This is a genomic window from Bradyrhizobium sp. AUGA SZCCT0283 (genome assembly GCF_018130385.1).
GTDB lineage: Bacteria > Pseudomonadota > Alphaproteobacteria > Rhizobiales > Xanthobacteraceae > Bradyrhizobium.
In genome coordinates, this window is record NZ_JAFCLU010000011.1 from 173,015 (window position 1) to 229,750 (window position 56,736).

The following is a 56,736-nucleotide window of genomic DNA, read 5'->3' on the forward strand; positions in this document are numbered from 1 at the left end:
GCGCAGGCGCTGACCGGCGCCAATTCGGCGGTGATTTTCGCCACCGGCTCGATCGTCGGCGCGATGCTGGCGCCGACCATCTCGCTCGCCACCGTGCCGCTCTCGATGTATGTGCTGGGGCTCGCCGCCGGCACGCTGCCGACCGGCGCGATCTCGCGTGCCTATGGCCGCCGCACCGCTTTCATCATCGGTACCTTCTGCGGCGTGCTGACCGGCGCGCTCGCCGCCATTGCCGTTCTGTACGCTTCGTTCTGGCTGTTCTGCGGCGCGACGTTCCTCGGCGGTCTCTACGGCGCGGTAGCGCAGTCCTATCGGTTTGCCGCCGCCGACGGCGCCAGCACGGCGTTCCGGCCGAAGGCCGTGTCGTGGGTGATGGCGGGCGGCGTGTTCGCCGGCGTGCTCGGTCCGCAGCTCGTGCAGTGGACGATGGATATCTGGCCGCCTTATTTGTTTGCTTTCAGCTTCGTGGTGCAGGCCTTCGTCGCGCTGGTGGCGATGGCGGTGCTGTGGGGTGTCGATGCGCCAAAGCCGGCGCCGTCGGACATGCATGGCGGCCGGCCGCTGTGGACGATCGCGCGGCAGCCGCGCTTCATTGCAGCCGCCCTGTGCGGGGTGATTGCGTACCCCATGATGAATCTCGTGATGACCTCGGCGCCGCTCGCGATGAAGATGTGCGGACTGACTGTCAGCGATTCCAATTTCGGCATTCAGTGGCACATCGTGGCGATGTACGGGCCGAGCTTCTTCACAGGCTCGCTGATCGCGCGCTTCGGCGCGCCAAGGATCGTTGCGCTCGGCCTGCTGCTGGAAGCCGCAGCGGCGGGAATCGGTCTTGCCGGCATCACCGCGATGCATTTCTGGGCGACGCTGATCGTGCTCGGGGTGGGGTGGAACTTCGCCTTTATCGGCGCCTCCGCGCTGGTGCTGGAAACACATCGGCCGCAGGAGCGCAACAAGGTGCAGGCCTTCAACGATTTCCTGGTGTTCGGGATGATGGCGCTGGGCTCGTTCTCGTCCGGCCAGCTGCTGGCCCATTACGGCTGGTCGATGGTAAACATGGTGGTGTTCCCGCCGGTGCTGCTCGGCCTTGCGATCCTGTCGTTTGCGTCTTTCGCAAGGCGCCGGGCCAAGCTGCAGGCGGTCAACGAGATTCCCGATCCGACTATCTGATCTTCAATTGGATTGCTGGAGGCCCCATGCCGTCGCGCGCCCGTCTCAATGAGTTCATTGCTGCCGTCGTCTCCGGCGATCATGCCGGGGCGATCGAGCGTTTCTACACCGAGGACGCCAGCATGCAGGAGAACGCGGCGGCGCCGCGGGTCGGCCGCGACGTCCTGGTCGCGCATGAGCGCGCGGTGCTGGAACGGGTCAAGAGCGTGACGTCGACTTGCGTGACGTCGGTTGTCGAAGGCGATCATGTCGCGATCAACTGGGTTTTCGAGTTTGTCTACAAGTCCGGCAAGACGGGGCGCTTCGACGAAGTCGCGCTGCAGGAATGGCGCGGCGACAAGGTTTTTCGCGAGCGGTTCTTCTATGATCCGTCGAAGCCGGCCGCCTAGTTGCCATCTGCTGACAGTTCGGCGTCCATCGAATTGATAGCCCTTGTAGCTTTGTGACCTGTTGCCGACATGTGCCGGGACAAGCTGGCCATGACGAGACAGCAACGAAGGGACATCGCTTGGACGCTCGCAACTACACCCCTCTGGACGAAACCTCGATCCGCTACGACGGCTGGCGCATCGTCGTCGTCTGTTTCCTGCTGGCGACGTTCGGCTGGGGGCTCGGCTTCTATGGCCAGAGCGTCTATGTCGCCGAGTTGCAGCGGCTGCACGGCTGGCCGGCGTCGCTGATCTCGTCCGGCACGACGTTCTTTTATCTGTTCGGCGCCGCGCTGGTCGCGTTCGTCAGCGAAGCCATCAAGGCGTTCGGCCCGCGCAATTGCCTGGTCGCGGGAACGTTGGCGATGGCGGCCGCCGCAATCTCGATCGGTCAGGTCAGGGAACCGTGGCAACTTTACCTGGCCAATGCCGTGCTCGCCTTCGGCTGGGCGGGGACCAGCCTCGGCATCATCACCAATACGCTGGGCCTCTGGTTCGACAAGAAGCGCGGCATGGCGATCAGCCTGGCGCTGAACGGCGCAAGCTTTGGCGGCATCGCCGGCGTGCCGCTGCTGATCATGGCGATCGGCTATTTCGGCTTTTCCGGTGCGATGACCGCCTCCGCCGTGGTGATGGTCGCGGTAATGGTTCCGGTGATCCTGCTGTCCGTCGGACGGCCGCCGGTCCTTGCAAGCGCGGGCGCAGTCGACGCTGCGGACGCGCCGTCGCAGACGCAAATTCGCGGGCGAGCGTTTCGCGATATCGGCTTCCTCTCGGTGTCAGCGGCGTTCGCGCTGGTGCTGTTCGCGCAGGTCGGCTTCATCGTGCACCTGATCTCGTTTCTGGATTCGGTGATCGGGCGGCAGCAGGCGGCGATTGCGGTGGCGCTGTTGACGGCGATGGCGGTGGTCGGCCGCGTGCTGTTTTCCTTCGTGATCGACCGGATGAACCAGCGACTGGCGTCGGCGCTGTCTTTTTTGAGCCAGGCGATCGCACTTCTGATCGTCATCAACGTGCATCATGATTACGCGCTGATCGCCGCCTGCGCGCTGTTTGGCTTTTCGGTCGGCAATCTGATCACGCTGCCGGCGCTGATCGTGCAGCGCGAATTCGACCCGCGTTCATTCGGCGTGCTGGTCAGCCTGATCACGGCGATCAACCAGATCACCTACGCGTTCGGCCCCGGCGTGGTCGGCCTGCTGCGCGATCTCTCGGGAAGCTACACGCTGCCGTTCTATGGCTGTATCGCGGTGGAGCTGACGGCGGCCTTGCTGGTCATGATCCGCGGGCGTGCGCGCCACACAAAGACCTCCTCACCATGAGGAATTAGGTTTCCCGCTGCCGCAGCAAATCCTCCAGATCCAGCCGTTTCGTGAACATCGCCAGCGATCCATCCGGCGCTCGCGGCCATTCTTCCTGCGGCCGGTCGCGGTAGAGCTCGACGCCGTTCTGGTCGGGATCGCGCAAATACAGCGCCTCGCTGACGCCGTGGTCGCTGGCGCCGTCCAGCTCGATGCCGGCCTCGATCACGCGATACAGCGCATCCGCCAGCGCCGGGCGCGTGGGATAGAGAATGGCGGTGTGAAACAGCCCGGTGGCATCAGGCGGCGGTGGATGGCCGCCTTTGCTTTCCCAGGTGTTGAGTCCGATGTGATGGTGATAGCCGCCCGCCGAAATGAACGCCGCACTGGCGCCCATCCGCTGCATCACCTCGAAGCCGAGCACGCCGCAATAGAACCCCAGCGCGCGCTCGAGATCGGCGACCTTGAGGTGAACATGCCCGATCCGGGTGCCTGATATGATGGGTGGGTTCTGGGGCATGTGCTTCTCCGCTTGCGGTTCTCAACCTCGCCCCGCTTGCGGGGCGAGGCGTAGGCCGCCTTCGACGGCCGTCCAATAAAGAACGCCGAAGCAGGGCTTCGGCTATACTTTACGCGAAGCGGAAAGTCCGGGTGAGGGGGTACAGTCTATCGTGAGGTCACGTTTCGCGGAGGGAGCCCCTCACCCCGACCCTCTAAGAGCGAGCTTCGCTCGTCTCGACCCCGCGTAAGTGCGGGGAGAGGGGAAGAGAGAACTCACGCAAGATCTGATATCTCACCGTCCGGCAGTCCGAACTCAAAGGTGTTCAGCGTCATCGACACCATCGTGTAGTAGCCGCACAGCCCGATCACTTCGACAATCCCGCGTTCGGTGAGCACCTTCACCGCCTCATCGTACAGCGGTTGCGAGACCCCTTTACCCTCATGCAGCGACTTGGCGAGGTCGTAGATCATCTGGCCTTTTGGGTCGTCAAACGTCGGCGTGCGGCGGTCGCGGATGTCTTCGATGATTTTGGGGTCCACGCCGCCCTTCAGCGCCAGCCGCTTGTGCGCGAACCATTCGTAATGCGAGGTCCAGTGCCGCGCGGTGACGAGGATTGCGATCTCGGAAAGCTTTGCGGGAAACATCGTGTTGAAACGAAGCTGCTCGCCGAGCCGCGTGGCATGCCGCGCCATGTCCGGGCTGTTGAGCCAGGCCATCATCGGCGCCGGCGGGGCGCCGCGCTTGCCTGATATCGCCTCGTCGTAGGTTTCTTTTTGTTCGGCGCTCATTTCGCCAGGCGAAAGCAATTTCAGCCGCATGCCCGTTTCCTCTTGTTTTTCAATCGTTACGGCTTTGCGCATACACCCGATTCCGCGTCATGACCACCACCGCAGCAGCATGGGCTGACGTCAGACATATATTGAATTCCGCAACGCGAGGGCTAAGGTCGCTCCCAACATCCCACATGGAAACGCCATCATGTCCGATCTGGAAATATTCCGCCGTGAAACCCGCGCCTGGCTGGAGGCGAATTGCCCGCCGGAGATGCGGCGTCCGATGACTTCGGAGAACGACACCTATTGGGGCGGCCGCAATGCCAAATTCTCGTCGGAGCCGCAGCGTGTCTGGTTCGAGCGGATGCGCGACAAGGGCTGGACCGTGCCGGACTGGCCCAAGGAATATGGCGGCGGAGGGCTCGATCGCGCCGAGCACAAGGTGCTGCGCGAGGAGATGTCGGCGATCGGCGCCCGCGCGCCGCTGTCGAGTTTCGGCATCTGGATGCTCGGGCCGGCGCTGTTGAAATACGGCAACGAGGCGCAGAAGAAGGAGCATCTGCCGAAAATCGCCGCAGGCCTGATCCGCTGGTGCCAGGGCTATTCCGAGCCGAACGCCGGATCGGACCTCGCCTCGCTGCAGACCCGCGCCGAGAGCGATGGCGACGATTACATCATCACCGGCCAGAAGATCTGGACGTCCTACGCGAACTACGCCGACTGGATCTTCTGCCTGGTGCGGACCGATTCGACGGCGAAGAAGCATGACGGCATCAGTTTTATCCTGTTCGATATGGCCTCGAAGGGCGTGTCGACCAAACCTATTCTCCTGATCTCGGGCTATTCGCCGTTCTGCGAAACCTTCTTCGATAATGTGCGCGTGCCGAAGTCGCATGTGGTGGGTACCGTCAACCGCGGCTGGGATGTGGCGAAATATCTGTTGCAGCACGAGCGGGCGATGATCTCGGGCACTGGAGAGCGCGGTATCGGCCGTCCGCTCGGGCAGGTCGCCGCCGACTCCGTCGGAAGTGATGATTCCGGTCGGCTCGACGATGCCATGCTGCGCAGCCAGATCGCCGCGTTCGACATCGACGAGGCGGCGTTTGCAGCCGTGGCCGAACGCGCCGTCGATCTGGCGAAAGCCGGGCAGTCGCATCCGGCGTTTTCCTCGGCGATGAAATATTACGGCACCGAGCTCAACAAGCGCCGCCACGAAATCCTGATGTCGGCGGGCGGCATCGATGCGCTGGAATGGGAAAGCGGGCGCTCCAGAGGCGGCGCCCGCCCGCGCGCCTGGCTGCGCACCAAGGCCAACTCGATCGAAGGCGGCACCTCCGAGGTGATGCTCGGCATCGTCGCCAAGCGCATCCTCGATCTGCCGGGGGCGTGAGCCTCCAGCCGTTCTCTCACGTCGTCCCTGCGAAAGCAGGGACCCATAACCACCGCTGTCTGAGCATTGTGACGCTAGCACCATTCATACTCGATAAGCCGCGGCGTATGGGTCCCTGCTTTCGCAGGGACGACGAAGCAACTTAATTCACCTCTGAAGCGGATATCTGTCCAATGGCACTCGTCCTCACCGAAGAACAATCCATGCTGCGCGACAGCGCCCGCGGCCTCATCAGCGACAAGGCGCCGGTGGCGCACCTGCGCAGCTTGCGCGACAGCAAGGACGCAACGGGCTTCTCCCGCGACCTCTGGAAGGCGTTTGCCGAGATGGGATTTTCCGGCCTGCTGGTGCCGGAAAATTTCGGCGGCTCCGGGCTCGGCTGCGTCGAGGCCGGCGTTGTCATGGAGGAAATCGGCCGCACTTTGATGCCGTCGCCATTCCTGTCGACAGCGGTGCTGGCGGTGTCCGCACTGGCGCGCGGCGGCAGCGAAGCGCAGAAGTCGGCGCATCTGCCGAAGGTCGCGGACGGCTCGCTGCTGGCCGCACTTGCGGTCGATGAAGGGACAAAGCATCGCCCGCTGCAGATCAACTTGCAGGCGGTGCGTTCCGGCAACGGTTTCAAGCTCAACGGCGCCAAGGCTCTCGTGGTCGACGGTCACACCGCCGATCTCCTGATCGTCGCTGGCCGCACCGGCGGCGCGGCCGGTGAGCGCAACGGGCTGACACTGTTCCTGGTCGATCCCAAGGCCAAGGGCGTTGCGATCGAACGCACCGTGATGGTCGATGCGCACAACGCCGCTCGAATCGAATTCGCCAATGTCGAGGTCGATGCCGATCATGTGCTCGGCGAGGTCGACCAGGGCGGGGCGCTGCTGGACGGCGTGCTCAATATCGGCCGCGGTGCGGTGGCCTCCGAAATGGTGGGCCTGAGCGAGGAGGTGTTCGGCCGCACCGTCACGTATCTCAAGGAGCGCAAGCAGTTCGGCAAGCTGATCGGCGAATTCCAGGCGCTGCAGCACCGCGCCGCCCAGCTCTACATCGACATCGAGATCACCCGCTCGGCCGTCCTGAAGGCGCTGCAGATGCTTGACGGCGATTTCGAGCACGCTGGCGCCGCGGTCGCAGTCGCAAAGGCCCGCGCCGGCACCACGGCGACGCTGGCGGTACAGGAGGGTGTGCAGATGCACGGCGGCATGGGCATGACCGACCAGTTCGACATCGGCTTCTTCATGAAGCGCGCGCGGGTCTGCCAGGAATTGTTTGGGGACAGCAATTACCACGCTGATCAACTGGCGCGGATGAAGAGTTATTAGCGCTCGTCATTCCGGGGCGCGCGAAGCGCGAGCCCGGAATCCATTTTGCAATTGCGGCCTGATGGATTCCGGGCCCTGCGCCCAAGAGGGCGCATCCCGGAATGACGGCTTTGCGGCTTCTCTTACCTGATCGGCGGCGCGTACTGGATGCCGCCGTTGCTCCACAGCGAGTTCAGTCCGCGCGGGATCTTCAGCTTCGATCCTTCGCCGACGTTGCGCTCGTAGATCTCGCCGTAATTGCCGACATGGCGGATGATGCGGGCGGCCCAGTCCTTGCTCAGGCCGAGGTCTTCGCCGTAGCTGCCTTCGGTGCCGACCAGCCGCATCACGTCGGGTTTCTTCGACTTCAGCGCCTCATCGATGTTCTTCGAGGTGATGCCGAGCTCCTCGGCGTTGATCATCGCGTAAAGCGTCCACTTCACGAGCATCATCCAGTCGTCGTCGCGCTGACGTACCACGGGAGCGAGCGGCTCCTTGGAAATGACGTCGGGCAGGATGACGTGGTCGCTCGGCTGGATGAGGTTCAAGCGGAGTGCGTAGAGCTGGGAGACGTCGGCGGTGAAGGTATCGCACTTGCCGGATTCATAGGCCTTGAGCACGTCTTCCAGCTTGGGAAACTTGACTTCCGTGTATTTCATGTTGTTGGCGCGGAAATGGTCGGCGACGTTGAGCACCGTCGTCGTCCCCTCCTGCACGCAAACCTTGCTGTTGTTGAGGTCCAGCGCGGAATCGATGTTGCGCGAGCGCGGCAGCATGAAACCCTGGCCGTCATAATAGGCGACGGCCGGGAAATAGAGGTCGTAATTGGTCTCGCGCGACATGCTCCAGGTCGAGTTGCGGGAGAGTATGTCGACCTTGCGGCTCTGCAATTCCTTGAAGCGTTCGCTGGCGTCGAGCGGTACGAATTTCGCCTTCTTTGGGTCGTCGAAGATCGCCGCGGCGACCGCGCGGCAGAAGTCGACATCGAAGCCGGTCCAGTCGCCCTTGTCGTCGGGGATCGAGAAGCCGGGCAGGCCCTTGTTGACGCCGCACAGCACGTCGCCGCGGCGGATGGTCCGCTTCAGGGTCTTGGTGTCGTAACGCTCATAGGTGATCGCGATAGCCGCGACCGCGATTGCGACCGCCAGCCCGATGAGGAGGCCGCCTCGAAATGTCCGTAGCATTTTCTAACTCACAATTTCAGGGAAATGGGTCGGCTGGAGGAATCGCGTCGCAATTACAGTTCCGGCTTTTGCCGGATGATCACCTTGGTGCCGACCGGGACGCGCTCGTAGAGATCGGCGACGTCGGCGTTGACCAGGCGGAAGCAGCCGGAGGAGACGGCGGTACCGATCGTGTCGGGCCGGTTGGTGCCGTGGATGCGGTAGACGGTGGTGCCGAGATACATTGCGCGGGCACCGAGCGGATTGCCGGGGCCGCCGGCCATGAAGCGCGGCAGATAGGGCTGGCGCGCGATCATCTCGGGTGGCGGTGTCCAGTCCGGCCATTCCGCCTTGCGGGTGATGTTCACGAGCCCCTGCCACTGGAATCCCTCGCGGCCGACACCGATGCCGTAGCGCAATGCGCGGCCGTTGCCCTGAACCAGATAAAGATGGCGCTCGGCCGTGACCACGATGATGGTGCCCGGCGCTTCGCTGGTGCGATAGAGCACCGCAGTCTTCCTGAACTGCGGATCGAGTTCGACGGATTCGTCAGGGATAAGCCCCGGTTGGTCGCCGACGTCGGGCTGTCGCGTCTGCGCCTGGCTCTGCGGGGCCGAAAGGACCAGACCGCCTGCAGCGATCATCATCCAGATCAGGTGCCGAAATTTCGTCATCGCAGAGCTCTCCTCGTGGCACGTTGGCCAAATGCGCATGATCCGCCAAAGTGTAAGCGGTTGGGCGATAAGATCATGCGTCACTTTTAAGTCAGAGCGCGATCGGACGCAAAACCGGTTCCCACTTTTGCTGATCGCGCTCGGGAACCATCAAATCTCAGGGCCAGCTTGATGGCAAGTTTAGGGCGAATGAGGCGGATAGGTGACTGAAATGTCTTCTATTTCCGCCAACCGCCCAATTCATGGGGTATCCGGCTTTGGCCTATTTCGGCGCGATCCACAGCCGCAGGCAAAACGAAATCAGCGCCACAGTACCGACGCCGCCGAGCCATAGCAGCACAAACCACAGTAAACGCTGCGCGAGAGGGCGTGGATTTGGCTTGGTCCAAATCAATGATACCCGCTCTCGGGTCTGACCTTGCCGCGAAACACCCAATAGGCCCACGCGGTATAGCCCAGGATCAGCGGTATCAGCACGGCGACACCGAAAAGCATGAAGATCTGGCTGTTCTCCGGCGCCGCCGCCTGCCAGATGGTGATGCTCTGCGGCACGATATAGGGATACATGCTGATGCCGAGCCCGGCATAGGACAGCGCGAACAGCGCCAGCGTCAGGAAGAACGGCTGGTAGTCGTATTTGTTGGCGAGGCTGCGCAGCAGCATGACCGTAACCGCAGCCACCGCGACCGGCACCGGCGCGGTCAGCAGGATGTTCGGCCAGGAGAACCAGCGCTGCGTGTACTGCACGTGGAGGAACGGCGTCGCGATGCTGACAGCGCCGATGGCCCCGAGCATTGCAAGCAACAACATCCAGCTCAGATGATAGGCGCGGTCGCGCAATTCGCCTTCCGTTTTCATCACCAGCCATGTCGCCCCCAGCAGCGCATAGCCGATCACCAGCGCCACGCCGGTCAGGATGCTGAACGGCGTCAGCCAGTCCCACCAGCCGCCGGCATAGTGGCGGCCCGAGACGTGGATGCCTTGCAGGATGGCGCCAAGGGCAATGCCCTGCGCCAGCGTCGCCAGCAGCGATCCGCCGGCAAAGGCGATGTCCCACTTGTTCCGTTCCTTTGTCGTGCGCCAGCGAAATTCGAAGGCGACACCGCGGAACACCAGTCCGAGCAGCATCGCGATCATGGGCGTGTAAAGCGCCGGCATCAGCACGGAATAGGCCAGCGGAAACGCAGCCATCAGGCCGCCACCGCCGAGCACGAGCCAGGTTTCGTTGCCGTCCCAGACCGGCGCAACACTGTTCATGATGACGTCGCGATCGCGCTTCTCCGGAAACAGCGGAAACAGGATGCCAAGGCCGAGGTCGAACCCGTCCATCACGACATAGACAAACACGGCAAAGGCGATGATGAAGGCCCAGATGATGGCAAGGTCGATCGGGATCATCGGGCGGCTCCCTCGGTTGCCGCGCCGGCGGCAGGCGTGATGCCGGCCGTGCGGATCGGAACTTCGTGCGACGGTCCCTGTTCGCCGGGATGCGGCGGGGCCGCCATCAGGCGCAGCAGATAGATCACGCCGGCTGTGAATACGGCGAAATAGACGATGATGAAGGCGATCAGCGAGGAGGCAACCGCGGGCGCCGCCAGCGGCGAAGCCGATTCAACCGTGCGCAATAATCCGTACACGGTGTAGGGCTGCCGCCCGGTCTCGGTCGTGATCCAGCCCGCAAGAACGGCAATAAAACCTGCGGGAGCCATCGCGACCGCAAACATGTGTAGCAGCCGGGAATCGTACAGCTTGCCCTGCACGCGCAGCAACAGGCTGAACAGGCCGAGCGCCAGCATGAGCAATCCCATGCCGACCATGATCCGGAACGACCAGAACGTGATCGCCACCGGCGGCCAGTTTTCGCGCGGCACCGTGTCGAGGCCGGCCATCGGCGCGTCAGGGGAGTGCTTGAGGATCACCGATCCCAGCTTCGGCACTTCGATCGCATAGTCGACCCTGCCGGCGGCCTGGTTGGGCATGCCGAACAGGATCAGGGGCGCGCCGTCCTTGTGGCTCTGGAAATGTCCTTCCATCGCCATGATCTTCACCGGCTGGTGCTCCAGCGTGTTGAGCCCGTGCTGATCGCCGGCGAGAATCTGGATCGGCGCCACCAGCGTCGCCATCCACATCGCCATCGAAAACATCACGCGGGCGCCGGCGAGGTGGCGGTCGCGCAGCAGGTGCCAGGCGCCGACCGCGCCGACCACCAGCGCGGTGGTCAGGTATGCCGCCAGCACCATGTGCACGAGACGGTAGGGGAATGACGGGTTGAAGATCACTTTCAGCCAGTCGGCGGCGATGAACTGCCCGTCGGCATTGACGGCGTGGCCCGCCGGCGTCTGCATCCAGGAATTCGCGGACAGAATCCAGAACGCCGAAATCAACGTGCCGATCGCGACCATCAGCGTCGCCAGAAAATGCAGTCCTGGACCGACGCGCCGCAGGCCGAACAGCATCACGCCGAGGAAGCCTGCTTCCAGGAAGAACGCGGTCAAAACCTCGTAGGCCATCAGCGGGCCGATCACCGGGCCGGTCTTGTCGGAGAAGGCCGACCAGTTGGTGCCGAACTGGTAGGACATCACGATGCCCGACACCACGCCCATGCCGAAGGCGACGGCGAATATCTTCAGCCAGTAATTGAACAGGTTGATGTAGACCTCGCGTCCGGTCGCGAGCCACAGCGCTTCGAGCACCGCGAGATAGCTCGCGAGCCCGATCGAGAAGGCTGGAAATATGATGTGGAACGACATCGTGAAAGCAAACTGCGCCCGGGCCAATACGACCGCATCCCAGCCTTCGAACATCGGCACCACCTGTCGCAAGTTTCGTCAGGCGCGATCTTTTCGAAAAACGGCACTGCAGTTCTCGAAGAATTGCGCCCGAACCAGACGCTATCTTACCACGCCCGATGCGGCGATTATACCTGCGTGCCGCGCGGGACAGGCGTGCGAGCCTATCCGCCGCCCGATGGATTCAATCTCAACCGCCTGATGATCTCGGCCTGCACGGCTCGGGTCTGATCCTTGCCGGCCAGCGCCGGGCTTCGCATTTTCTTTCCGGTGCGAAGCCGGATTGCGATCACGTAGAGGCCATCCTTGGGGCCGCTCTCGACGTCGATTGTCTCGACATCTTCACCGCCGATCGTCTCCACCTCTGTCGCGCCTTTCAATGAAAACCGTTCAATCCTGATTCCACCATCCTGGATGATCCAGCATGCGCCGCTCATTCGATGGACATATCTGAACAGTACGAAGACCACGATCGCGCCGAGCGACCAGACGGCAATGCCGAGGGCGGACAATGCGCCGTTCCAGAGCGCATGGATAAACGGAAAGCTCAGCACACAGGCGAGCAGCACCGCGAGAACCGTGTATCCCAGCACCCGTTTGGGGTTGGCCGGCTTGCCCAGTTGGATCCCGGCATTGACCGCGTCGAGCGGGTTCTCGACCGGTTCGGGATCGGGAAGCCGAAGCAGCCGGGCAATCCGGACGGTGGTTTGGTGAACCTGGGTGATATCAGGCAGCGGGGGCGAGGTGAGTAAATTCCCCGATTCCGTCTTGAATACGAGGCTGAACTCGATTGATTTGCCGCTGCTTCTTCGGAGATGCATCCCCGATATTTCGTCATCCCTGACCAATCTTCGGTGCAATTTCCCGAAGGGACGCTGTTCGCCGATCAGGATTTCGCCTGATGTAATGATCCAAACGACGTTGCGATCAAGTAGGGCAGCGCCCAGCAGGAGGCATCCGAACAGCAGCGCAAACAGAGCGGCGATGCCAAGCCAATGACCATTCTCCAGGTGAACAAGGCCAGGCAAGGCAACCAAACACAGGAGTATGGCCAGGCCTGCGAGAACGAATCGCTCGTTGAGCGACGTGCCCTTGCGTAGCCTGACTTCATTCTCGTTTGCCACAGCATCCATCGCCAGCGGCAAGCACCACGACCGCCGTGGTCATATCAAGCGGAAAAATGTGCGGCTGAAATGCGGCAAGCCTGCGTTGCCTGATCTCAGCTCGGAGCGTTGAGGAGCCCGGCGACCGTGCGCTCGATCTCCTCGTACTGGCCCTCGCCATCGTGCTGGAACACGATTTTGCCGTTCTGGTCGACGATGTATTGCGCCGGCCAATAGCGGTTACGGTAAGCGTTCCAGGTTTGCGAGTCGTTGTCCTGCGCCACCGGATAGGTGATGCCGTGCCGCTTCAGCGCCGTCTGGACATTCGACGCCGAGCGTTCGAACGGAAATTCCGGGGTGTGGATGCCGACGACGACGAGCCCGCGATCCCTGTATTTGGCGTAGAGCCCGGTGACGTGCGGCAGCGTGTTCACGCAGTTGACGCAGCCATAGGTCCAGAAATTCACCAGCACCACCTTGCCGCGGAGATCGGCCAGTTTAAGCGGCGCGGAATTGAACCAGTTGCCGAGACCGACGAAATCGGGCGCAGTGGCCTGCGTCGCGGCGACGGCGAACGGTGTTTCCGTCGCGCGTGCGTCGCCGCTGAAGGCGGGTATCGCCGAGCCCGCGAGAGAAACTGCAACGATTGCGACGGACGCAGCGAGTGAGCGCAGGATCATGGATATCTCCATTGGTATCAGAGGCCGATCTGGCCGTTGGGGTAAAATCCGGTCAGCCACGACACGATCAGCGTGTCATACTGGAAGTAGGAGAGCAGCGCGAAGGCGATCACGACGACGCCGAAGCCCTGCTGCAGCCGCGGCGCGATCCGCGCGACGCTGCGGATTCGGGTGGTGACGGCCTGGCCGCCATAGGCGATGGCGAGCATCGGCAGTGCGGCGCCGACGGCATAGACAATCAGCAACAGGCTGGCCCAGACGGTATCCTTCGAGGTCGCGATGACGGTCAGGATCGAGCCCAGCACGGGGCCGGCGCAGGGCGTCCAGACCAGGCCGAGCGTCGTGCCGAGCACGAAACCTCCAATCACACCCTGGCGGGACGCGGCCGAATGGCCGGTGATGCCACCGATCCGGGTCGACAGCCATTCGAACGGCGTCGGCCAGATCATCAGTATTCCAAAGCCGAGGAGGAGAACGGCGGCACCGGAGCGCAGAACATTCGGATCGAAATCGAACACGCGCGTGATCGCACTCAGCAGCAATGCCACCATCGAGAATGACATCACAAAGCCGAGCGCGATCATCGCCGGCCGCACCTTGCGGGTCTGGCCGACCGATGCCCCGAGGAGGATAGGCAGCATCGGCAGCGTGCAAGGGGCAGCCACGGTGACGACACCTGCGAGCAGCGCGAGAACAAGATTCAGCATCGAAAGCATCCATCACCGGTCCCGGCGAGACATTGCCGGGTGCTTGCTGAAATTCGCGGTGGTGGGGCAGGGCGTTACGCGCGCGACGGCTCGGGAGGCGTCACGTCTCTGTGAGACTTTTTCGTACTGCGCACACGAAATCAGGCGCAAACGCAGAGCGACCCGGCTGGGGGGCATCCCGGCCGGGTCGTTGGAGGTTACTTGGGGGGTCTAGAGCTTGGGAGGTGAGAAATTCAGCGGGGGGTCTCGCTGTCGTAGGAGATCACGCAGACCTCCTTGGGACTCTTGGTGCCGCAATCCACCACCTGTTCACGCACGAACGTCGAACCAGTGTCGCGCTGGGCGCGGGGCTGGACGTTCTGGGCCGACAGGGTGGCGAGCGTTGCGACGGCGCCGAGCGGGACGATGAAAAGGCGGAAGGACGGCTTTAGCATGTTCGCTCTCCTGTTCGGCGTTGGTGTTTAAGTTGTTGAACGTCGGTATAGGGGGTGAGTTTTTCCGGGTGATGTCGCCGATTGTTTCATTTGTTTCGTCGGAGGTAATCTTTGTCCGTCGAAATCGACCCGGTTTCCGTCCCCAATGCCAATCTAATCTGTTGAAATAGCTGTGCTTTATGCAGCGAGGCTGTCCACGCCGGCGCCCTTAAGCAACTCGGCCAATTGTTTGCGGGCGTAGAACATCCGGGTCTTCACCGTGCTCTGGGGAATCCCGATGATCGCGCCGGCCTCTTCCACCGACTTCTCGTGGTAGTAGACTAGGTTGATGATCTCGCGATGGGCCGGCGACAGCTTGGCGACGCAGGCGCGCAGGATCGCGCTGGTGTTGCTGCGGTCGAGCGAGGCTTCCGGCGTGTCGGCCTCATCGGCGATCTCGAGCACGTCTTCCTGCTCGATGTCCTCATGCTTGCGCTGGCGCAGCGCGGTCAGCGCCTTGAAGCGGGCAATCGACAGCAGCCAGGTCGAAACCTGCGAACGGCCCTCGAACTGGCTGGCGGTCCGCCACACGTCGAGGAACACCTGGCTGACGAGGTCTTCCGCCATGGTGGTATCGCGCACCATGCGCAGCACGAAGCGGTAAACCCGGACGTTATGGCGCGAATAAAGCACATGCATCGCCGTGCGGTCGCCCTTGGCAATACTCTGCAGCAGCATTTCGTCGGATGTCGCGCGGGCGGCGGCAATCGACAGCTTGGCTGCGGCGTTGATGGCGATGACGTTCGACATGACAGGCTCCCAATTCGACGCCAACAGGCGCTTCGTTGGGAGAATTGTTAATTAGGCTCGGTTTCGGGATGTCTGCACCAAAGGGGGAAAATGGTTTCGTGCAGCAGAGAATTGTTTCGTCGGGGGCCCTGCGACGAAACATTCGGGGGTGAAATGCGAGTAATTTCAATATGCGGAAAATTGGAAGATTTCAGACGCTGAATGGTTCCAGTGGTAGACCCTCATCCTGAGGAGCGCGGAACGCGCGTCTCGAAGGATGCAGGCCACATACGGGCCACATGGTTCGAGACGCCGCTTCGCGGCTCCTCACCATGAGGGGCGGGCAGCAGCAGCGCGCCGCTAACCCTTCTCGCCCGTCGGCGAGAACAAATAGCCGCCGCCTCTGATGGTGCGGATCACGGCGGGCTTGGTCGGGTCGATCTCGATCTTGCGGCGGATGCGCATGATGCGCAGATCGACCGCGCGGTCGAAGGCTTCGGCGTCGCGCGCGTTGGCCAATTCCAGGAGCCGCTCGCGCGACAGCACGCGTTTCGGGTTGGCCGCGAACACTTTCAACAGGCCGAATTCGGACGCCGTCAGCGGATGCTCGTTGCCTTCGTCGTCGCGCAGCGCCTGGGCTTCGAGGTCGAGCCATTTGGTGCCGAACCGCACCAGCTGTTCCTTCTCCGCCTTTGCAGCCGCTGCCTCTGGCGCGGCAGCCGCCTTGGCCGGCGTGCTGCGGCGAAGCACCGAGCGGATGCGCGCCATCAGTTCGCGCAGCTCGCAGGGCTTTGCGATGTAGTCGTCGGCGCCGAGTTCGAGGCCGACGACGCGGTCGATCGGGCTTGCGGTCGCCGTCAGCATGATGACGGGAACGTTGATGCGGCTCTTCAGGTCTCTGATGATCGAGAGCCCGTCTTCCTCAGGCATGTTGAGGTCGAGCACGACGAGGTCGGGCACGTTGGTCTCGATCTCGCGGCGCAGGCTTTTGCCGCCGTCGCACAGCGTGACGCTGAAACCGTGCATCTTGAGGTAATCGCCGACCATCTCGCGGGCCGGCGGCTCGTCATCGACAATGAAGATGTGCGGGCTCTGGGTCATGTCGTCTCTGTCGCTGGCAGTGTAACGGTAAACGTCGATCCCTGTCCGGGGCCGGCGCTTTCCGCGGTCACATGGCCGCCATGCATGTCGATGATGCGTTTGACGATCGACAGGCCGAGGCCGGTCGAGCTTTCGCCTGCCGTCGGCTTGGCCGACAGCCGCTGGAACCGGCCGAACAGCCGGCCGAGATCTTCCGGAGACAATCCGGCGCCCTGATCGGTGATACGGATGACGGTGTCGCTGCCATCATGGGTGACGCCTACCGTGATCTTGCCGCCGATCGGCGAATATTTGATGGCGTTGCTGACGAGGTTGTCGATCGCCTCGCGAATCCGGTCGGCGTCGCACATGGTGACGAAATTCGGCGGCGCCGACACGGCGATGGACTGCTGCTTGTTGACCGCCGAGGGCAGGTTCGAATCGGCGACTTCGGCAACGAGCGCCGCGATATCGACCGCTTCGCGGCGGATCGTGATGTCGAAGGCATCCGCCATCGCATCCGAAATCAAATGGTCGACCATCGAAGTCAGGCGCTTGGTGGCGTCGCGGATATGCTCGACCTGGGCGGTGACGTTCTCCTTGGGCGAACCGGCGCCGATCAATTCGGTCAGCATTTCGGTGCGGCCGAGGATCACGCCGAGCGGATTCTTCAGATCGTGCGCGACGGTGCCGAGAATCTCGTTCTTGAAGCCGTTGGCGCGCTGCAGCCGCAGCCACTGCGCCGACAGCCTTCGGTTGGCCTGCATCAGCGCGCGGGTGCGCTGGGCGACGCGGTCCTCGAGCTGGGTGTTGGCCTCGTGCAGCTGCCGGTAGAGAATGACGTTGTCGAACGCGATCGACAGCCGGCTGGAGAAAATCTCGACCAGCGCGCGGTCGGTATCCGAAAGCTGGCGCTCGGCCTGCAGCAGCACCACCACTTCGCGGCCAGAGCCGGTGCGCAGATAAAGCACGCTGCGGTGGTCGGCGAATTCGTTCTTGCGGCGCTGGAAGGCGGCTTCCACCATCTGCCGCAAATCCGGATCGAGCGCCTTGGAGCTGGTGGTGCCGATGAAGCGGCTGTAGCAGCCCGAGCCCGCCAGCACCGAGAACTCGCTCCCCGCGGCGCCGTCGTCGCGCAGCACCAGGATGCCGGCGCAGTCGACATTGAGCAATGAGGCGAGCTGCGTCAGCACGCCTTCCGCAAGCCGCTGCATCGATTTGAAGTCGTAGAGCGTCGAGGCGGCGTCGATGATGATTTCGAGGCCGCGCCTGGTCTGCACCATGCGCTCGAGCTGCTGGTAGCTGCGCAGCGCGGCCGTCAGCGAGGTGAACAGCTTGTCGGCCGTCAGCTCCGTCTTGGCCTTGTAGTCATTGATGTCGTACTGGACGATGACGCGGCGCTCGGGTGCTTGTCCCGGCTGGCCGGTGCGCAGGATGATGCGGACGGTTTCGTTCTTGAGCTCGTTGCGGATGTACTCGACGAGGTCGAGGCCCGCGACGTCGGTTTCCATGATGACGTCGAGCAGCACGGCCGCGACGTCGGGATTGTTGCGCATCAAGGTGCGGCCTTCGGCCGCGGAATAGGCCGACAGGATTTCCAGCGTCGCGCCGTGGAGATTGTAGTCGCTCAGCGCAAAGCGGGTGCCCTCGTGCACGGCGGCATCGTCGTCGATGACGGCGATCTTCCATTTGCGCGCGGACGAGTCCTCCGGAACGGTCCCGGTATCGTCGATCAGGTGGAGGACATCGTCCTGTTCGGCCATTGAGAAGTTCCGTCGGCTGCTGTCTGGTCTGTAATCGCGGGTTCGCCCCTGGCGACTTTGGGCATGATAATGCGGAATGTGGTGCCTTGTCCCAGCCTTGACTCCAGCATCATCCGGCCGCCGAGCTGTTGAGTGACAAGATTATAGACGATATGCAAGCCCAGCCCGGTACCGCCTTCGTTGCGGCGGGTCGTAAAGAAGGGGTCGAACGCCTGCCGCTGCACGTCCGGCGTCATTCCGGCCCCGTTGTCGGCAAAAATGATCTCGACATCGTCGCTGCCGCGCGCCCGCGCCGAGATCGTGATCGCCCCGGACCGGCCGTCGGCAAAGGCATGATTGGCGGCGTTGAGGAAAAGATTGGTTAATATCTGGCCGTAGGAGCCGGGATAGCCGTCGATGACAAGCCCTTCCGGCACGTCGACCGACAGCGTGATCGTCGCCTTCTTCAACACCGGCCGCAGGCTCGCGACGATCTGGTCGGTGGCCTCGCTGAGGTTGAATTGCCGGCGCTCGGCGTGCGAGCGGTCCACCGCTACCTGCTTGAACGACTGGATCAGCTCGCCGGCGCGGTGCAGGTTCGCCACCAATTGCCCTGCTGCGTCGCGCGAGATCTTGACGAATTCGTCGAGCTTGGAGCGGCGCAGCGGCTCGCTGCGCAACTCGGATTCGAACATTTCGGCGCGGCGCGCAAAGCTCGAGGCCACCGTCAGGCTGATGCCGATCGGGTTGTTCACCTCGTGCGCGACGCCAGCGACCAGCCCGCCGAGCGCCGCCAGCCGTTCGGCGTCGATCAGGTTCTGCTGCGCGGTGTTGAGCTCGAGCAGTGCGCTTTCGGCCTTTTCCTTCGAGGCGCGCAGTTCGTCCTCGGTCTTGCGCTTGGCGATGGCGTTTTCGCGGAAGACGTCCACCGCGCGTGCCATGGCGCCGACCTCGTCCCTGGCGGTGGTACCCTGCACGCGGCGATCGTAATTGCCCGAGGTGATCGCATGCATCGCGGCCAGGATCTGCTGCAGCGGCAGGCGGATCGAGAGCGCGATCAGGACGCCTGCGGACAGGATGATGCCGAGGAACATCACGGCGATCGACAGCACCCGGCGCGAGATGCCCGACAACGTCTTGTCGAACGTCTCCTGCGCCTTCTGCTCGCGCTGGCGCATCTTGACCGACAACTCGTCGATGACGCCGATGGCCTCGGCCTGGCTGGCATCGATGGTGTTGCGCAGGAGCTCGGTCCGGATCGTGAGCTGCTCGGTCAATTTGGCCATCCCCTCGCGCAGCGCCACCGTCCGCGCCTTCAGCCGCGTCAGCGCCATGCGTTGCAGGTCGTTGTCGGCGAGGTCGGCCATCGCGGGGATGGTGTTCTCGATCGTTTCGGTGTTCCTGCGGGCGTCCTCGGCGGAGGTCGAGGCGCGCGACAGATAATAGGCGTTGGTGGCGACCAGCATGGCCGTGAACGCCTCGCGGGATTTCCCGAGTGCCGGCCAGATCTGCGCATCGCGATGCCCGGTGGCGCCCTCGATGATCGAATACAGCCCGGCCATTTCCCGGGCCGGCCCCAGCACCTGCTGCTCATAGGTCTTGGTGATGGTGGCCTGCACGGCGCGCAATTCGCCGAAGCCGTTGAGGAAACGGTCGGTGACGTGTTCGAGCCGCTCGACCGAATCTGACAGCATCGGGTCGGTCGCAGCGCGCGTGGTGAGCGTGCCGAGAACCGCTTCCCGCAGCAGCAGGATCTCGGCGAACAGGTCGGGGCTCGGCTGGTTGATGTAGCGATGGATCAGGTTCTGCAGCCGGCTGGTCTCGCTTTCCAGCAGCGCCAGGATCTTGTCGGACTCCCGGACCTGCCGGACGTCGTCCCAGGCCGAACCCAGCACCTTGGCGCCGTTCCAGATCAATACGGCGAGCACCACGACGACGGCGGAGTTCAATGCCGCGATCGACAGGATGCGCCAGCGGATCGGCACCGCGCGCAGCCACTGCACGACGCGAAAACGGCCGCGCGCGGCGAAGCTCGCCGGCCCTTCCGCTGTTCGGTGCTGGTGCGGCGCGCCGGTCAAATTCGTTCCACTCTGCGAAGGCGCCCGATCAATACCGGCGTCATCGTCCCGATCAATGCAAATTTGGTACGGTTGAGATCGGCCGCGCCGGTCCTGATATGTTCGAGGGCTTCCTTTTCCGCGCCGGGCCGGCGGGAATAGAACGCCTCGATCGGATGGCTCTCGTTTTGGGGATGGGCGGGGCGAAATTCGCGCGCAAAAGCGCCCGTTGAAACCGCCGTAAGCAACAGCGCAACAACAGGCACGAAGGTCCGCGAAAGGTCGGCGCGGCGATACACAGGCGACAAATCCCCTTAGAGATGGAGTCTGCAGCGGGGGGAAAAGGTTCAACGCATTTTTAGCAGAATTTACCGATGTTTGGCTATTGGGGGCTGGGCTGGCAGGGGGCCTGCCGCGGGTAATCCTGATAATCTCTCTGCAATCTTAAATTGTGTTGTGCGCTGCGGTGATGCCGGGTGGATTGAAACCAGAGCCCGGGGGAATTATGAGGGCGTAGCCAGCGGATATTTCGCGGCGCGGCAGAGCAGGATAATCACCAGTGAAATTGGTCTTGAGATTCTTGCAATTTGCAGCGCTCGTCGCCACGGCGCTGGCGTCTCCGGCGCAGGCTGCCACCGAAATCATGTGGTGGCACGCGATGTCGGGGGAACTCGGCAAGCAGCTTGAAAAGCTGGCGGCCGATTTCAATGCATCGCAGTCCGACTACCGGGTCGTGCCGACCTACAAGGGCAACTACACCGAGACGGTGACGGCGGCGATCTTCGCATTCCGTTCGCGAAGCCAGCCCGCCATCGTTCAGGTCAACGAGATCGCGACCGCAACCATGATGGCGGCGAAGGGGGCGATCTATCCGGTATACGAATTGATGCGCGATCAGTCGGAGCCGTTCTCGCCGGAGGCGTATCTGCCGGCCGTGACCGGCTATTATTCCGATGTCGCCGGCAACATGCTGTCGTTCCCGTTCAATGTCTCGACGCCGATCCTCTACTACAACAAGGATCTGTTCCGCGCCGCGGGCCTCGATCCGGAGGTGCCGCCGAAGACCTGGGCCGAGGTCGGCGCCGCGGCAAAGCGCCTGCGTGCGGCGGGGTCGCCTTGCGGGTTCACCACATCCTGGCCTTCCTGGGTTCATGTCGAGAATTTTTCCGCATTCCACAATCTGCCGCTGGCAACCCGGGCCAACGGCTTTAGCGGGCTTGATACGGAATTGACCTTCAACAATCCGGACGTGGTGCGGCACATTGCGCAACTGGCGGAATGGCAGGCGACGAAAGTCTTCGACTATAGCGGCCGCGGGCAATCGGCCGAGCCGCGCTTTCAGAAAGGCGAATGCGCCATCTTCATCGGCTCGTCCGGGACGCGCGCGGACATCAAGGCCAATTCCAGGTTCGAGGTCGGCTACGGCATGATCCCGTACCGGCCCGAAGTCGCCGGCGCCCCGCAAAACTCCATCATCGGCGGCGCCACGCTATGGGTGCTGCGCGACCGGCCGGGCGCGGAATACACCGGCGTCGCGCGGTTCTTCGCCTATCTCTCGAAGCCGGAAGTCCAGGCTGCCTGGCACCAGAACACCGGCTATCTGCCGATCACCCGCGCCGCCTTCGACCTCACCCGCGCGCAGGGCTTCTACGATCGCAATCCCGGTGCTGCGATCGGTATAGAGCAGATGACCCTGAAGCCGCCGACCGAGAATTCGAAGGGAATCCGGCTTGGATCCTTTGTGCTGATCCGCGGCGTGATCGACGAGGAACTTGAGCAGGTTTTCCGCGGCAAGCAGACCGCGCAGGCGGCGCTGGACGTCGCCGCCGAGCGCGGCAACCGCCTGCTGCGCCAGTTCGAGCGGGCCAATCCGGACCGATAGCCTCCCCGCCGTCATTGCGAGCCAACGGGTCGCGCGAATGCGCGCCCGATGACAGGCTCCGCGAAGCAATCCATTCTTTCATTGCGCGGCGAGATGGATTGCTTCGCTTCGCTCGCAATGACGACAAACAAGGTTCAGCGTCACCATGACCGCATCGCTGCCGGCATTCACGGATTATGAGCTGTTCCGCCCCTTTCGCGCCGATCCGTCGCAATGGCTGCCGGTGGCGATCGACATCGCCCATGGCCACGGGCTCGCCTGCACAGAACCTCAGATATTCTCCACAGGTACCAATCTCGTCGTTGGACTCGATGAGCCACTCATCCTGAAGATTTTTCCTCCATTTCTTCGTGGCCAATTCGCATCGGAGCGTGCTTCGCTGGCGCAGCTTCGCGGCCGACTTGCTGTGCCGATCCCCGAGATCGTGTTCGAAGGTGAACGCGACCAATGGCCGTATCTCGTGATCACGCGCCTCTACGGCCGCTTGGGTTCGGAGGTGTGGCCGCGCCTGCCTGAAGATCAGAAGGAGCGCGTTCTCTTTCAGATCGGGGAGACCATCGCAGAAGTGCAGCGCGTCCCCTTGGGCGATCTCTCGCAAATCGGGCTGCGTTGGGACCAGTTCATACCAAGGCAAATCGAGGGATGCCGGGCGAGGCATGAGCGCCTCGGACTGCCACGCCAATTTCTGGCTGGCTTGGACGATATTCTTCGTGATGCGGCCGCGCTCATTCCTCTGGATGCGCCGCCGGTTATCTTGACCGGTGAGTACATTCCGGAAAATTTTTTGTTGAGGCGTGAAACGGAAGGCTGGCGCGTTTCGGGCCTGATCGATTTCGGCGACGTGATGACGGGCTGGGGCGAATACGACCTGCTGGGGCCGAGCGCCTTCATGACCGCAGGCGTCCCGCGGCGGGTTCGCAGCCTGTTCGAGGGATTTGGATATGCGAGCACCGACCTGACGCCGACCCTGAAGCGCCGGCTGATGGCGCTGTTTCTCCTCCATCGGGTCAGCGATCCCGTTCGCCAGCTCTGCATTGAAGGCTGGCAACAGAAAGCAGACCTCTTTGAATTGCAGGACTTGCTGTGGCCCATCTGAGCCCGTGCGACGAAATCGCACAGCAAGGCGGCTGGGGCGAATATGTGATGAAATATTAGGCAAATTAGCATCTTTGTATGCAATGTGGGCTTGAAGGCCTCGCCATCAAACTGGCCACCAGCTTCTCATTACTTAGATAAATCAGTGCTTTAGATCGATATTAGCCTTCCTCTAACGGTTGGCACAAACCTTGCGATTCCAGTTCCAAGCCATTTCCCCTCAGGCGTTGGAGCATCACCCATGAAGCGTCGCGATTTCCTGAAATCCGTCACCGGAGTTGCCGCGGGCGCGATGGTGCCCGCGCCGGCGATCTGGTCCGCGGCCAAGGCTGATGCGCGGTCGGAAACGCTGCTGATCGTCTCCGAAAGCGGCCCCAACAATCTCGACATTCATGGCGTCGGCACCAACGTGCCCGGCTACGAGGTGTCGTGGAATTGCTACGACCGCCTGATCAGCCACGAGATGAAGAGCGGTCCGGGCGGCGTGCCGTATTACGACCGCGACAAGTTCAAGCCCGAACTCGCCGAGGACATGAATGTCGGCGACATGTCGGTCACCTTCAAGCTGAAGAAGAAAGCCACGTTCCACGATGGCGCGCCGGTCACGGCCAAGGACGTCAAGTGGTCGCTCGATCGCGCGGTGAGCGTCGGCGGTTTTCCGACGTTCCAGATGGGCGCGGGCTCGCTGACCAAGCCCGAACAGTTCGTCGTCGTCGATGACAACACGGTGCGGATCGATTTCGCCAGGAAGGACCGCCTCACCATCCCGGACCTCGCGGTCATCGTCCCCTGCGTCGTCAATTCGGAGCTGGTGAAGAAGAACGCCAGCGAGAAGGATCCCTGGGGCCTCGAATACACCAAGCAGCAGACCGCGGGCTCCGGCGCCTACAAGGTGACGAAGTGGACCGCCGGCACCGAAGTCATCATGGAGCGCAACGACGCGTGGGCCGGTGGTCCCTTGCCGAAGGTCAAGCGCGTGATCTGGCGCATGGTGCCGCAGGCCGGCAACCGCCGCGCGCTGCTGGAACGCGGCGACGCCGACATCTCCTACGATCTGCCGAACAAGGATTTCGTCGAGCTGAAGGACAGCGGCAAGCTCAACATTGTTTCGGTGCCGTATTCCAACGGCGTCCAGTACATCGGCATGAACGTCAAGATCCCGCCGTTCGACAACCCCAAGGTTCGCGAGGCGGTGGCCTGCGCGATCCCCTACCAGAAGATCATGGATGCCGTGCTGTTCGGCCTGGCCAAGCCGATGTTCGGCGCCGCCGCCGACAAGGCAACCGAGGTGGCGTGGCCGCAGCCGACCAAATACGTCACCGATATCGCCAGGGCCAAGGCGTTGCTGGCGGAAGCCGGCCATCCCAACGGTTTCGAGACCACGCTGTCGTTCGACCTCGGCTTCGCCGGCGTCAACGAGCCGCTCTGCGTGCTGGTGCAGGAGAGTCTCGCGCAGATCGGCATCAAGACCACGATCAACAAGATCCCCGGCGCCAACTGGCGTACCGAACTCAACAAGAAGGTGCTGCCGCTCTACACCAACGTGTTCTCCGGGTGGCTCGATTATCCCGAGTATTTCTTCATCTGGTGCTACGACGGCAAGAATTCGATCTTCAACACCATGAGCTACCAGTCGAAGGCGATGGACGAATTCATTCACGGCGCCGTCGACGCCGCGGCGGTCGGCAACACCGCCAAATACGACACTGACGTCAAGGGTTTTGTCGATCTCGCCTTCAAGGACATCCCGCGCATCCCGCTGTATCAGCCTTATGTCAACGTCGCGATGCAGAAGAATGTGTCGGGCTATCAGTACTGGTTCCACCGCAGGCTCGATTACCGCGCACTGGTGAAGGCGTAAGAGGCGAACGGCGAATAGGGAGTAGCGAATGGTGACACAGGGCGTTGAACTTCATCCATGCGCCATTCGCCATTCGCTATTCGCAAGCGCGGAGCGCTGCCCATGCTGACCATGATCGGAAAGCGGCTGATGTTTGCGATCCCGTCGCTGATCGGGGTGGTGATCGTCACGTTCCTCCTGACGCGCGCGCTGCCCGGCGATCCCGCGGCCTATTTCGCAGGTCCCGCGGCGAGCAAGGAAGCCATCGAGCAGATCCGCAAGAAACTCGATTTCGACAGGCCGCTGATCGAGCAGTTTTTCCGCTACACCAACGATCTCGCCCATGGCGATTTCGGCAACTCGCTGACAACAGGCCAGCCGGTCGCGACCGAAATCCGCAACCGCCTGCCGGCGTCCGCCGAACTGACGCTGCTCGGCCTCGTCGTTTCGGTCATGATCGCGATCCCGCTCGGCGTGCTGGCGGCGACCCGGCCGGGCTCCTGGATCGATCATCTCTGTCGCATCACGACGACGGCCGGCGTGTCGCTGCCGGTGTTCTTTACCGGCCTGGTGCTGGTTTACGTCTTCTATTTCAGGCTCGGCTGGTCACCGGCGCCGCTCGGCCGGCTCGACGTGTTCTACAGCGCGCCGCCCAGCGTGACCGGGCTTTATCTGATCGACGCCTTGATCGCGCGCGATTTCGAGACGTTTCGTTCGGCGCTGAGCCAGTTGATCCTGCCGGCGGCGACGCTGGCGATCTTCTCGCTGGCGCCGATCGCGCGCATGACGCGGGCCTCGATGCTGGCGGTGCTGGCGTCCGATTTCGTTCGCACCGCGCGCGCCAGCGGACTGTCACCGTCGACCGTCATCGTCACCTACGCGTTTCGCAACGCCATGCTGCCGGTCATCACCACGCTCAGCATGGTGTTCTCGTTCCTGCTCGGGGCCAATGTGCTGGTCGAAAAAGTTTTCGCCTGGCCCGGCATCGGCTCCTATGCCGTCGAAGCGTTGATCTCGTCGGACTTCGCGCCGGTGCAGGGTTTTGTGCTGACCATGGCGGTCATGTACGTGCTGCTCAATCTGATCATCGACATTCTCTACGGCGTGATCGATCCGCGCGTGCGGCTGGAAGGGTGAGGTTGGAAGATGAGTAGCGTTGCGCCTGCCGTTGAACCCGCCGGTCCCGCGCGTACCTCGGGACTATCAGCGATCTTTGAACACACCCGCTACGTGCTCGGCGAGAATCGCGTCACGGCCTTCGCCTTCGGCCTGTTGGTCGTCATCCTGTTTGCCGCGATCTTCGGCCCCTATATCGTGCCTTACGATCCGCTCGCCAGCGATACCGCAGCAGCCCTGAAGCCGCCGTCTGCGGCGCATTGGTTCGGCACCGATCAATTGGGCCGGGATATTTTCAGCCGCGTCATTGTCGCCACAAGGCTCGACACGTTCATCGCGGTCGCCTCTGTGGCGCTGGTGTTCCTGATGGGCGGCCTTGCCGGCATCGCCGCCGGCTATTTCGGCGGCTGGACCGACCGTATCGTCGGCCGTATCGCCGACACCATCATGGCGTTCCCGCTGTTCGTGCTGGCGATGGGCATCGTGGCAGCGCTGGGCAATACCGTGCAGAACATCATCATTGCGACCGCGATCGTGAATTTTCCGCTCTATGCGCGCGTGGCGCGGGCCGAGGCGAATGTGCGCCGCAATGCCGGCTTCGTGCAGGCGGCGCGGCTGTCGGGCAATGGCGAGATGCGGATCCTGCTGGTGCATATCCTGCCCAACATCATGCCGATCATGATCGTGCAGATGTCGCTGACCATGGGCTACGCCATCCTCAACGCCGCCGGGCTTTCCTTCATCGGGCTCGGTGTCCGGCCGCCGACGGCGGAATGGGGCATCATGGTCGCGGAAGGGGCGGGCTTCATGGTGTCAGGCGAATGGTGGATCGCGCTGTTCCCGGGGCTGGCGCTGATGATCGCGGTGTTCTGCTTCAATTTGCTCGGCGACGGCCTGCGCGACATCGTTGATCCGCAGCGGAGGACGTGATGGCCGATTCAAGCTTTGCTCGCCTCGACCCCTGCATGGGCCGAGGAAATGCGACAGGAGCGCTGACCGTTCTACTTTGCATGGGGTTGTTTTCGATATTTTTGCGGAGGCCATCATGACCGCGCAACCCCTGCTCGACGTCCATGACCTCACGGTCGAATTCTCCACCCGGCGCGGCATCGTGAAAGCCGTGCAGCACGTCAATATCTCCGTCGCCAAGGGCGAGACGCTCGGCATCGTCGGCGAATCCGGCTCCGGCAAATCGGTGACTTCGTATGCCGTGATGCGGATCCTCGACCGCGCCGGCAGGATCGCCGATGGCTCGGTGATGTTTTCCGGCATCGACGTCAAGGCGGCGAGCGAAAACGAGATGCGCGACCTGCGCGGCCGCGAAATCTCGATGATCTTCCAGAACCCGCGTGCGGCGCTGAATCCGATCCGGAAAGTGGGCGACCAGATCGAGGACGTGCTGCGCCAGCATGTGCAGCAGTCGCAGGTCAGCGACCGCGGCGAGAAGGCGATCGAGGCGCTGGAGCAGGTCAAGATCGCGCGCCCCCGCGAGCGCTATCACGCCTATCCGTTCGAACTCTCCGGTGGCATGTGCCAGCGTGTCGTGATCGCGCTGGCGCTGGCCTGCAATCCGCAGCTTCTGATCGCCGACGAGCCGACCACCGGCCTCGACGTCACCACGCAGAAGGCGGTGATGGACTTGATCGTCGAACTCACCAGGCGCCGGAGCATGTCGACGATCCTGATCACGCATGATCTGGGGCTGGCCGCCGCCTATTGCGATCGCGTGGTGGTGATGGAGAAGGGACGCGTGGTCGAGACCGCGAAGTCGGCCGATATCTTTGCCAAGCCCGAGCACGCCTATACCAAGAAACTGATGCGCGCGACGCCGCGGCTCGGCGTCTCCTTGCGCGATCTCCTGCCGGAGGAAGAAGGCGCGGCAGCGCCGGCCGCCGCGCCGACGCCTGCGGTCGACAACTCCGGAAAACCGCTCCTCCTGGTCGAAAAGCTCGTCAAGGAATATCCGCGTCAGGGCGCGACGGCCGTGCTCGGCAAGCTGTTTTCCCGCAAGCCGCCGGTCGAAGTGGAACAATTCCGGGCGGTCGACGGCATCGGTTTCACCGTCGGCCACGGCGAGAGTGTCGGCCTGGTCGGTGAATCCGGCTGCGGCAAGTCCACCACATCGATGATGGTGATGCGGCTCCTGGACCAGACCTCGGGCCGCATCGTGTTCGACGGCGACGAGATCGGCGCCATCATGCCCAATTCCTTTGCGCGGCTGCCGCTGCGCAAGAGCATCCAGATGGTGTTCCAGGATCCGACTGACAGCCTCAACCCGCGCTTCACTGCCGCACGCGCCATCGCCGATCCGATCATGCAACTCGGCGATGTCAGGGGACGCGACGCGCTGCGCGCCCGCTGTGAGGAACTCGCCGGCCTGGTCGGCCTTCCGGTCAACCTGCTCGATCGGTTCCCGCACCAATTATCCGGCGGCCAGAAGGCCCGCGTCGGCATCGCGCGGGCAATCGCGCTGCACCCAAAGCTCGTGATCCTCGACGAGCCGACCGCCGCGCTCGACGTCTCCGTGCAGGCGGTCGTGCTGAATCTGCTGCAGGACCTCAAGCAATCCATGGGCATGAGCTATTTGTTTGTGTCCCATGATTTGAACGTGGTGCGTTTGCTGTGCGATCGTGTCATCGTGATGCGTGCGGGACGAATCGTCGAGCAAGGTTCATCCGAGCGAGTGCTCGGCGATCCGCAGGATGCCTATACAAAGGAGCTGCTGACGGCGATCCCGCATCCGCCGTTACCGGTGCACTAGAAAATCGAACGAGAGCGAAATGGCCGCCGATCATCTTGATAATTACATCGATTCAGTCGCCACGGCGCTGGCCCTGCCGGTCGAGGAAGCCTGGCGGCCTGCCGTGCGGGCGAACCTCGAAGTGTCGCTGAGGCTGGCGCGGCTGGTCGACGAATTCCCGCTGCCGGATGAAACCGAGCCGGCCAGTGTCTACACAGCCTGACCGCGCCATGACCGCAAACACCGACGGGCTGTCGGCCCAACAAATCGCGCAAGCCGTAACGGATCGCAAGCTTTCCGCGCTCGATGCGACCGAGGCTGCCTTGGCGCGGATCGCCAAACACGATTCCGTGCTGAACTCGTTCACCGACGTCACCGCCGACCGCGCCCGTGCCACGGCCAAAGCAATCGATGCCAAGATCGCCGCCGGTCAGGAGATCGGGCCGCTCGCCGGCGTACCGTTCGCGGTCAAGAATTTGTTCGATGTCAAGGGTCTCTCCACCCGTGCTGGATCGAAGATCAACCGCGATCTCGCTCCGTCATCGCGCGATGCCATGCTGATCGAGCGCATGGAGGCGGCCGGCGCCGTTTTGGTCGGCGCGCTCAACATGGGCGAATACGCCTACGATTTTACGGGCGAGAATGTGCATGACGGCCCGTCGCGCAATCCGCATGATCCGACGCGGATGACCGGCGGCTCGTCGGGTGGCTCGGGCAGTGCGGTCGGAGGGGCACTCGTTCCGATCGCGTTGGGATCCGATACCAATGGCTCGATCCGGGTGCCGTCGTCGTTCTGCGGCATCTTTGGCCTCAAGCCGACCTACGGCCGGCTGTCGCGGGCCCGTTCGTTTCCCTTTGTCGCAAGCTTCGATCATCTCGGCCCGTTCGCGCGCAATGTCGGCGACCTCGCGCTGGCCTATGACGCCATGCAGGGGCCTGACGCCGATGACGCGGCCTGCACGACGCGGCCGGTCGAGCCGGTCACGCCGCTGCTGGCGCAGGGCATCGACGGCCTGCGGGTCGCCGTGGCCGGCGGTTATTTCCAGAAGTACGTCTTTCCCGAAGCCGTCGAGGCCGTTTCGCGCGTCGCCAAGGCGCTGAACGCGACGACCACGATCGAAATTCCAGAGGCCGCGCGCGCCCGCGCGGCGGCTTACGTGATCACGACGACCGAGGGCGCATCGCTGCATCTCGACCGCCTGCGCAAGCGCCCGAACGATTTCGATCCGGCGGTGCGCGACCGCCTGATCGCCGGCGCCATGGTCCCGGCGCCGCTGGTCGATCGCGCGCAGAAATTCCGCCGCTGGTATCGCGCGAAAGTGCTGGAGCTGTTCAAGTCGGTCGACGTGATCATCGCGCCGGCCACGCCCTGCATCGCGCCCAAGCTGGGCCAAGTGAATTTCGTGCTGGACGGTGTCGAACTGCCGGTGCGCGCCAATATCGGTATCCACACCCAGCCGATCTCGTTCATCGGCCTGCCCGTGGTCGCTGTGCCAGTGCCGCTGGAGCCGATGCCGATCGGCGTGCAGATCATCGCCGCACCGTGGCGGGAAGATATCGCGCTACGGGTTGCGCATGCGTTGGAACGCATGGGCGTCGCGGCAGCGCCTCCGCCGAGAGGATTTTAGCGATGGAGATCGATCTTCCGGATGTACTCGCCGAAGTCACCGCGCAATTCGCGCGCTACGAAAGGGCGCTGGTGTCGAATGACGTGGCGGTGCTCGACGAACTGTTCCGTAACGATCCCCGCACGCTGCGTTACGGCGTCGGCGAAAATCTCTATGGCTATGACGCGATCATGGCGTTTCGCTCGGCCCGCTCACCGATCGGGCTGGGGCGCCGGACCGACAAGACCGTGATCACGACCTATGGCCGTGATGCCGCGGTTGCCTCCACGCTGTTCTATCGCGACTCGCTGGCCGGCAAGGTCGGGCGGCAGATGCAGACCTGGGTACGCTTCGCTGACGGCTGGAAGGTCGTCGCTGCCCATGTCAGCATTATCGAAGAACCGAAGGATCAAAAGACATGAGCCTGGATGATCTTCCGGCGCGCGCACCGCAGCCGAGCGCCGAATCCGGGACGGTGGTTCGCCGCGTCGATCGCCCTTCGTCGCACCGCGACAAGGTCACGCGCGCGGAGGAACTGCGCCTCCAACTCGCTGACGAGATCGTGCGCGGCGTGCTGCCGCCCGGATCGGCGCTCGACGAGACCGATATCGCGCGGCGCTTTTCCGTGTCGCGCACGCCGGTCCGAGAGGCGCTGCGCCAGCTCGTGGCCAGCGGGCTGGTCGAAGCCCGCGCCCACCGCGGCGCCGTCGTTGCGCAGCCGTCGCTCGATCGGCTGACCGAAATGTTCGAGGCGATGGCGGAGCTGGAGGCGCTGTGCGCGGGGCTCGCAGCGGAGCGGATGCCGCCGGCCGATCGCCAGAAGCTGGAGGCGATCCACGAGGAATTGCGCGTGCTGAGCCATGCCGGCAATCCCGAACGTTTTCACGAGGTCAACGAACGCTTTCATAACGCGATCTATGCCGGCTCGCAGAACAGCTACATCGCCGAGATGACGCTGGCGACCCGGGTGCGGGTGCAGCCGTTCCGCCGCGCCCAGTTCCGCAACCTTGGGCGGCTGGCGAAATCGCACGCCGAGCACGACCGCGTCGTGGTCGCGATCATGCGTGGCGACAAGGCCGGCGCCGCCGCCGCGATGCGCGCGCATATCGAGTTGGTGCGCGGGGAGTATGAGATTTACGCGGTGTCGGTGTAGTCGTTTTCCGGGATGAGTTGCTTTGATCGGTATCAACTCTCTGCCGACTGGCCTGCAGTAAAGTTTTTGGGCGGATGCGGAAGGACCCGAGAAGGACCTATGACAAAGGCAATTCGGGACAAGGCTGAGGTCGCGCTGGAATATCCCGACAAATTCTATGTGGGCACTTTTGAACGCTCGTCGCGGTTCGAGGCGCATGTCGACCATAGCGGCATTGCCCTGGTGCTGGAACGCCCCGGTGAAGAAAGCAGCCGCAAATCGGTTCACATGCACATCAACTTCGGCCTCTTCGCCGACATACTGACCGAGCTGGCGCGGACGGTGGATCGCATCCCGAAGGATGACGTTGGGCACCGGAACGAGCTGGCGCGTGCCTTGAACGTGTTTGAAAACGCGCTCTCGCGATGATCTGGCAATCCATCATCACGGATTGGATGAGCCTGGTCTTTCGCTGGCTGCATATCGTCGCTGCTATCGCATGGATCGGCAGTTCGTTCTATTTCATTCATCTTGACCTCAGCCTCAAGCCGGGCGGCGACCTTCCCGATGGCGTCCAGGGCGGCGCCTGGCAGGTCCATGGCGGGGGCTTTTACCGGATCGTAAAATATCTCGTTGCGCCGAAGGCGATGCCCGACGAACTGACCTGGTTCAAGTGGGAAGCCTACACCACCTGGCTATCCGGCATCGCCTTGATGATCGTCGTCTACTATCTGGACGCCGATCTGTTCTTGATCGACAAGTCGAATCTCGATCTCTCGCCGCTGCAGGCGGCCGCCTTCAGCGCCGGCAGCCTCGTCCTTGCATGGATCCTCTACGATGCCGCTTGCAAGACCGCTCTGGCGCGGAATGAATGGCAATTGGCGTTGGGCGGCTACCTGTTCCTGGTTGGCCTGACCTTTATCTTCACCCATGTCCTGAGCGGGCGCGGTGCCCTGAACCAGATCGGGGCGATCGTCGGCACGATCATGGTGGCCAACGTTTTTCTGGTCATCATCCCCAATCAGAAGAAAATCGTCGCCGCCTTGCTTGTCGGACAGCCGCCCGACCCTCGGCTTGGAAAGGCGAGCAAGCTTCGCTCCATTCACAATAACTACCTGACCCTGCCGGTGGTCGCGCTGATGATGAGCAATCATTATCCGCTCATCTTCGCCACGCGCTACAACTGGTTGATTGTCGCGATCCTGTTGCTGCTTGGGCCCGTCATCAGGCATTTCTTCAACGCGCGGCACGCCGGGAAAAAATCTCCCTGGTGGGTCTGGATCGTCGCCGCAGCCGGGATGATCGCGATCGGCTGGCTTTCGGCGGCAGGCCCGACCGGCGCCGCGGTCGGCGCGCTGCCCAAGGTACAATCCAAGGCGCAACCGGCGTTTGCGGAAATCGAAGAGATCGTGTCGTCGCGATGCGGCATGTGTCACGCCAGCGAGCCGGTCTGGGGATCGATTGTGACTGCCCCTAAAGCTGTCCTGCTCGACCGGCCGGAGCATATCCTGCGTAACGCGAAGCTCATCGGCCGATTTGCAGCATGGTCGAATGCCATGCCGCCGGGGAATGTCACGGAAATGACGGATCAGGAACGCGCGAGCATCGCCGCATGGCTCGCCGCTGGCGCGGGCGGCAACTAGCGGCAGCCTGTCCGCGTCCAACCCTACACCGTTGCCTTCTCCGCCATGAACGCGCGCCAGCCGCCGAATGCCGAAATATCGCGCGCGCCGGTGATGGCGGCGGGCTCGACCAGAAATCCCTTCACGCCTCTGCCGTCGGTGAGCCGTATCGTGCCGATGCCGAGTGGCGGAGGGATGGCGGCGACGAATTTGCCGAACGCCGCCGCCGACAATGCCCATAGCTCGATCTTGATCGAACTTCCTGCGCCTTGTTCCACGCGCAGCATGCCGGGCTTCGGCGGCACCGTATCGAGCGCAAACAGTTTGTAGTCCGGTGCGGTCGCCGTCGCCTCGATGAGACGCGCGCCGAGTGCCTGCAGTTCCCCGTTCAGCGCCATGCCGGAGAGATGCGCGCCGACCACGGCGAGGGTGATTTCGTCGCTGCCGGCCGCAGCCGGTAACGGAGCGAGCGTGGGCTGCGTCAGGCCCTTGGCTCCCATCGTCAGTTTGGTGTCGGCGTGAAACACGCGCCCGATGCTGGCGAGCTTGGCGTCGTGGCCTGCGGGCGCCAGCAGCGTGATGCCGAACGGAATGCCGTCGGCACGCATCGCGGCCGGCAGTGCGAGGCCGCAGAGGTCAAGCAGGTTGACGAAATTGGTGTAGGTGCCGAGCCGGCTGTTGAGTTCGATCGGATTGGCCAGCACCTGCGCGGTCGAATAGGCGGTCGGCGCCGTCGGCAGTACCATCGCGTCGAAATGGGCGAAGGCGCGCTCGGCAACCCGGCGCAGGGCCTGCAGCCGATAGAGCGAGGCAAAGGTCTCGGCGGCCGTCAGCCGCGCACCGGCGGCTGTAATCTCGCGCGTCACCGGATGGATCGAATCCGGCGCGGATGCCAGGAGATCGCGGATGACAAGGTATCGTTCGGCCACCCACGGTCCCTCATAGAGCAGCCGCGCGGTCTCATAAAACGGCTCGAGGTCGAATTCGACCAGCGTGGCGCCAAGCGATGTCCAGCGCTCGAGCGCCTCGCCATAGGCCTTCTCCGCGGCGCGGTCGCCGAAGAAGATCAATTGGCCGTTGCGCGGCACGCCCAGTCGCAACTGGCCGGGGAATGCGGACAGTGCTCCCAGTGGCCGGTCGCGCGAAAACGGATCGGCGCCATCGGGTCCCGCCATCGCCGTCAGCGCGGTCATCGCATCGTCGACGGTAAGCGAGAACACCGAAATGCAGTCCAGCGTCCGGCACGCCGGCACCAGACCGGCGTTGGAGATCAGCCCGAGGCTCGGCTTAAGTCCGACGATGTTGTTGAGCATTGCGGGCACGCGGCCTGAACCTGCGGTGTCGGTGCCGAGTGCGAGCGGCACTAGCCCTGCGGAAACCGCGACCGCCGATCCCGAGCTCGACCCACCCGGAATCAAATCGGCGCGGACCGGATTGACGGGGATGCCATAGGGCGAGCGGACGCCCACGAGACCGGTCGCGAACTGGTCGAGATTGGTCTTGCCGATGATGATGGCGCCGGCCGCCCGCAGTTTTGCAACCGCCGTCGAATCCTGCGCGGGCGAATAGGAGAAAGCCGGGCAGGCTGCCGTGGTTGGCATGCCCTGCGCGTCGATATTGTCTTTCACCGCGACCGGCACGCCGAAAAGGGGAAGCGCCGCCGCGTCCTTCGAGGCCAGCGCTTCGGCGTCCGCCAGCGCCTCCTTCTCGTCGCGCAGGCTGATGAACACGGCGGGATCGTTATAGGCGCGGATGCGCTGGTAGCTGCGCGCGATGGTTTGCGCCGGGGTCATGGTCGCGGCGCGATGCGCGGAGACGATGGCGGCAACGGTCTCAGGCGCGTCAGACCCCATGGCGAGCAAAACTCCAGCGAGCAAAGGTTACCGGCAATGAAGCAAGCGATGTGCCATTGTGTACAATGGCTGGATGGAGTCGACCTTGAAGGATAGATACGTAGTATCAGGTATTTATGATGTGATCGCGCTCGCGCTGCGGGCTTGGCGCGGCCGAATGATTGCCTAAAGTTTAGGCGAAAGAGCCCACGGCGAGGCGGTGGCCGCGGTCAGGTGAACGCGGAAAGGATTTGCAGCAGCCGCTCGCGGTTTTCCTTGCCGATTTTAACGGCCACATGGCGCTCATGTTCGGCGGCGAGCCGCCTGAACTGCGCCAGCGCGGTCCTGCCGCGCGCGGTCAGGTGCAGAGCGTGGGAGCGCCGGTCGGTGGCCGATCTGAGGCGGCTGACCAGTTCGCGCTGTTCGAGGCTGTCCAGCAGGTGCACCAGCCTGGCGCGCTCAATCCCGAGCCGCTTGGCCACCGCCATCTGGCTCAGGCCGGGGTTGGCGCCGATGACGGTCAGGACGGAATACTGCGTCGGGCGGATATCGACGGCGCCGAGCGTGCGAATAAAATCCTGAAAAATCCAGATCTGGAAGCGCCGCACCGCATATCCGGCGTGGCCGGCCAGCGCGTCGAGGGCGATCTCGTCGTCCATGACGCCGCTCTGCGTGCTGCCGTTTCGACCCTGCGTCCGGCCGGCACGCGGTCGCGCGCTTGCGCGCGATTTCGCCGTCCTGGGCATTTGACTGTTCCCCGCCATAGCTCCTCCTTCTAGCGCTTCGCGGGTTTAATGGGAAGATTGTTGTTGACGACAACAATTGTTGTGCTCAACATTAGGGCCAAGCGGCCCTTCGAGCCGCAAGCCGGCATGACGCGCGGCAACCCCGAACCAGCCGGGACAGGAGGAAACCATGACCCTCGCCGCCGCAAGCGGTGACAATTCCCGCAGTCTGTTCGCGACGCCAGCGATTGTCGCCGACCGCCGCGCCGACGGCAGCATCCTGGTGAAGTCGACCATGCCGCTTCAGCCGGGTGCGCGTTGCGTCGGCGACTGGCTGGAGCATTGGGCGCGGCAGGCGCCGGAGCGGATTTTTCTCGCCGATCGCGCCGCCGCCGATGCGCCGTGGACGACGGTCACCTACAAGGACGCCTTGCAGCAGGTGCGCTCGGTGGCCGCCTGGATCCTCGCGCAAGGCCTGAGCGCCGAGCGCCCGCTGGTGATCCTGTCCGACAACAGCGTCGAGCACGCGCTGTTCGCGCTTGCGGCCCAGCACGTCGGCGTGCCATCGGCTGCGATCTCGCCGGCCTATTCGCTGATGTCCAGGGACTTCGACAAGCTCAAGAGCATGATCACGCTGCTCGGACCTGGCGCGATCTATGTTTCCGGCGCCAAGCCGTTCGCGGCGGCGCTGGCGGCGATCCAGCCGCTGCATTCGGCCGCGATCGTCAGCGGCAGCGCCGGCGACACTGGCGCCATCTCGTTTCGCAGCATTGCGGCCACGCCGGAAACGCCTGATGTCGAAAAGGCATTCGCCGCGATCACGCCCGACACGATCGCAAAATTCCTGTTCACCTCGGGTTCGACCGGCACGCCAAAGGCCGTCATCAACACCCAGCGCATGCTGACCACGAGCCAGCAGGCCAAGGCACAGACCTGGACGTTCCTCGATGGTATCGGCGAGAAGCTGGTAATCCTGGACTGGTTGCCCTGGAGCCACACCTTCGGCGCCAACCACAATTTCAATCTGGTGCTGCGCAATGGCGGCACGCTCTATGTCGACGGCGGCAAGCCGGCGCCAGGGCTGTTCGCGACCTCGCTGGCCAATTTGCGCAGCGTGATGCCGACGGTCTATTTCAACGTGCCGCGCGGCTTCGACATGCTGATCGCGGCGCTGCGAGGCGATGACGAGTTGCGCAAGAAATTCTTCGGCGAGGTGAAATTCGCCTTCTACGCGGGCGCAGCACTACCGCAGAATCTCTGGGATGCGCTGGAAGAACTCTCGATCAAGACGGTGGGCCGCGCGATGCCGATGGTGTCGGCCTGGGGCTCGACCGAAACCTCGCCGCTCGCCACCGATTGCCACTTCCAGGCCAAACGCTCCGGCAATATCGGCGTGCCGATTCCGGGGACCGAACTGAAGCTGGTGCCGTCGGGCGACAAGCTGGAGGTGCGCGTGCGCGGCCCGAACGTCACGCCCGGCTACTGGAAGGCGCCGGAACTGACGGAGCAGGCGTTCGATAGCGAAGGCTTCTATCTGATCGGCGACGCCGTGACTTTTGCCGATCCGGCGCGTCCCGAACTCGGCCTGTTCTTCGACGGCCGCGTCGCCGAAGACTTCAAGCTCAATTCCGGCACCTGGGTCAACGTCGGCACCCTGCGCGTTGCAGGCATCGCTGCGCTGGCGCCGCTGGCACAGGACATCGTCGTGACCGGCCACGGCGGCGATGAGGTCCGCTTCCTCGTATTTCCGAACATCGCGGCCTGCCGGGCCCATGCCGGCCTGCCCGACAATGCCGATGTGAAAGACGTGGTCGGTCACGACAAGGTTCGCGGTGCGATTGCACAGGGGCTCGCCAAACTGAAAGCGCAGAGCGGCAACTCGTCGGGGCATGCCACGCGGGCGCTGCTGCTGGCCGAGATCGCGTCCGTGGACGGCGGCGAGATCACCGACAAGGGCTACATCAACCAGCGCGCGGTGCTGACGCGCCGCGCGGGCGCGGTGGCAACGCTGGACGATGATTCGTCGGCTGAATGGATCGGCTGCGCCGGCTGAGACGCGTTCGCCCCTCAAAATCCGTTCTTGTGCGCTTCAACCAGCCGCACCAGCATCTGGAGAAAGGCGGCCTGTTCGGGCTTGCTGAGTGCGGAAAGCGTATGCGCATTGAAACGCTCGCCGAGCCGGCTGGCTTCGTCGGCGCGCCTTTCGCCCGCCGCGCTGAGGCTGAGCTCGACCGCCCGCTTGTCCCGCATGGACCGCTTGCGCTTGAGAATTCCGGTCTCCTCCATCCGCGACAGGATCTTCACCAGGTTGGGCAGTTGCATTTTCAGTACGCCGGCAAGCTCGCTCTGCGTCACTGTCCTGTTGTCGCGCACCGTGACGAGGATGGCGTATTCGAGCGGCGAGAGTTTGAGCGCTTCGAAATAGGGGTAGAACGCCTCGAAATTCTGCAACTGCAGGATCCGGATCATGAATCCCGGGGTCTGCCGTAGCGCGGTGAGGTCCAGTTCCCGTACCCCATCCGGCTCGGCCGGTCTGGCTCCCCCGTTGCCCTTGCGCGTCGAAACCTTGGCGATTCTTCCCATGGCAATAGCTCGCACGGCATCACCTGAATTGACAATCCTCAAAATGCTTATAAGTTATAAGTAATTTCGAAGTGGTCGCGAAGGCCGCCTTTTCTTTTACAGGAGGGAATGCATGCGACAGTTGTTTCGCACAGGAATGCTCATGGCCGCGCTCGGCGGCATGTTCGTCGGCGCCGCCCAAAGCCAAGCCCATGCCCAGGATCGCGTCCGGATCGGCGTGCTCAACGATCAGTCGGGCGTGTTTTCGACCTACCAGGGCATCGGCTCGGTGATATCAGCGCAAATGGCCGTGGAGGACTATGGCGGCAAGGCGGCTGGAAAGCCCGTCGACGTCATCACCGCCGATCACCAGAACAAGACCGACGTCGGCGTCGGTATCGCGCGGCGCTGGTACGACACCGAAAGCATCGACGCCATCTTCGACCTGCCGAATTCGGCGATTGCGCTCGCGGTCGCCAACATGAGCGAGCAGAAGAACAAGGTCTTCATCGGCTCCGGCGCCGGCACTGCGCTGCTCACCGGCGAAAAATGCACGCCGAATACGGTGCACTGGACCTATGACACCTATGCCTACGGCCGCGGCCTCGGCAAAGCCGTGGTCGCCCAAGGCGGCAAGAAATGGTTCTTCCTGACCGCCGATTACGCCTTCGGCCATGATCTGGAGAAGCAGGCCGCCGAAGGTGTCAAGGCCTCGGGGGGCGAAGTGCTCGGCGCCGTGCGCCATCCGCTCGGCACCGCCGACTACGCATCCTTCCTGCTGCAGGCGCAGGCCTCGGGCGCCGATATCGTCGGCGTCGCCAATGCCGGCGACGACACCATCACCTCGATCAAGCAGGCGGCCGAGTTCGGGCTGACGCAGAAGCAGAAGCTGGTCGGGCTGATCCTCGGCATGAACGGCATTCCCGCGCTCGGCCTGAAGGCGGCGCAAGGCGCGCAGATCATGAATCCGTTCTACTGGGATTTGAACGATGGCACGCGCGCCTTCGCCAAGCGGTTCGCCGAACGCCATCCGCAGAAGAACTATCCGAACGACATGCAGGCCGGCGTCTATGCGTCGGTGCTGCATTATCTAAAGGCCGTCGACAAGGTTGGCGGCGCGGCCGACGGCAAGGCCGTGGTGTCGGCGATGAAGGCGCTGCCGACCGACGATCCGCTGTTCGGCAAGGGAACCATCCGCGCCGACGGACGCAAGATTCACCCGTTCTATCTGCTCGAGGTGAAGAAGCCCGAGGAATCCACATCGAAATGGGATCTGCTGAAGGTCGTCGCGACGATCCCAGGAGATCAGGCGTTTCGTCCCGAAAGCGAAGGCAATTGCCCGCTGGTCAAGAAATGACCTGACTAGCGGCGGTCGGCGGGAACCGGCCGCCGCCGAAAATCGGTGTTCGGGGCTTGTCGTATATGTTGCCAAGGCAACTAATTTGTGCGAGCCTGTTTTCGACAAGCGGCCGATCGAAGAGCACAGAGATTGCCAGGCCGTGCAGGGGAGAAACGGATGTCCGGACGATCGGATCGTCACGACGTGATGCGTCGGTGCGCGCGCGTTGGCTTTGCGGCAGCGCGCGTGAGCGCTACGGCTGGCGCGCGCCGTTCAGGCGCGATCGTCGACCTCGCCCGCGCCTTTCACGGCGTCGAGATTGCCGTGGACTCGCAGCAGCAGCCCGATCAAGGTCTCGCGTTCCGGCTTGCTCAGGCAGGAAAGCAGCCGGCGTTCGCGCTCGAGCGCGACCGCGATGACCTGGTCGTGGGTGGTATATCCCTTCGCGGTCAGCGAGATCGAATGGGTGCGGCCGTCCTGCCGGTCGGCCCTGATGCTGACCAGCCCGCGTTCTTCCATTGCGGCCAGCGTCCGGCTGACCGGCCCCTTGTCGAAGCCGATGACGTGGCAGATGCGGGCCGCCGAAATTTCCGGCTCGATCGCGAGCAGCGACAGGATCCGCCATTCCGTGACGTTGACGCCAAAGCGCTTCTGATAGACCACGGTCGCGCTGCGCGACAATTTGTTGGCAATGAAGGTGATGAGCGCCGGGACATAACGGTCGAGGTCGAGCACCTGTTCGGCCCGTCCACCCCTGCCTGCCGCGCCCGTGCGGGGGGCGCGCGCCTGTCTGTTCCTGCTCATGCTCTTCCGAAACCGCTCCAGCACTTCAGACATAGAGACAGCACATACCGCTCTGCAAGAACATTATGCAGGAGACCCACATGAGCGTGACCTCCCGGATAGATGCAGCAACCTCTGAGCAGGGTGCGCCGGCCGGCGTACCAAGGCTCGACGTCGATCCGTTCTCGACCGAGTTCTTCGAGGATCCGCACCCGATCCACGAGGTTCTCCGCGAGGCCGGGCCGCTGGTGTGGCTTGACAAATGGGGTGTCTATGGCGTGGCGCGCTATGCGGAAGTGCACGCCGTTCTCAACGATCCCCTCACGTTCTGTTCGAGCCGCGGCGTGGGCCTGAGCGATTTCGCCAAGGAAAAGCCGTGGCGTCCGCAAAGCATCATCCTCGAGGCGGATCCTCCGGCGCATACCAGGACGCGCGCGGTGCTCGCCCAAGTGCTGTCGCCGACGGCGATGAAAGGGGTCCGCGAACATTTCACGGCGATGGCCGCCGCCAAGGTCGACGAATTGCTGGCACGCGGAAGTTTCGACGCGGTTGCCGATCTCGCGGAGGCCTATCCGCTCTCGGTGTTTCCCGATGCGATGGGCCTGAAGCGGGAGGGACGGGAGAACCTGCTGCCCTATGCCAGTCTCGTCTTCAACTCCTTCGGGCCGCCGAACCAGTTGCGGCAGGAGGCGATCGAACGCTCGGCGCCGCACCAGGCCTATGTCGCCGCGCAATGCCAGCGCGAAAATCTCGCGCCCGGCGGTTTCGGCGCCTGTGTCCATGCCCGCGCCGACGCCGCCGACATCACGCCGGAGGAGGCGCCGCTATTGGTGCGCTCGCTGCTTTCGGCAGGCCTCGACACCACCGTCAACGGCATCGGCGCAGCGGTCTATTGCCTGGCGCGCTTCCCCGATCAGTTCGCGCGGCTGCGCAGCGATCCGACCCTGGCGCGCAACGCGTTCGAGGAGGCGATCCGCTACGAAAGCCCGGTGCAGACCTTCTTCCGCACCACGACGCGGGAGGTCGAACTTGCAGGCCACCGCATCGGCGAGGGCGAGAAGGTGCTGATGTTCCTCGGCGCCGCCAACCGCGATCCGCGGCGCTGGGAAAATCCTGACAGCTATGATGTGACCCGCCGCACTTCCGGTCATGTCGGATTTGGCTCGGGCATCCACATGTGCGTCGGCCAGTTACTGGCGCGCGTCGAAGGCGAGGTGATGCTGGCGGCAATCGCGCACAAGGTGGCTTCCATCCAGATCACCGGCCCGGTGAAACGCCGCTACAACAACACGCTGCGCGGTCTCGAAAGTCTCCCCATCACGATTTCTCCGGCCTGACGGACCGCGTATGCCCAGCATCATCTTCATCCATCCCGACGGAAGCCGGCAGCAGATCGAGGCGAGCGCGGGCGAGAGCGCCATGCAGGCCGCGACGCGCAACGATCTCAGCGGCATCCTCGCGGAATGCGGCGGCAACGCCATGTGCGCCACCTGCCATGTCTATGTCGACGAGGCCTGGCTCGCCCGTCTGCCGGCCATGGGCGGCGCTGAGGACGCGCTGCTGGATGGCGCCGCCGCCGAACGGCAGGCCAACAGCCGCCTGTCCTGCCAGATCAATCTCGCCGCCGATCTCGATGGCTTGGTCCTGCGTCTGCCGGACCGGCAATTGTGACGGCGGCATCGTCCGATATCGCGCGTTGAAGTCAAACCCGGCGAAGTCCGGGAAGCTCAAAATCAAATTCCAAAGGGGAGAAAACAATGAAGGTTTGCAGGTTCGGTCTGGCGCTTGCCTTGTCGTGCGCGACGTGGAGCGCGGCGCGTGCGGAGATATCCGACAATGTCGTCCGCATCGGCGTGCTCAACGACATCTCCGGCATCTTCCAGGACACCAACGGCATGGGTTCGGTCGAGGCCGCGCGCATGGCGGCGGAAGATTTCAACAGCGGCGGCAAGAACATCAAGGTCGAGATCGTCTACGCCGATCACCAGAACAAGGCCGACGTAGGTTCCGCGATCGTGCGCAAATGGCTCGATGTCGACGGCGTCGATGCCGTGGTCGACGTGCCGAATTCGGCGGTCGGCCTCACCATCAACTCGCTGTTGCGCGACTCGCGCATGACATTCCTCGCGTCATCCACCGCCAGTTCAGACCTGACCGGCAAGGCCTGCTCGCCGAACACCATACAATGGGTCAACGACGCCTGGGCGACCGGTAATTCCACCGCGGCGGCGATGATGGCGCGCGGCGGCAAGGAATGGTATTTCATCACGGTGAATTTCGCGCTCGGCCAGGGCATCGAGGCCGAGGCCACCAATTACATCGAAAAGCACGGCGGCAAGGTGCTGGGTTCGGCCAAGCATCCGCTCAACACGGCGGATTTTGCTTCGCTGTTGCTGCAGGCGCAGAATTCCAAGGCCAGGGTGATCGGGCTTGCCAATGCCGGCGGCGACACCGTCAACGCGGTGAAGCAGGCGGCGGAGTTCGGTCTTCAGCAAAGCGGCCAGACCATGGTGGCGTTCCTGCTGTTCATCAACGACGTCCACGGCATGGGATTGAAGGTCGGCCAGGGCCTGCAGCTGTTCGAGGCGTTTTACTGGGACATGGACGACGACACCCGCGCCTTCGCCAAACGCTTCGCGGCGCGGCCGGGCGTGAACGGCAAGATGCCGAGCGGCAATCAGGCGGGCGTCTACGCGTCCACGCTGGCCTATCTCAACGCGGTGGCGGCGACCGGCAGCGACCACGCCAAGGACGCGGTGCCGCAGTTGAAGAAGTTCAAGGGCAAGGACAAATTGTTCGGCGACGTCACCATCCGCCAGGACGGCCGCGTCATTCACCCGATGTATCTGTTTGAGGTGAAGAAGCCGGAAGAGTCGAAATACCCTTATGATTACTACAAACTGGTCTCGACCATTCCGGCCGACCAGGCCTTCCGTCCGCTCGCCGATGGCGGCTGCTCGCTGGTGAAGTGAGGCTCGGCTGCTCTCTCTCGCGCTTGCGGGGGGAGGCGTAGGCGGCCTCCGGCCGCCGTTCTTCAAGATGACGCCGATGCCACTCGTTCTTATTTCGATTGACGCCCGCGTGGCGTGAACCATTGTAGGCCTGACGGCCGGCCAAAATGCGGCTGCAAGACGATAGCGGGGGGAAACGATGCAACACTTCAAGTTCGATATGCACGCGCGGGTTCAGCTCGCTTTGCTGGTTGCGGCTGCTTCGGTCTTTGCCGTGGATGCAATGGCCGCGAAGATGGCCGGCGAGCCGGCGGCGACCTGCAGCGACCTTATCCGACCGACCGATAACGCCGTCCGGATCGACTCCGCCTCCATGATAACGCCGACACCGCTGGCGGTCGCCGAAAGGGGACCGACGCCGGCGGCGCGGGTCACCCCGGCCAATCCGGAATTCTGCAAGGTGCTCGGCCAGATCGCGCCGGCCGATCCCAATGCGCCGCCGATCAAATTCCAGGTAAATCTCCCGGTGGAGTGGAACGGCCGCTCGCTGCAATATGGCGGCGGCGGCTTCAACGGCGTGCTGATCACCGGTCTCGCCTTGCCGCCGGCCTATCCGTTCGGCATGGCTTCGCCACTGGCGCGCGGCTTCGTCACTTACGGCACGGATTCCGGCCATGAGACCAAGCCAGGCGAGCCGCCGCAGGTGTTTGCGCTCAACGATGAGGCGTTCGAGAATTTTGCACATCGATCCTACAAGCGCGTGCGGGACGCCGCCGTCGCCCTGATGGTGCGCGCCTATGGCAACCCGCCGGCCAAACTGTACTTCATGGGATCGTCGGAAGGCGGCCGCGAGGCGCTGACGATGGCGCAGCGCTACCCCGATGACTTTGACGGCATCTTTGCCCGCGTGCCTGTCATCAACTGGGTCGGATTGCAGCATGCCGGGACGCGGTCGGGGCTCGTAACGATGGGCGAAGGCTGGATTCGTCCTGCACAGGTCGAACTCGTCGCCAAGGCGGTGCTGCAGGCGTGCGACAAGGCGGATGGCGCCGAGGATCTGCTTGTTCTTGATCCGGTCGGCTGCAAGGCGAAATTCCAGCCGGAGTCGCTGCGCTGTGCGGCGGGCCAGAGCGGCGACCAGTGCCTGAGCGAGGCGCAGCTCGCGGCGATCAAGACGTTGCACGCGACCTACAAATTCCCGTTCGCACTGGAGAACGGCCTTGATGATTATCCGGGCTGGGGCGTCTCGGGCGAAAACACGCCTGCCTTCGGTCCGACCGGCGGCTGGATCGCCTGGTGGCTCGGCAAGGCGGCGCCGGCGCAGCCGCCGGTGCCGGCCAACGGCATCGCCTGGATCTATGGCGCGGGCGGCATCCAATATGTCTTCGCGCGCGACCCGAAGCTCGACGTCACGACATACAAGCCGGAAGATCACAAGGAGCGCCTGCTGCAGGTATCGCGTTTGATGGATTCGACCAATCCGGACCTCAGCCGTTTCAGCGCACGCGGCGGCAGGCTCGTGATTCTCGAGAATATGTCCGACTACGCCCAGAGCCCCTATGCGGGAATCCGCTACTTCGAAAACGTGCAGCGCACGTTGGGCAAGGAGAAGACGGCGGGGTTCGCCCGGCTCTACACGGCGCCTGGCGTCGATCATGTCGGCTCGGGTGCGCCCGCCAATGTCGACATGCTCTCCGTGCTGGTCGACTGGGTCGAGAATGGCAAGGCGCCCGGCGATCTCGAAGTGATCGAGCAGAAGGTCGAAGCGCCGGCGTTCGAAACGAAGCGCGCGCTGCCGTTGTGCCAGTGGCCCTCATGGCCGCATTACAAATCGGGACCGGTCGATCGCGCGGCCAGTTTTGCCTGCGCGCCGTGAAGAAGAAAACTATCCCGAGACCTTGCTCGAGCCTTGCGTGATCAGCCGCGCCGCGCGCTGGTCGCGGGCGTGGATCCACAGCCAGCTCAGTGCGACGCTGAGCCTGTGGCGCAGGCCGATCAGGAAGTAGATGTGGGCGATGCCCCAGATCCACCAGGCGAGATTGCCGCGCAGCTTGATCCAGCCGAAATCGATCACGGCCTTGCGCTTGCCAATCTGTGCGAGATTTCCGGCGTGCTTGTAGCGGAACGGCGGCAAGGTGCTACCGCTCAAACGTGCCTTGATGAGCGCCGCCACATAGCGTCCCTGCTGTTTGGCGGCCGGCGCGATGCCGGGCACGGGATTGCCGTCGGGGCCGGCAATCGTCACGGTATCGCCGACGGCAAAGACATCGGGATGACCGGGCACGGTGAGATCGGGCTCAACCTTCAAACGATACGCGCGGTCGGCGGGCGCGTTCAGCCATTCCGCCGCGCGCGAGGCGCGCACGCCGGCAGCCCAGACGATGGTTCTGGCCTCCAGTTTGTTGCCGCCATAGACGACGCCATCGGCCGCACATTCGGTAACGGGCTGTCCCAGCACCACTTCGACGCCGATCTCCTCCAGCGAGCGCTGCGCATAGGCGGAGAGGTCTTCGGGAAAGCTGGCGAGAACGCGCGGGCCGGCCTCGATCAGCACGACGCGGGTCTTGTGGGTGTCGATGTTGCGGAAGTCCGGCGGCAGCGTGTCCTTGGCAAGGTCGGCGATGGTTCCGGCCATTTCGACGCCGGTCGGGCCGGCGCCGATGATGACGAAGGTCAGCAGCGCCGCGCGCCGCGCCGGATCGTTCTCGCGTTCGGCACGCTCGAAGGCGACGAGGATGCGGCGTCTGAGTGTGGTGGCGTCCTCGAGCGTCTTCAGGCCCGGCGCGAACGGCTCCCATTCGTCGTGGCCGAAATAGGCGTGGCGGGCGCCGGTGGCCAGCACCAGCGTGTCGTAGGCGATCGCATCGCCGTCATCGAGCAGCACGCGCTTGCCCGCGGCATCGACGCCGCTGACATTTGCGAACAGCGTCGTCACCTCCTTGCGTCCGCGCAGCAGGTAGCGGATCGGCCAGGCGATTTCCGACGTCGCCAGCGAAGCGGTCGCGACCTGGTAGAGCAGCGGCTGGAACAGATGATGGTTGCGGCGGTCGATCAGCGTGATCTTGACGGGCGCGCCGGCGAGGCCGAAGGCGGTCTCCAGCCCGCCGAAACCGGCGCCGACGATGACGACATGATGGGGCTGTTTCGGCGCTGTCGTCATGGCATGCAACCCCGGTTTCGGATGTCTCAACACATTGGATTATGTAGCCATTTGTCGCTCCGGTCCAAGACACCTTTGCCAATCGGCCGATAGCGAAAGCGTATCGTGCAAAGGCGCGAAAAGATTTTTCCGAGCCCGCATCCTTTGCCCGATCCCAAACGTCCTTGGAGCGAGATGCGCTGCTTTCGCAGCCGCAAGCGAGGAGAAAGCGATGAAACGGACTGTAATCAGGTATAAAACCAAGCCGGAAATGGCCGACAGGAATGCCGAACTGGTCGCGGCGGTGTTTGCGGAACTGAAGGCGGTGCAGCCGGAAGGCCTTCGCTATATGTCGCTGCGGCTGGAGGATGACACCTTCATCCATTTCGTCGAGAGCGCGGCCGACGATGGGGCCAGCCCCTTGCCGAAGCTGGCGGCGTTCGGCTCGTTCCAGAGCGGCATTCGGGAGCGTTGCGCCGAGCCGCCGCTGGCCAAAGGCGCCACTGTCGTCGGCAATTATCGCATGCTGGGCGAGAATTGAATTCGCGTGCCAGAGGCAGAATGAAACTGGTCCCCGAGCCGTCCGCCGCCTTCGACATCGAACGGCTGCTGGCCGCGATGCGGCCGAGGCTGCATCGCTATTGCGCGCGCATGGTCGGCTCTGTGATCGACGGTGAGGACGTGCTGCAGGATGCGCTGATCAAGGCGGTGGAGGCGCATGCCGTCGCCGGCGACATCGGCAATCCCGAGGGCTGGCTGTTCCGGATCGCGCACAACACCGCGCTGGATTTTTTGCGCCGGCGCAACCGCCAGGAGGCGCTGCGCGGACCAGCGGAGGCGGACATGATCGTGGACCAGCTCGATGCCGTGGAGAGCCGCCAGATCGCTGCGACCTCTCTGCGTACCTTCATGCGCCTGCCGGTGCCGCAGCGCTCAAGCGTGATCCTGATGGACGTGCTCGGCTGCTCGCTCAAGGAGATCTGCGAGATCATGGCGTGCAGCCTGCCGGCGGCCAAGGCTGCGCTGCATCGCGGGCGCGCGCAGTTGCGGGAAATCGCCGACGAGCCGGACGACGCGCCGCAACAGAGATTGTCGGATGCCGATCGCAAGCGCCTCGGCGCCTATGTCGCCCATTTCAACGCGCGGGATTTCGACGCGATCCGCGCCATGATCTCGGACGACGTCAGGCTCGATCTCGTCAGCAGGACCCATATGCGCGGCAAGGCCGAAGTTTTTCGCTATTTCGGCAATTACGCCAAGGTCAGCGATTGGCGTCTGGTCCCAGGCCTGGTGGAGGGACATCCCGCCATCCTGGTGTTCGATCCGAACGTGCCTGATAAGGGGCCGAAATATTTCGTCCTGCTGGGCTGGTCGGCCGACAAGGTCGCGACCATCCGTGATTTCCGCCATGCGGCGTACGCGATCGACGGTGCGAAATATTCGGTCTGAACCGCTCCCCGGTGCGACAATTCTGGCCCGTCGACCTGAACTATAATTCTTGCCATCCCCGCCATCTGCGAACTATGGTGCAGGCCGCTGCGGTATGAGCCGAAGGTCCAAAGCGGGACCGGCGGTTCATGCTTGCCGCTGACCGGCCATTTCGCGCACAAAATACCTCACCTGATAATGAGGCGCGCGGGACAGCGTGGTCGCCCGGTCGACCGGGTCTGGTTCGATAACGAGGAGGGGAGTGATTATGAAGAAGGCATTCTGGCTGGCGGGCGCAACCGTTTTCGCGCTGACGCAGACGGCGCTCGCAGGCGATACCATCAAGATCGGCTTTGTCTCGACCTTCAGCGGTCCGACCGCTGTGATCGGCAATGACATGCGCAACTCGTTCGAGCTGGCGCTGGACCATCTCGGCCGCAAGATGGGCGGCAAGCCGGTCGAGGTGATCTATGAGGACGACGGCCAGAAGCCCGACGTCGGCAAGCAGAAGACCGAAAAACTGATCCAGTCCGACAAGGTCGATTTCATCGCCGGCTATATCTGGTCGAACGTGCTCTTGGCCTCGCTGAAGACCGCGGTCGATTCCAAGACCTTCCTGATCTCGGCCAATGCCGGTCCCTCGCAGCTCGCCGGCGAGCTCTGCTCGCCCTACGTGTTCTCCACCTCCTGGCAGAACGACCAGACCCCGCAGGCGGTCGGCACCTACATGAACCAGAAGGGCGTCAAGTCGGTGTTCCTGATCGGCCCGAACTACGCGGCCGGCAAGGACATGCTGGCCGGCGTCAAGAGCACGTTCAAGGGACAGGTCGTGGGCGAAGAATATACGGTGTGGCCGAGCCAGCTCGACTTCTCCGCCGAACTCACCAAGGCCAAGAACTCCAAGGCCGAGTCGATCTTCGTGTTCTATCCGGGTGCTGCCGGCGTGCAGTTCCTCAATCAGTACGCGCAGGCCGGGCTCAAGCAGCAGATCCCGCTCTATACGGCGTTCACCATCGACGAATTGTCGCTGCCGCTGCAGAAGGAAAACGCGATCGGCGTGCCCGGCGCGCAGCAGTGGGTCAACGACCTGCCCAACGCCGAGAACAAGAAGTTCGTCGAGGACTACCGCAAGAAGTACACCGGGCTGCGCCCGACCTTCTACGGCGCGCAGTCCTATGACGCCGCCAACCTGATCAACAGCGCGGTCGTCGCCGTGAAGGGCGACACCTCGAAGAAGGACGAGATGAAGGCCGCGATGGAGAAGGCCGACTTCAAGTCGGTGCGCGGTCCGTTCAAATACGGCAAGAACCACATTCCGATCCAGAATTTCTACCTGCAGGACGTGGTCAAGGACGCCGACGGCCAGCTCTCGCTCAAGACGGTGGCCACCATCGTCAAGGATGACCAGGACCGCTTCCACGACAAATGTCCGATGAAGTGATGGTTGGCATGGCCGGTGCATGATCTCGCGGACACGCCCCGGGCTTGACCCGGGGGCGGTTTGCGACAGATCATCCGCCCAACAAGAAAAATGGCGGCGGCGCAGATGTGCTGCCGCTGTTTTGTTAGGCCCAGAGTCCAAGGGATCTATGCTCGTCCTCGTAGAACAATCGCTGAACGGCCTGCAGTTCGGCCTGCTGCTGTTCCTGCTGGCAGCCGGCTTGACGCTGGTGTTCGGCATCATGGATTTCGTCAATCTGGCGCACGGCTCGCTCTACATGATGGGCGCCTATTTCGCGGCCACCTTCGTGGCATGGACCGGAAGTTTTGTGCTCGGCATCTTGCTCGCGCTCGGCGCCACGCTGCTGCTGGGCATAGCGCTCGAATTCATCGCGCTCCGCCATCTCTATGGCCGCGACCATCTCGACCAGGTTTTGGCGACGTTCGGGTTGATTTTGTTTTTCAATGACGCGGTGCGGCTGATCTGGGGACCGGCCGGCCTGTCGCTGCCGCTTCCGGCCTGGCTAACCGTGCCGGTGCAGATCGTCCCCGGCGTGTTCTATCCGGCCTACCGGCTGTCGATCATCGTGGTCGCGCTCGCGGTCGCCGCATTGCTCTATATCGTCGTCATGCGGACCCGTATCGGCATGCTGATCCGCGCCGGCGCCTCGAACCGCGAAATGATCGGCGCGCTCGGCATCAACATCAAACTGCTGTTCACGCTGGTGTTCGGGTTAGGGGCGGCCCTCGCCGGCCTCGCCGGGCTGATGCAGGCGCCGATTCTGACGGTGCAGATCGGCATGGGTGAGAACATCCTGATTCTCGCCTTCGTCATCATCGTGATCGGCGGCATCGGCTCGATCCGCGGCGCCTTCATGGCCGCGATTTTCGTCGGCATGATCGATACGCTCGGCCGCGCCTTCCTGCCTGATTTGCTGCGCATGGTCTTGAGTTCTTCCGCAGCCTCCACCGCGGCACCCGCATTGTCCTCGATGCTGATCTATCTGCTGATGGCGATTGTGCTCGTCGTGCGGCCGGAGGGGCTGTTTCCGGCCGCCAAGCGATGAAATCTCCAATCAACGTCCGCAACGTCGTCGTGGCGCTCGTCGCGCTTGGCCTCACGCTGCTGCCGGTCTATTCCGCGCTGACCGGCAACATCTTCATCCTGACGCTGTTCACCCGCATCGTCATCTTCGCGCTCGCCGCCGCCAGCCTCAACCTCATCATGGGCTATGGCGGCATGATGAGCTTTGGCCACGCCGCCTATCTCGGCATCGGCGGCTATGCGGTCGGCATCCTCGCCTTCGAAGGCATCGGCTCCGGCTTCATCCAGTGGCCGGTGGCGCTGGCGGCGTCGGCGCTGTATGCGCTCGTGATCGGCGCGCTCAGCTTGCGCACCCGCGGTGTCTATTTCATCATGATCACGCTCGCCTTTGCGCAGATGGCCTATTACGTCACCTCGGGCCTCTCGCGCTATGGCGGCGACGACGGCCTCACCATCTACAAGCGCAGCACTTTCGGCGGCCTGATCGACCTGTCGAACCGTGTGCAGTTCTACTACCTCTGCCTCTTCTGCCTGTTCGGCGGCATCTATCTGATCTGGCGCATCATCAATTCGCGGTTCGGCATGGTGGTGCAGGGCATTCGTTCCAACGAGCAGCGCATGCAGGCGATCGGCTTTCATGCCAACAGATATCGTCTGGTCTGTTTCGTCATCTCAGGCACCATCTGCGGCCTTGCCGGCGCGCTATTGGCGAACAATACCGACTTCGTCAGTCCGGCCGGAATGTACTGGACCCGCTCCGGCGAACTGATGGTGATGGTGGTGTTCGGCGGCATGGGCTCGCTGTTCGGCCCGGTCATCGGCACCATCGTGTTTCTGCTGCTGGAAGAGCTGTTGTCGCAGTTCACCGAATACTGGGCGCTGATCATGGGCCCGCTGTTGCTGCTGATCGTGCTGTTCGCGCGCGGCGGCATCATGGGCGTGCTCGGGAGGTTTAGCCGTGGCTGATCTTATGCTCCGCGTTGAAAACCTGGTCCGCAGCTTTGGTGGCATCAAGGCCACCGACAATCTGTCGCTCGACGTAGCTCGTGGCGAACTGCACGCCATCATCGGCCCCAACGGCGCCGGCAAGACCACGCTGATCAGCCAGTTGACCGGGCAGTTGATGCCGAATTCCGGCGCCATTTACTTCGCCGGCCGCGACGTCACGTGGCTGCCGTCCTATCAGCGCAGCCGGCTCGGCCTGGCGCGCTCGTTTCAGATCACCTGCCTGCTGCCGGACTTTACGGCCGCGGACAATGTCGCGCTCGCGGCGCAGGCGCATGACGGACACTCGTTCCGCTTTTGGGGCGCTGCCCGCAAGGAGAAGCATCTGCGTGACGCGGCGCAGGCGGCGCTGACGCGGGTAGGGCTCGCCAAACGCGCCGACGTGCCGGTGTCCGAACTGAGCCACGGCGAACAGCGCGAACTGGAGCTTGCGGTAGCGCTCGCGACCAAACCGCAATTGCTGCTGCTCGACGAGCCGATGGCCGGCCTTGGCGTCACCGAATCCGCGCGCATGGTGGCGCTCTTGAAGGAATTGCGGAAGGAAGTCACCATCGTGCTGGTCGAACACGACATGGAGGCGGTGTTCGCGCTCGCCGACCGCATCACCGTGCTGGTCTATGGCCGCGTGATCGCTTCCGGTGATCCCGACGCCATCAGGAGCAACGAAGAAGTCAAGCGCGCCTATCTCGGCGAGCAGCATGCGGTGACCCGTCATGGCTGAAACCTTGCTGGAAATCGACGGGATCGAGACCTGCTACGGGCTCAGCCAGGTGCTGTTCGGCCTGTCGCTGAAGGTCCAGTCCGGCGAGATGGTCGCCCTGATGGGCCGCAACGGCATGGGCAAGACCACGACCATCCGTTCCATCATGGGCATGACGCCGGCCCGCGCAGGCACCATCCGCTTCGCGGGTGAGAAAGTGCGCAGCCTGCCGTCGTACAGAATCGCAAAACTCGGCATCGGCCTGGTGCCGGAAGGCCGCCAGATCTTTCCGAACCTCACGGTGTACGAAAATCTGGTCGCAGCCTCGGGCAACCGTCTGGGCAATCCCGATCCCTGGACCATCGAGAAAATCCACGCGCTGTTTCCGCGGCTCGCCGAGCGCGGCAACAACATGGGCGTCACGCTGTCGGGCGGCGAGCAGCAGATGCTGGCGATCGGCCGCGCGCTGATGACCAATCCCAAACTGTTGATCCTCGACGAAGCCACCGAAGGCCTTGCGCCTTTGATCCGCGAGGAAATCTGGAGCTGCCTGTCGATGCTGAAGGGCCGCGGCCAATCGGTGCTGGTCATCGACAAGAACGTCGCCAACCTCTCCCGCATCGCCGATCGCCACTACATCATCGAGCGCGGGCGGACGGTATGGACGGGGACGAGTGAGCAACTCATCGCCGAGCCGGATTTGCAACACCGGTATCTGGGGATTTGAGCGATCCCTGTCGTCGTCCCTGCGAACGCAGGGACCCATACGCCGCGGCCGTTGTTATTTAAGGCGGTGGTCGATGGTCTTCCTCTAATCATTGGCATCGGTGGTTATGGGTCCCTGCGTTCGCAGGGACGACTAGAGAACGCCCGCCTCAAAACATCTCGAAATATTCGCGGTGCTCCCAGTCCGACACCTCGGCCTGAAACCGCTCGATCTCCGCATTCTTGATGTGGACGTAATAGTCGACGAACTCCGCGCCCAGCGCCTGCCGGAAGAACGGATCGTCCTGCAGCGCGAACACCGCCTCGCGCAGGCTCTTCGGCAATAGCTCTGCCTTGGTCTCGTACGGCGTATCCGCTGATGGCCCCGGATCGAGTTTGCGGTCGACGCCGTCGAGCCCGGAGAGAATTTGCGAAGCCATGTAGAGATAGGGATTGGCCGCAGGCTCGCCGATCCGGTTTTCCAGGCGCGTCGCGCTATCGCCTGCGCGGCCGAGCACGCGGATCATGACGCCTCTGTTGTCGCGGCCCCAGATCGCGCGGTCCGGCGCCAGCGAGTAGGAGCGGTAGCGCTTGTAGCCGTTGATGGTCGGTGTCGTGAACACGGTGGAGGCGCGGGCGTGCTCCAGTAGTCCTGCGAGGTAGGCGCGGCCGAACGCGCTCAGCGCCTCGCCCTTGTCGCTGGCCATGAACGCGTTCTCGCCATTCGCCCGCGACACCACCGATTGATGCAGGTGCCAGCCGGAGGCGAATACATTCGGCAGTTTCGGACGGCACATGAAGGTGGCGTGATAGCCGTGGCGGCGGGCGATCTGCTTCACGGCGCTACGAAACAGCACCATGTTGTCTGCGGGAGCGAGGCCCTTGGTGGGCTGGAAGGTGAATTCGCACTGGCTCGGGCCGAACTCGACCTCGACCGATCGCAGCGGCAGGCCGAGCGCCAGCACGTCGCGGCGGATGATTTCGAGCGCCGGCTCCATCTGGTCGTAACGCTGCTCGGTCAGGTATTGGTAGCCGTGCGACAGCAGGCTGACGGAAGGCGGACGTCCGGGCTGGCCGGCATCTTCCGGCGCCATGTGGGCGTCTTCGAGCTTGAAGAGGTGGAATTCAACTTCGAGCCCCGCGACGAAATCGTAACCGCGGCTTCCCAGTTGATCGAGTACCCTACGATAGAGATGCCGCGTGGCGAACGGCACCGGGCGGCCGTCGCTGAAATAGAGGTCGCACAGCAGCCATCCCGTCGTCGGTGCCCATGGCAGCACGCGAAACGTCGTGGGGTCCGCCACCATCAACACGTCGGCGGCGCCCTCCATCTCCTTCATGCCAAAACCGCCGCCGGCCGTGAACACCGGGAACACCGTCTTGTGCGAGGTGTCCTTGGCCAGCATCGTGGTGGTGATGGAGCAGCCGCTCTCAAGCGAAGCCATCGCTTCGCCAGCCACCAGCGTCTTGCCGCGCAAAATGCCGTGCTGGTCGGGGAATGACAGCCTGACGACTTCGAGATTTTTCTCTTCGACGATTTTGCGCAGGTGGCTGGCCGCCTCCTGCTGTTCCTTCGACCACAGCCCGTGACGTTCGACGAAATTCAACGCGTCATTCCCCCCTCTTCCGTCATTCCGGGGCGATGCGTAAGCATCGAACCCGGAATCTCGAGATTCCGGGTCTGATCCTTCGGACCATCCCGGAATGACGGTGCAACAAATATCACTCCGCCGCCGACAAATGCCGGATCTTTCCGGCGATCTCGCTCGGCACCGGCGCGGCCCACGGCGCGCCGCGGCGGCGTTTGACGTCGACTTCCATCCAGTAGATTTCCCAACCTAACGTCGGGCCTATACCGTCCATCGTCGCCGGGCCCTGGATGCTGCGCGCGTGTGCATCGTCGAGGAACAGCATCGGCTTCTCGCCGCCGACGACCTTTTCAATCTCCTGCCGCAGCAGGCGGCGATACTGCACGATCGCCTTGTCGGAGGTGCCGAGATGTTCGTTGGTGCGGTCCTGGATCGCGCCCATCGATTCCACGGCCCATTGGTCGTGGACGTTGATGTCGTTGCCCATGCCGGTATAGGTCGCGGTCGCCTGTTCGTGCGGATCGAAGCCGTAATCGTTGCTCTTGTTCTTGCGCGATTTGTAGTCCGGCAGCTCGTACAATTCGAGCCGCTGGTCGCGCATCTTCTTCTTGTCGACCGGCGCCGTGTAGCTGGTGAAGATCGCGTACCAGTAGCAGTTCTCGTCATCGACAGGCACGTGCCACTGCGTGATCGTCATCTCCTGGCTCATCGGAATGACGAAGCCGTGCGGAAAAAGCTGGTTGGTGACGCGCACATGCGTCCGTTCCGCATCCAACTCACGCAGCGCAATCAGGCGCAGTCCGTATTCGGTGTGCTCGACATTGATGATCGGGTTGTCGTATTCGCGCAAAATCTTCGTCATCGGCATGTCGCTTCCGGCGGAAGCGCCGCGGAACTGCTTGCCGTAGGCGGTCGAGGTATCCTCGTCTTCGAAGAAGCGATGCAGGAACGAGGCGTGCGCCGGATCGATGCCGACTTCGAGCGCCTGCAGCCAGTTGCAATTGATGTGGCCCTTGAACGCGAACGTATGGCTGTCGGGCGCGACAAAACAGTCGATCTCCGGAAACGCCGGCGGTTCGCCTTCGCCGAGATAGGTCCAGAGGATGCCGCTCTTCTCGACCACGGGATAGGAGCGCTGCTTGATGCCTTGGCATAGCTTTGAATCCTTTGGCTCCGCGGGCGTTTCCAGGCATTGGCCGCTGACGTCGAACAGCCAGCCGTGGAAGGCGCAACGCAACCCGCCATTCTCCAGCCGGCCGAAGGCGAGGTCGGCGCCGCGATGCGCGCAGTGCCGGTCGATCAGGCCGTAGCGGCCTTCCTCGTCGCGAAACAGCACCAGGTTCTCGCCGAGCAGTTTGACGGGCCGCACCGGCCGCGGTCCCTGCAGTTCGTCGACCAGCGCCGCCGGCTGCCAATACATCCGCATCAGCTTGCCGCAGGGATCCTTGCGGCCGGTGCGGGTGATCAGGTCGTTCGCTTCCTGGCTCATCATGGCGAGGATCTCCAAATATCAGATTTGTTCGCCTATTGAACTTCTGTGCGATTTTAACGTAGGCTTGGCGTTAGGCAAGCGGATTATGGAGGCAGCGATGCCGAAGCTTAAGCGCGTGGGAGACGCAGACAACCGCGGCGCGACCGATTTCATCGAAAGCCTCGATCGCGGCCTGCGCGTGCTCGAGGTGTTCGGCGGCAGCCGCCAGCCCATGACGTTGAGCGACCTTGCCAAGGCCGCCGAGCTGCCGCGCGCGACCGCGCGGCGAATTCTCTTCACGCTCGAACGCGCCGGCTTCGTTGCCACCGACGGCAAGCTGTTCCGCCTGATGCCGCGCGTGCTGGTGCTGGCCTCCAGCTATCTCGCCTCCAACCATGTCGTCTCGGTGCTGCAGCCGGCGCTGGATAAGCTGTCGGGCGAGGCGCAGGAAATCTCGTCGATGGCGATCCTCGACGGCAACGACGTCGTCTTCATCGCCCGCGCCAGCCCGACGCGGATATTTTCTGCAGGCATCGACATCGGCTACCGGCTGCCGGCGTTCTGTACCTCGGTCGGCCGCGTGCTGCTGTCGCGGCTGCCCGACGACGAACTGGCGGCGGCGCTCGACAAAATGGACCTCACGCCGCTGACGCCGTTCACGGTGACCGACAGGAAGCTGTTGCAAACGACAATCATCGCCGATCGCGCCAAAGGCTATTCGCTGGTCGATCGCGAAGCCGAGCCGGGATTCCGCTCGATCTCCGTGCCGGTCCGCCGCTATGACGGCGCGATCGTCGCCGCCATCAACATGGGCGCGCATGTCGACCGCGTGTCGTCAGCCGAAATGGTCGAACGCTTTTTGCCGCGGCTGCGCGAGGCGGCGGCCTCGGTGAAGTCGATGCTGGTTTGACGGGATGATTGTCCGATCGGAAACG

The 56,736-nt window shown here is 63.4% G+C and carries 55 protein-coding genes (2 of these 55 only partly in view); 32 read left to right on the plus strand and 23 right to left on the minus strand.

What is annotated here, in order from left to right; translation table 11 throughout:
• The 3 genes from JQ624_RS17440 to JQ624_RS17450 all read left to right on the plus strand — a co-directional run.
• A protein-coding gene (locus tag JQ624_RS17440) for an MFS transporter (RefSeq protein ID WP_212420126.1) crosses the window boundary here: on the plus strand, window positions 1-1,170 show its 3' portion. 75 nt of this gene lie to the left of the window's left edge; only the last 1,170 of its 1,245 coding nucleotides appear in the window; its start codon lies off the left edge, out of view; it ends in the stop codon at window positions 1,168-1,170.
• Window positions 1,171-1,196: 26 nt separating this feature from the next.
• Window positions 1,197-1,559 (plus strand): nuclear transport factor 2 family protein, encoded by a 363-nt coding sequence (locus JQ624_RS17445; protein ID WP_212420127.1) that lies wholly within the window; start codon window positions 1,197-1,199, stop codon window positions 1,557-1,559.
• A 119-nt stretch (window positions 1,560-1,678) separates the two neighbouring features.
• The gene (locus JQ624_RS17450; protein WP_212420128.1) at window positions 1,679-2,920 is read left to right on the plus strand and encodes an MFS transporter; all 1,242 of its coding nucleotides are present in this window, start codon (window positions 1,679-1,681) and stop codon (window positions 2,918-2,920) included.
• Window positions 2,921-2,924: 4 nt separating this feature from the next.
• Here the strand turns inward: JQ624_RS17450 and JQ624_RS17455 are convergent, their stop codons facing one another.
• Window positions 2,925-3,419 (minus strand): VOC family protein, encoded by a 495-nt coding sequence (locus tag JQ624_RS17455; protein WP_212420129.1) that lies wholly within the window; start codon window positions 3,417-3,419, stop codon window positions 2,925-2,927.
• Window positions 3,420-3,673: 254 nt separating this feature from the next.
• Window positions 3,674-4,219 carry a carboxymuconolactone decarboxylase family protein gene (locus JQ624_RS17460; RefSeq protein WP_212420130.1) on the minus strand — a complete coding sequence of 182 codons (546 nt, stop codon included), beginning with the start codon at window positions 4,217-4,219 and terminating at the stop codon, window positions 3,674-3,676.
• Window positions 4,220-4,379: 160 nt separating this feature from the next.
• Between JQ624_RS17460 and JQ624_RS17465 the strand changes: the two genes are divergently transcribed.
• Window positions 4,380-5,564 (plus strand): acyl-CoA dehydrogenase family protein, encoded by a 1,185-nt coding sequence (locus tag JQ624_RS17465; protein WP_212420131.1) that lies wholly within the window; start codon window positions 4,380-4,382, stop codon window positions 5,562-5,564.
• 173 nt (window positions 5,565-5,737) lie between these two features.
• Window positions 5,738-6,877: an acyl-CoA dehydrogenase family protein gene (locus JQ624_RS17470; protein ID WP_212420132.1), complete on the plus strand. Its 1,140-nt coding sequence runs from the start codon at window positions 5,738-5,740 to the stop codon at window positions 6,875-6,877.
• A gap of 122 nt (window positions 6,878-6,999) precedes the next feature.
• Here JQ624_RS17470 and JQ624_RS17475 read toward each other — a convergent pair whose 3' ends face one another.
• The 14 genes from JQ624_RS17475 to JQ624_RS17535 all read right to left on the minus strand — a co-directional run bounded on the left by JQ624_RS17475 (window position 7,000) and on the right by JQ624_RS17535 (window position 20,352).
• Entirely contained in the window at window positions 7,000-8,040 is a 1,041-nt protein-coding gene (locus JQ624_RS17475; RefSeq protein WP_212420133.1) for an amino acid ABC transporter substrate-binding protein, read from the minus strand.
• 53 nt (window positions 8,041-8,093) lie between these two features.
• A complete protein-coding gene (locus tag JQ624_RS17480; RefSeq protein WP_212420134.1) occupies window positions 8,094-8,693 on the minus strand; it encodes a L,D-transpeptidase in 600 nt (199 codons plus the stop codon).
• Between the two features lie 262 nt (window positions 8,694-8,955).
• Window positions 8,956-9,084 carry a DUF2474 domain-containing protein gene (locus JQ624_RS38620; protein ID WP_312014441.1) on the minus strand — a complete coding sequence of 43 codons (129 nt, stop codon included), beginning with the start codon at window positions 9,082-9,084 and terminating at the stop codon, window positions 8,956-8,958.
• Window positions 9,084-10,091 carry a cytochrome d ubiquinol oxidase subunit II gene (gene cydB, locus JQ624_RS17485; protein WP_249129875.1) on the minus strand — a complete coding sequence of 336 codons (1,008 nt, stop codon included), beginning with the start codon at window positions 10,089-10,091 and terminating at the stop codon, window positions 9,084-9,086. The genes JQ624_RS38620 and cydB overlap by 1 nt, the downstream gene beginning before the upstream one ends.
• Window positions 10,088-11,497, minus strand: coding sequence for a cytochrome ubiquinol oxidase subunit I (locus tag JQ624_RS17490; protein ID WP_212420135.1), 1,410 nt, complete (start codon window positions 11,495-11,497; stop codon window positions 10,088-10,090). Before JQ624_RS17490 ends, cydB begins: the two co-directional genes overlap by 4 nt.
• A 149-nt stretch (window positions 11,498-11,646) precedes the next feature.
• The gene (locus JQ624_RS17495; RefSeq protein ID WP_212420136.1) at window positions 11,647-12,627 is read right to left on the minus strand and encodes a hypothetical protein; all 981 of its coding nucleotides are present in this window, start codon (window positions 12,625-12,627) and stop codon (window positions 11,647-11,649) included.
• A gap of 74 nt (window positions 12,628-12,701) precedes the next feature.
• Window positions 12,702-13,265, minus strand: coding sequence for a thioredoxin family protein (locus JQ624_RS17500; RefSeq protein WP_212420137.1), 564 nt, complete (start codon window positions 13,263-13,265; stop codon window positions 12,702-12,704).
• Between the two features lie 17 nt (window positions 13,266-13,282).
• Window positions 13,283-13,972: a cytochrome c biogenesis CcdA family protein gene (locus JQ624_RS17505; RefSeq protein WP_212420138.1), complete on the minus strand. Its 690-nt coding sequence runs from the start codon at window positions 13,970-13,972 to the stop codon at window positions 13,283-13,285.
• 233 nt (window positions 13,973-14,205) lie between these two features.
• Window positions 14,206-14,406, minus strand: coding sequence for a hypothetical protein (locus tag JQ624_RS17510; protein ID WP_212420139.1), 201 nt, complete (start codon window positions 14,404-14,406; stop codon window positions 14,206-14,208).
• A gap of 177 nt (window positions 14,407-14,583) precedes the next feature.
• Complete coding sequence (locus JQ624_RS17515) at window positions 14,584-15,195, minus strand: sigma-70 family RNA polymerase sigma factor (RefSeq protein ID WP_212420140.1); 612 nt, start codon at window positions 15,193-15,195, stop codon at window positions 14,584-14,586.
• Between the two features lie 339 nt (window positions 15,196-15,534).
• Window positions 15,535-16,275: a response regulator gene (locus JQ624_RS17520; protein ID WP_212420141.1), complete on the minus strand. Its 741-nt coding sequence runs from the start codon at window positions 16,273-16,275 to the stop codon at window positions 15,535-15,537.
• Window positions 16,272-18,017 carry a DUF3369 domain-containing protein gene (locus JQ624_RS17525; protein ID WP_212420142.1) on the minus strand — a complete coding sequence of 582 codons (1,746 nt, stop codon included), beginning with the start codon at window positions 18,015-18,017 and terminating at the stop codon, window positions 16,272-16,274. The genes JQ624_RS17520 and JQ624_RS17525 overlap by 4 nt, the downstream gene beginning before the upstream one ends.
• Window positions 17,987-19,981, minus strand: a complete 1,995-nt coding sequence (locus JQ624_RS17530) for a HAMP domain-containing sensor histidine kinase (RefSeq protein WP_212420198.1) — start codon at window positions 19,979-19,981, stop codon at window positions 17,987-17,989. Before JQ624_RS17530 ends, JQ624_RS17525 begins: the two co-directional genes overlap by 31 nt.
• Before the next feature lie 89 nt (window positions 19,982-20,070).
• A complete protein-coding gene (locus JQ624_RS17535; RefSeq protein ID WP_212420143.1) occupies window positions 20,071-20,352 on the minus strand; it encodes a hypothetical protein in 282 nt (93 codons plus the stop codon).
• A 272-nt stretch (window positions 20,353-20,624) separates the two neighbouring features.
• Here JQ624_RS17535 and ugpB point away from each other — a divergent pair, with 272 nt between their 5' ends.
• The 12 genes from ugpB (at window position 20,625) to JQ624_RS17595 (ending at window position 33,108) form a co-directional block, all read left to right on the plus strand.
• Complete coding sequence (ugpB, locus tag JQ624_RS17540) at window positions 20,625-21,935, plus strand: sn-glycerol-3-phosphate ABC transporter substrate-binding protein UgpB (protein WP_249129876.1); 1,311 nt, start codon at window positions 20,625-20,627, stop codon at window positions 21,933-21,935.
• A gap of 145 nt (window positions 21,936-22,080) precedes the next feature.
• Complete coding sequence (locus JQ624_RS17545) at window positions 22,081-23,031, plus strand: phosphotransferase (RefSeq protein WP_212420145.1); 951 nt, start codon at window positions 22,081-22,083, stop codon at window positions 23,029-23,031.
• Window positions 23,032-23,271: 240 nt separating this feature from the next.
• The gene (locus JQ624_RS17550; protein WP_212420146.1) at window positions 23,272-24,891 is read left to right on the plus strand and encodes an ABC transporter substrate-binding protein; all 1,620 of its coding nucleotides are present in this window, start codon (window positions 23,272-23,274) and stop codon (window positions 24,889-24,891) included.
• Window positions 24,892-24,993: 102 nt separating this feature from the next.
• Window positions 24,994-26,007 (plus strand): ABC transporter permease, encoded by a 1,014-nt coding sequence (locus tag JQ624_RS17555; RefSeq protein ID WP_212420147.1) that lies wholly within the window; start codon window positions 24,994-24,996, stop codon window positions 26,005-26,007.
• A gap of 9 nt (window positions 26,008-26,016) precedes the next feature.
• Window positions 26,017-26,916 (plus strand): ABC transporter permease, encoded by a 900-nt coding sequence (locus JQ624_RS17560; protein WP_212420148.1) that lies wholly within the window; start codon window positions 26,017-26,019, stop codon window positions 26,914-26,916.
• 115 nt (window positions 26,917-27,031) lie between these two features.
• Window positions 27,032-28,747: an ABC transporter ATP-binding protein gene (locus tag JQ624_RS17565; RefSeq protein WP_212420149.1), complete on the plus strand. Its 1,716-nt coding sequence runs from the start codon at window positions 27,032-27,034 to the stop codon at window positions 28,745-28,747.
• Window positions 28,748-28,766: 19 nt separating this feature from the next.
• The gene (locus JQ624_RS17570; RefSeq protein ID WP_212420150.1) at window positions 28,767-28,949 is read left to right on the plus strand and encodes a DUF4089 domain-containing protein; all 183 of its coding nucleotides are present in this window, start codon (window positions 28,767-28,769) and stop codon (window positions 28,947-28,949) included.
• 7 nt (window positions 28,950-28,956) lie between these two features.
• A complete protein-coding gene (locus JQ624_RS17575; protein ID WP_212420151.1) occupies window positions 28,957-30,354 on the plus strand; it encodes an AtzE family amidohydrolase in 1,398 nt (465 codons plus the stop codon).
• Between the two features lie 2 nt (window positions 30,355-30,356).
• A complete protein-coding gene (gene hpxZ, locus JQ624_RS17580; protein WP_212420152.1) occupies window positions 30,357-30,755 on the plus strand; it encodes an oxalurate catabolism protein HpxZ in 399 nt (132 codons plus the stop codon).
• Window positions 30,752-31,486: a GntR family transcriptional regulator gene (locus JQ624_RS17585; protein WP_212420153.1), complete on the plus strand. Its 735-nt coding sequence runs from the start codon at window positions 30,752-30,754 to the stop codon at window positions 31,484-31,486. The genes hpxZ and JQ624_RS17585 overlap by 4 nt, the downstream gene beginning before the upstream one ends.
• Before the next feature lie 99 nt (window positions 31,487-31,585).
• Entirely contained in the window at window positions 31,586-31,894 is a 309-nt protein-coding gene (locus JQ624_RS17590) for a hypothetical protein (RefSeq protein WP_212420154.1), read from the plus strand.
• On the plus strand, window positions 31,894-33,108 hold the full coding sequence (locus tag JQ624_RS17595) for a urate hydroxylase PuuD (protein WP_312014442.1): 1,215 nt from the start codon (window positions 31,894-31,896) through the stop codon (window positions 33,106-33,108). The genes JQ624_RS17590 and JQ624_RS17595 overlap by 1 nt, the downstream gene beginning before the upstream one ends.
• A 23-nt stretch (window positions 33,109-33,131) precedes the next feature.
• Here the strand turns inward: JQ624_RS17595 and atzF are convergent, their stop codons facing one another.
• Window positions 33,132-34,940, minus strand: coding sequence for an allophanate hydrolase (gene atzF, locus JQ624_RS17600; protein ID WP_212420156.1), 1,809 nt, complete (start codon window positions 34,938-34,940; stop codon window positions 33,132-33,134).
• A gap of 209 nt (window positions 34,941-35,149) precedes the next feature.
• Entirely contained in the window at window positions 35,150-35,665 is a 516-nt protein-coding gene (locus tag JQ624_RS17605) for a MarR family transcriptional regulator (RefSeq protein ID WP_212420157.1), read from the minus strand.
• A gap of 169 nt (window positions 35,666-35,834) precedes the next feature.
• On the opposite strand from JQ624_RS17605, the gene JQ624_RS17610 reads away from it, so the two are divergent.
• On the plus strand, window positions 35,835-37,697 hold the full coding sequence (locus JQ624_RS17610) for a feruloyl-CoA synthase (RefSeq protein ID WP_212420158.1): 1,863 nt from the start codon (window positions 35,835-35,837) through the stop codon (window positions 37,695-37,697).
• Window positions 37,698-37,711: 14 nt separating this feature from the next.
• On the opposite strand, the gene JQ624_RS17615 is transcribed toward JQ624_RS17610, so the two are convergent.
• Window positions 37,712-38,227: a MarR family winged helix-turn-helix transcriptional regulator gene (locus JQ624_RS17615; protein WP_212420159.1), complete on the minus strand. Its 516-nt coding sequence runs from the start codon at window positions 38,225-38,227 to the stop codon at window positions 37,712-37,714.
• Window positions 38,228-38,363: 136 nt separating this feature from the next.
• Between JQ624_RS17615 and JQ624_RS17620 the strand changes: the two genes are divergently transcribed.
• The gene (locus JQ624_RS17620) at window positions 38,364-39,563 is read left to right on the plus strand and encodes an ABC transporter substrate-binding protein (RefSeq protein ID WP_212420199.1); all 1,200 of its coding nucleotides are present in this window, start codon (window positions 38,364-38,366) and stop codon (window positions 39,561-39,563) included.
• 255 nt (window positions 39,564-39,818) lie between these two features.
• On the opposite strand, the gene JQ624_RS17625 is transcribed toward JQ624_RS17620, so the two are convergent.
• On the minus strand, window positions 39,819-40,349 hold the full coding sequence (locus tag JQ624_RS17625; protein ID WP_212420160.1) for a MarR family winged helix-turn-helix transcriptional regulator: 531 nt from the start codon (window positions 40,347-40,349) through the stop codon (window positions 39,819-39,821).
• Window positions 40,350-40,429: 80 nt separating this feature from the next.
• Between JQ624_RS17625 and JQ624_RS17630 the strand changes: the two genes are divergently transcribed.
• The 4 genes from JQ624_RS17630 (at window position 40,430) to JQ624_RS17645 (ending at window position 45,155) form a co-directional block, all read left to right on the plus strand.
• A complete protein-coding gene (locus tag JQ624_RS17630; RefSeq protein ID WP_212420161.1) occupies window positions 40,430-41,665 on the plus strand; it encodes a cytochrome P450 in 1,236 nt (411 codons plus the stop codon).
• A 10-nt stretch (window positions 41,666-41,675) separates the two neighbouring features.
• Window positions 41,676-41,999 carry a 2Fe-2S iron-sulfur cluster-binding protein gene (locus JQ624_RS17635; RefSeq protein ID WP_212420162.1) on the plus strand — a complete coding sequence of 108 codons (324 nt, stop codon included), beginning with the start codon at window positions 41,676-41,678 and terminating at the stop codon, window positions 41,997-41,999.
• A gap of 86 nt (window positions 42,000-42,085) precedes the next feature.
• Window positions 42,086-43,300 (plus strand): ABC transporter substrate-binding protein, encoded by a 1,215-nt coding sequence (locus JQ624_RS17640; protein WP_212420163.1) that lies wholly within the window; start codon window positions 42,086-42,088, stop codon window positions 43,298-43,300.
• Window positions 43,301-43,478: 178 nt separating this feature from the next.
• Window positions 43,479-45,155 carry a tannase/feruloyl esterase family alpha/beta hydrolase gene (locus JQ624_RS17645; protein ID WP_249129878.1) on the plus strand — a complete coding sequence of 559 codons (1,677 nt, stop codon included), beginning with the start codon at window positions 43,479-43,481 and terminating at the stop codon, window positions 45,153-45,155.
• A 9-nt stretch (window positions 45,156-45,164) separates the two neighbouring features.
• On the opposite strand, the gene JQ624_RS17650 is transcribed toward JQ624_RS17645, so the two are convergent.
• Window positions 45,165-46,439: an NAD(P)/FAD-dependent oxidoreductase gene (locus JQ624_RS17650; protein WP_212420164.1), complete on the minus strand. Its 1,275-nt coding sequence runs from the start codon at window positions 46,437-46,439 to the stop codon at window positions 45,165-45,167.
• 211 nt (window positions 46,440-46,650) lie between these two features.
• On the opposite strand from JQ624_RS17650, the gene JQ624_RS17655 reads away from it, so the two are divergent.
• The 7 genes from JQ624_RS17655 (at window position 46,651) to JQ624_RS17685 (ending at window position 52,763) form a co-directional block, all read left to right on the plus strand.
• Complete coding sequence (locus JQ624_RS17655) at window positions 46,651-46,959, plus strand: hypothetical protein (RefSeq protein WP_212420165.1); 309 nt, start codon at window positions 46,651-46,653, stop codon at window positions 46,957-46,959.
• A gap of 26 nt (window positions 46,960-46,985) precedes the next feature.
• Entirely contained in the window at window positions 46,986-47,867 is an 882-nt protein-coding gene (locus tag JQ624_RS17660; RefSeq protein WP_212420201.1) for a sigma-70 family RNA polymerase sigma factor, read from the plus strand.
• A 247-nt stretch (window positions 47,868-48,114) separates the two neighbouring features.
• On the plus strand, window positions 48,115-49,287 hold the full coding sequence (locus JQ624_RS17665; protein ID WP_212420166.1) for an ABC transporter substrate-binding protein: 1,173 nt from the start codon (window positions 48,115-48,117) through the stop codon (window positions 49,285-49,287).
• A 148-nt stretch (window positions 49,288-49,435) separates the two neighbouring features.
• Complete coding sequence (locus JQ624_RS17670; protein WP_212420167.1) at window positions 49,436-50,353, plus strand: branched-chain amino acid ABC transporter permease; 918 nt, start codon at window positions 49,436-49,438, stop codon at window positions 50,351-50,353.
• Entirely contained in the window at window positions 50,350-51,297 is a 948-nt protein-coding gene (locus JQ624_RS17675; RefSeq protein ID WP_212420168.1) for a branched-chain amino acid ABC transporter permease, read from the plus strand. Before JQ624_RS17670 ends, JQ624_RS17675 begins: the two co-directional genes overlap by 4 nt.
• Window positions 51,290-52,057 carry an ABC transporter ATP-binding protein gene (locus JQ624_RS17680; RefSeq protein WP_212420169.1) on the plus strand — a complete coding sequence of 256 codons (768 nt, stop codon included), beginning with the start codon at window positions 51,290-51,292 and terminating at the stop codon, window positions 52,055-52,057. The genes JQ624_RS17675 and JQ624_RS17680 overlap by 8 nt, the downstream gene beginning before the upstream one ends.
• Window positions 52,050-52,763: an ABC transporter ATP-binding protein gene (locus JQ624_RS17685; protein WP_212420170.1), complete on the plus strand. Its 714-nt coding sequence runs from the start codon at window positions 52,050-52,052 to the stop codon at window positions 52,761-52,763. The genes JQ624_RS17680 and JQ624_RS17685 overlap by 8 nt, the downstream gene beginning before the upstream one ends.
• 148 nt (window positions 52,764-52,911) lie before the next feature.
• Here the strand turns inward: JQ624_RS17685 and JQ624_RS17690 are convergent, their stop codons facing one another.
• Window positions 52,912-54,348: a glutamine synthetase family protein gene (locus tag JQ624_RS17690; RefSeq protein ID WP_212420171.1), complete on the minus strand. Its 1,437-nt coding sequence runs from the start codon at window positions 54,346-54,348 to the stop codon at window positions 52,912-52,914.
• Window positions 54,349-54,463: 115 nt separating this feature from the next.
• Entirely contained in the window at window positions 54,464-55,822 is a 1,359-nt protein-coding gene (locus JQ624_RS17695; protein WP_212420172.1) for an aromatic ring-hydroxylating dioxygenase subunit alpha, read from the minus strand.
• A 97-nt stretch (window positions 55,823-55,919) separates the two neighbouring features.
• On the opposite strand from JQ624_RS17695, the gene JQ624_RS17700 reads away from it, so the two are divergent.
• Window positions 55,920-56,711 (plus strand): IclR family transcriptional regulator C-terminal domain-containing protein, encoded by a 792-nt coding sequence (locus JQ624_RS17700; RefSeq protein ID WP_212420173.1) that lies wholly within the window; start codon window positions 55,920-55,922, stop codon window positions 56,709-56,711.
• 4 nt (window positions 56,712-56,715) lie between these two features.
• Window positions 56,716-56,736: the 5' end (the start) of a GNAT family N-acetyltransferase gene (locus JQ624_RS17705; RefSeq protein ID WP_212420174.1), read on the plus strand. The gene runs 468 nt beyond the window's last position; 21 of the gene's 489 nt are visible here — the first part of the coding sequence; the start codon lies at window positions 56,716-56,718; its stop codon lies beyond the right edge, outside the window.

Bases quoted from the DNA above. Each gene is read 5' to 3' on its own strand.
- JQ624_RS17445 (WP_212420127.1), top strand. From the start codon at position 1,197: ATGCCGTCGCGCGCCCGTCTCAATGAGTTCATTGCTGCCGTCGTCTCC.
- JQ624_RS17455 (WP_212420129.1), bottom strand. From the start codon at position 3,419: ATGCCCCAGAACCCACCCATCATATCAGGCACCCGGATCGGGCATGTT.
- JQ624_RS17460 (WP_212420130.1), bottom strand. From the start codon at position 4,219: ATGCGGCTGAAATTGCTTTCGCCTGGCGAAATGAGCGCCGAACAAAAA.
- JQ624_RS17465 (WP_212420131.1), top strand. From the start codon at position 4,380: ATGTCCGATCTGGAAATATTCCGCCGTGAAACCCGCGCCTGGCTGGAG.
- JQ624_RS17470 (WP_212420132.1), top strand. From the start codon at position 5,738: ATGGCACTCGTCCTCACCGAAGAACAATCCATGCTGCGCGACAGCGCC.
- JQ624_RS17475 (WP_212420133.1), bottom strand. From the start codon at position 8,040: ATGCTACGGACATTTCGAGGCGGCCTCCTCATCGGGCTGGCGGTCGCA.
- JQ624_RS17480 (WP_212420134.1), bottom strand. From the start codon at position 8,693: ATGACGAAATTTCGGCACCTGATCTGGATGATGATCGCTGCAGGCGGT.
- cydB (WP_249129875.1), bottom strand. From the start codon at position 10,091: ATGATCCCGATCGACCTTGCCATCATCTGGGCCTTCATCATCGCCTTT.
- JQ624_RS17490 (WP_212420135.1), bottom strand. From the start codon at position 11,497: ATGTTCGAAGGCTGGGATGCGGTCGTATTGGCCCGGGCGCAGTTTGCT.
- JQ624_RS17500 (WP_212420137.1), bottom strand. From the start codon at position 13,265: ATGATCCTGCGCTCACTCGCTGCGTCCGTCGCAATCGTTGCAGTTTCT.
- JQ624_RS17505 (WP_212420138.1), bottom strand. From the start codon at position 13,972: ATGCTGAATCTTGTTCTCGCGCTGCTCGCAGGTGTCGTCACCGTGGCT.
- JQ624_RS17510 (WP_212420139.1), bottom strand. From the start codon at position 14,406: ATGCTAAAGCCGTCCTTCCGCCTTTTCATCGTCCCGCTCGGCGCCGTC.
- JQ624_RS17515 (WP_212420140.1), bottom strand. From the start codon at position 15,195: ATGTCGAACGTCATCGCCATCAACGCCGCAGCCAAGCTGTCGATTGCC.
- JQ624_RS17520 (WP_212420141.1), bottom strand. From the start codon at position 16,275: ATGACCCAGAGCCCGCACATCTTCATTGTCGATGACGAGCCGCCGGCC.
- JQ624_RS17525 (WP_212420142.1), bottom strand. From the start codon at position 18,017: ATGGCCGAACAGGACGATGTCCTCCACCTGATCGACGATACCGGGACC.
- JQ624_RS17545 (WP_212420145.1), top strand. From the start codon at position 22,081: ATGACCGCATCGCTGCCGGCATTCACGGATTATGAGCTGTTCCGCCCC.
- JQ624_RS17550 (WP_212420146.1), top strand. From the start codon at position 23,272: ATGAAGCGTCGCGATTTCCTGAAATCCGTCACCGGAGTTGCCGCGGGC.
- JQ624_RS17555 (WP_212420147.1), top strand. From the start codon at position 24,994: ATGCTGACCATGATCGGAAAGCGGCTGATGTTTGCGATCCCGTCGCTG.
- JQ624_RS17560 (WP_212420148.1), top strand. From the start codon at position 26,017: ATGAGTAGCGTTGCGCCTGCCGTTGAACCCGCCGGTCCCGCGCGTACC.
- JQ624_RS17565 (WP_212420149.1), top strand. From the start codon at position 27,032: ATGACCGCGCAACCCCTGCTCGACGTCCATGACCTCACGGTCGAATTC.
- JQ624_RS17570 (WP_212420150.1), top strand. From the start codon at position 28,767: ATGGCCGCCGATCATCTTGATAATTACATCGATTCAGTCGCCACGGCG.
- JQ624_RS17575 (WP_212420151.1), top strand. From the start codon at position 28,957: ATGACCGCAAACACCGACGGGCTGTCGGCCCAACAAATCGCGCAAGCC.
- hpxZ (WP_212420152.1), top strand. From the start codon at position 30,357: ATGGAGATCGATCTTCCGGATGTACTCGCCGAAGTCACCGCGCAATTC.
- JQ624_RS17585 (WP_212420153.1), top strand. From the start codon at position 30,752: ATGAGCCTGGATGATCTTCCGGCGCGCGCACCGCAGCCGAGCGCCGAA.
- JQ624_RS17590 (WP_212420154.1), top strand. From the start codon at position 31,586: ATGACAAAGGCAATTCGGGACAAGGCTGAGGTCGCGCTGGAATATCCC.
- atzF (WP_212420156.1), bottom strand. From the start codon at position 34,940: ATGGGGTCTGACGCGCCTGAGACCGTTGCCGCCATCGTCTCCGCGCAT.
- JQ624_RS17605 (WP_212420157.1), bottom strand. From the start codon at position 35,665: ATGCCCAGGACGGCGAAATCGCGCGCAAGCGCGCGACCGCGTGCCGGC.
- JQ624_RS17610 (WP_212420158.1), top strand. From the start codon at position 35,835: ATGACCCTCGCCGCCGCAAGCGGTGACAATTCCCGCAGTCTGTTCGCG.
- JQ624_RS17615 (WP_212420159.1), bottom strand. From the start codon at position 38,227: ATGGGAAGAATCGCCAAGGTTTCGACGCGCAAGGGCAACGGGGGAGCC.
- JQ624_RS17620 (WP_212420199.1), top strand. From the start codon at position 38,364: ATGCTCATGGCCGCGCTCGGCGGCATGTTCGTCGGCGCCGCCCAAAGC.
- JQ624_RS17625 (WP_212420160.1), bottom strand. From the start codon at position 40,349: ATGAGCAGGAACAGACAGGCGCGCGCCCCCCGCACGGGCGCGGCAGGC.
- JQ624_RS17630 (WP_212420161.1), top strand. From the start codon at position 40,430: ATGAGCGTGACCTCCCGGATAGATGCAGCAACCTCTGAGCAGGGTGCG.
- JQ624_RS17635 (WP_212420162.1), top strand. From the start codon at position 41,676: ATGCCCAGCATCATCTTCATCCATCCCGACGGAAGCCGGCAGCAGATC.
- JQ624_RS17640 (WP_212420163.1), top strand. From the start codon at position 42,086: ATGAAGGTTTGCAGGTTCGGTCTGGCGCTTGCCTTGTCGTGCGCGACG.
- JQ624_RS17645 (WP_249129878.1), top strand. From the start codon at position 43,479: ATGCAACACTTCAAGTTCGATATGCACGCGCGGGTTCAGCTCGCTTTG.
- JQ624_RS17650 (WP_212420164.1), bottom strand. From the start codon at position 46,439: ATGACGACAGCGCCGAAACAGCCCCATCATGTCGTCATCGTCGGCGCC.
- JQ624_RS17655 (WP_212420165.1), top strand. From the start codon at position 46,651: ATGAAACGGACTGTAATCAGGTATAAAACCAAGCCGGAAATGGCCGAC.
- JQ624_RS17665 (WP_212420166.1), top strand. From the start codon at position 48,115: ATGAAGAAGGCATTCTGGCTGGCGGGCGCAACCGTTTTCGCGCTGACG.
- JQ624_RS17670 (WP_212420167.1), top strand. From the start codon at position 49,436: ATGCTCGTCCTCGTAGAACAATCGCTGAACGGCCTGCAGTTCGGCCTG.
- JQ624_RS17675 (WP_212420168.1), top strand. From the start codon at position 50,350: ATGAAATCTCCAATCAACGTCCGCAACGTCGTCGTGGCGCTCGTCGCG.
- JQ624_RS17685 (WP_212420170.1), top strand. From the start codon at position 52,050: ATGGCTGAAACCTTGCTGGAAATCGACGGGATCGAGACCTGCTACGGG.
- JQ624_RS17695 (WP_212420172.1), bottom strand. From the start codon at position 55,822: ATGATGAGCCAGGAAGCGAACGACCTGATCACCCGCACCGGCCGCAAG.
- JQ624_RS17700 (WP_212420173.1), top strand. From the start codon at position 55,920: ATGCCGAAGCTTAAGCGCGTGGGAGACGCAGACAACCGCGGCGCGACC.